The sequence below is a fragment of the Psychrobacter sp. 4Bb genome (genome assembly GCF_002836735.1).
GTDB lineage: Bacteria > Pseudomonadota > Gammaproteobacteria > Pseudomonadales > Moraxellaceae > Psychrobacter.
Map to the genome: position 1 here is coordinate 1 of NZ_PJAS01000054.1, position 57,671 is coordinate 57,671.

Sequence of the window (57,671 nt, forward strand, 5' to 3'; positions counted from 1 at the left end):
GACCTATAAGGATTGCATGAGTTGCTTCTGAAAGTCTTTGATATCATCGAAGCTGTTCATGCTGCTAGCCAGTTTTTTAAGGTCAGTTTGGTTAGTCATTGCTTATTTTCCTATTAATGGATTATAAGCAGTTACACAGCTTTAGGAAATTCCCTTTTCCTCTCTGAAAATATTTACCATAACATTTCTTATGAGAACAATATTTAGTTTTTGGAGATACTTGCGAATTGCAGACTAGTCCATACTCTAACTAAATACTGCGTCTTTCATAGTATGATTTTTACTAAAGGCTTAGAACACGTATACATTTAAAGAAATACTACTGGGTGATTTTCTTGTAGATGCTTTAGAGGAGGATGTATAGATGGTTTAAAGGAGTATACAGCTAATAATCTATTGGATTTTTTAAGCAGACAGGGAGATAAGAATTTGATGAAGGATTACCGATTTAGTAAACGGGCTTGGTCGTTACCCTGAATAAATTTGACTCAGATATACTGAGATGGTTTATAGCAGTATTAATATTTATAATAGATTCTTTTTAAAAGAGTAGACATCATTGGAATATTTATCAATAATTTGGGAATTGATTGATCAACATTTTAGGCCAGTTGCAGCCATATCCGCTTCTTTTTTTGCTATTTTCTTCGCTTGGAGAAAAATAGGATATAAAGTAAATGTCACTTATGACATTACACTTGCTGGTACATCTGAAGCAAGAATAAATAATATGGTCTTTCAAAATAAGAAAGATAAACCTCTAAGTATTTATAAGATATTTGCTATTCTTGATAAGAACTATTGTTTAGAAATATATAAGTGCTCTCCTCCACTGATTCTAAAGCCTTACGAATCTATCAGCGTAGAGACAGAAGAGTACAGTTACCTTAGTGTTGGTGAAGATAGATATTCCCCTGAATTTTGGGATGCAGAAATTCATATTGAATCAGATGATAAGATAATAAAGTGTAGGGCAAAGCCACATAAGACATTAGCTTTTGACTATATGAAAATTTCGAAAAAAATTAACAGGTTCAACGATGTTGTTTACACCGATAACGTTGCGTATATTTTAGTATATGCTGTTAATAATGTAGATAAAACAGCCTTTCTTTATGACTCTGGGGTGATACTACATGAATGGGATTTTCATTTTAATGGAATAAATTTCAGCGGAGAAAAGCTAGAGGCAGATGATGTATTTCAATTCTTGGAAATACACTATTCAAGAATAATAGATTCTTATTTACTTTATAAAATGAATGAGTGTCCATCTGGGTTTGAGTTATTAAAACATCATAAGTTTGAACGTAGCTAACCAGTCAGGTGTTTGCTCTGGTTCAATTCCCTAGTGAGGACTCGAAATCAACGTCATTGACGCTTTCAAAGATACCGTTTTTAAGGGAAAATTAGCAGCAGTTATTATTACGGATAGTTGGCTAGGTGAAGACTTAATCTAATCATTGTTGGACTAGTTCCACTCGCTCCGAAACAGCTGAAAACATGAACGTTAGTTACCAAGCAGAGAGAATGTTATGTCCGAAGGATTGACTGAATCAGAAAAATTTGTGAACTCTATATGTGAGAGAGCTTTTCTCAATCTTTGGACTCATCCAAATCCGATTGGAAAAAAAGGAAAAGAGCTTTGCGATTGCTTAATTGTCTGTGGTAAACACATCGTCATCATTTCTGTAAAAGATATTAAGTACAAAGATACAGGGGATGAAGCAGGTTGGAAAAGGTGGACTAAGGCTGCAATAGATAAATCGGCTTCTCAAATATGGGGCGCTGAAAGATGGTTGAATTCTTCAGTTGAATTCACTAGGCACGATGGCCGACAAGTCGAATTGCCTCCAAAAGAAAATCGAATCGTACATCGAGTATCAGTATCACTTGGCTCACAGCGTAAAATACCAACACAGTCAGGTGATTTAGGAAATGATATCGTGCATGTCTGCGATGAGTTCAGTCTTGGAGCAATTTTTGGTCTACTAGATACGATTACAGATTTTGTTAGTTTTTTAACCGAAGTTGAGGCTCTAATAAATAGAGCTAATATAGTTTTCAATGGTGGAGGAATAGAAGACTTACTGGCGATTTATTTATTAAATAACCATTCATTCCCTTATGAAGAGGCTGATTTACTAATAATTGATGATACAGTTTTTAAAGGATTCATAGACTCTGATGACTATAAATCCATGCAGGAGTCATATAAGGATTCGTATTTTTGGGATAAGCTAATAGAGCACTTTATTGGTGATCTTCTTACAGACGGTATGTTTGAATACGGCGCAAATCAGGCAACTGATAACCAATATGCTCTTATCCAAATGGCTCTCCAGCCCCGTGGTCATCGAGCAAATCTAGTCGATGCATTTTCTGAATTTTTGCAAAAACCCGAGTTAAAAATTGCTGCCAGAGTAGTACTGGCACACCAAAACACAGCATTTGTATTCCATTTAGGGCCAAGTAGTGATCGAGAAGCTCGGGTTCAAGAGCTAGGGTTAAGGTGCTTAGTTGTTAGAGGTCGACTTCCCGATATCAAAATTGTAGTTGGTATTTCCAGAGATAATCTAGGCCCGTCAGTAGTTGGTTATTCTCATGATATTGTTTATGTGAACATTCCAGAATGGGATGATGATTTCGAAGAACAAGTAAATAAAATACAAAAAGAGCTAGGCTATTTTGAAAATGCATCTTGGGCTAAGAGGCCATAAAATGCTTAATAAGACGCTACTTTAGAACAAGGAAGGATTTTTAAATATGTCACAAAACCTTTTTGAAGACTTTATCGATTTTTTATCTAATAAGCACGGCGAAGAACTCTGGGTCACCGTTTATAAGCGCGATCCGATCAACAATACAGCCCATGATGGCACAATGTATTGTGCACTTGTTAAGAAAGAAAAATCAGAACGTACAATGGAAAGGCCTAGCTGGGATTTGATGGTAGGTAGTGGAGGGCCAGGTTTTAGTATGTCATACGAGGATGGTGAAGAAATTACTACTTACTACACTAATCCAGACGATGACTTTTTGAGGCCAGTTCTGGTTCGTGACTTTCACGGTAGGAAAGAAGATTACATTGAAATACTTGAAGAGTTCCGCTTGTTTCATAATTTATACCATGACAATGAAAGTGGTTCATTTATTAGTTTTGACGAAGTGGGTGACGAAGTTGAAGTGATAAAGATCGAACATAATGAAGTAAAAATTCGAAGGCGATACTTGCGTTCTTTTATGGCGGCCCGTCAAATGAACTTACTCTTATACTTTGAGCTTACTCGGCACTACCATGAAAGCGTGGGCTTTTCTAATGACATAAAAGATGCGGCACTTACATATACAATCTATTCGGGTGACTCTTATTCGGATGGATACACATCTTTTTCTAGGATATTAGGAAAAAAACTAATTAGATGTGAAACAGTGGAAAAGTGTGGCGTATGGCCATTTGAGCAAGAGAAAGAATATCAGAGTTTCATTATTGGTGGGGATACTGATGAACCTGAAATATTTTCTTGTAACCCTGATGAATTAGCTAATTATTTCGGTGCCAATCCAGATTCTCCACATTACTTAACGCCTGTATTTTTTCGAAAGGAAGTTATGCAGAAATACTATAGTTCTTCTGACTATAAAATTACAGATGGGTATCTAGATAGAACAGGCGTGTGGAGATTGAGATTTGACAATAACTCACCAAATCATGTATCAGTATTTTTGGGTGATCTAGGTCAGGATTTACCTAGCAAGGAGCAGGTTTATTGGAAAAGCTTTAATTTGATACCCGATGAAAGAAAAATAAGTAGAACAAATTTTGAGCGGAGCTTCCTAGGTAATTTCTACGATGCAGAAAACCCAGAGCACAGATTCAAGCAAAAGTTTAGAGATATTCAAGAATATTGGAATAAAAAATATGGGTGGTATCTTTTCTTACCGCTTTCAATTAAAGATGAGCATTTTTATGAGTCTATACGATCAATGCTAACTAACGAGCAATCAGAATTTGATGCGCAAGTACTTGCTCTTACAAAAGCAACTATAGACTCAATAAATGTTAAATCACTTAGAGATCACCTCGAAGTAATAGATAAGTCGATCAAATCTATATCATTAATGGAAATTCTTCTTGAAAGGTTAGAATCTCAAAATTTATCCGCTCTATCCAGTCTGCTGAGAGGAGTTCAATCGGTTAGATCAACTGGTGTTGCACATAGAAAAGGCACTGAATACGAAAAGACCATTTCCAAGCTGAAAATTAATGATGGGGATTACTCTTCTGAGTTCGATCAGCTTTTATTGGGGATGCTCTTTCTCTTTGATGAGATTATGAAATTAGATTTAGGGCGTAACACCAATTAGCACAGATATTTCAGGCTAAGCTATACCTCAACGGGACCGGTTATTTTGTCTCTTAAACTCGTCAATAAACTACTTAAAATAGACTGATGTAATGGAACCATTTCAACCCCTTATCATTAGTCTATACCCAAAATATAAAACCTCTAAACGATAATCTATCTATCATTAGACTTGTTTCTATTATTAAACGATAGTAATATCTTGCTTTTATCAATGAACATTGATTGTTAAGTCTAAACAGTAGAGGTGACGCTATGACCGTTCGTATTTATGTGAGAGCCAGTACTAAGGATCAAGATGCTACCAGAGCATTGGCTGATTTGATTACTTTCAGTAGAAGCTATGATGATAACTACATTGATTACATTGAGCACTTCAGTGGTACTAAGCTCGATAGACCAGCATTAGCTAAGCTGCTAGACGACGCTGAGCAAGACGATATACTACTAGTTGAAAGCGTGGATAGATTAAGTAGACTATCTCAAGATGATTTTGCGATTCTAAAGCAACGTATCAAAGATAAGGGCTTACGATTGGTGGTGGCTGATCTACCAACCACGCATACAGTTAACGAGGGTATGACAGGTGAGATCCTAAGAGTGATTAACGATATGCTGATCGATTTATTGGCGACCATGGCAAAGCTTGATAACGATAAGCGTAGAGAGCGCATTAAACAAGGGTTAGCCAACAGTGGCTATAAGCCCACTGGTAAGAAAGCCAATACCGAAAAACACAATCGTATTAAAGAATTGGCCAGTCAAAATAATATGACAAAAGAGGAAATCGCTAATGCGGTTGGTGTTGGGGTGGCTACCGTTTATCGTGTCTTAAAGTGTAACTATCCCCTAAACTAACACAGCTCAAACGTAGAATTTCTTATAAAATACACATAAGGAGTTTTAATATGAGCAAACGAATGACTGAGACGCAAATAGTATCCATATTAAAAGAAGCAGAAGCTGGGATACCTGCTAAAGAGCTGTGTCGTAAATACGGAATTGCTAGCTCGACATTTTACAAATGGAAGTCTAAATACGGCGGTATGGAAGCCTCTGATGTCAAGCGACTAAAAGAGCTTGAAGAAGAAAACCGTAGGCTTAAACAGATGTATGCTGATTTAAGCCTTAAAGCGCAAATGCAAGAAGATATCATAAAAAAGCTATAGCGCCTGTACCCGAGCGCAAAGTCTGGGCGCAAGAATTACAGGCGCAGTATGGTGTTAGTATTGCATTGAGCTGTCAGGTTGTCTGCATGAGTCGAACCGCTTACTACTATAAGCCTAAGCTATCTGATGATAGTGAGATTATTGATGTCTTAAACAAGCTTACTGACAAGCACAATCGTTGGAGTTTCCCTAAGTGCTTTAAACGCATACGTAAGCTTGGATATTCTTGGAATCATAAGCGAGTACACCGTGTTTATACCGCGTTAAACTTAAACCTACGCCGTAAGTCTAAAAGACGGCTACCAACACGTAACCCCCAGCCGTTAAGTGTGCCAAACGCATTAGGTCATACTTGGTCTATGGACTTTATGAGCGATAAGCTGCACAACAATATTCGCTTTCGAACCTTTAATGTGATTGATGATTACAACCGTGAAGTATTAGGCATTGATATTGGTACCAGCATTCCATCACTCCGAGTGATTCGCTACCTCGACCAGTTAGCCGAGTGGCATGGTTATCCTAAGCAAATAAGGGTAGATAACGGCAGTGAGTTTACATCTAGCACATTCACTGACTGGGCATCAGCTCATGGCATCTATATTGATTATATCGAGCCTGGCTGTCCTTATCAGAATGCTTATATTGAACGATTTAATCGCAGTTACCGCAATGAGGTTTTAGACTGTTATCTTTTTAACAATTTAAACGAGGTCAATATGCTGACTGAAGACTGGATCAAGGTTTATAACACCGAAAGACCCCATGATTCACTTAATGATATGACACCTGCCGAGTACAGACAGGTGGCTTAATTATTCTACGATGATGTTGTGTTAAGAATGGGGTATTTACAGTCCTATTCTAGTAAGTCAAAAAGAGATAGAAAAGCGACGCCGTATAACTGCATCCACTTTGGCCAGTTTCGCAGTAGATAACATTCCTATCAATCCAGATACTCAGCATATTTTTAAAGACTTTGAGGAAGGTAAGATTGCAACTAGCAGAGAAGTAAAAGCTTTGCTACACGCTCACTATACTAAGATAGCACTAGGAGATAATTAATCAACATCTCTTCTTTTACTAAAGCCTCAGTATAATACTTATCACTCGCTAACAGTTTTTTCATGCAGGTGGGTATGATTTCTAATCCTCCATGCGCTTGTGTCTGAGATAAGTCATATAGCCTTCATCCAATCTTTCTGCCACTTTACTAGCAAAAATGCTTTCATCCTCACCAATTTGTCTTTCAACATAGAAATTTTCACTATTAGAGAAAGCCCGTGAGTTATCATTTAGTCGATTGCAGCTAAAACTATCAAGGCCAAATACTAAATGTATTTGGCTTTTTTAATGATTTTAATAATAGCCTAGAGAGCGATGCGACAATAATTGTCGTGTACTGTTTGGTGATCAATGCAAACTGATGTCTGAATCTCCTAATAATACGGCAATACTGATATGATTATAGATATTAATAGTGAGAAGAACTCTACTGAAGGTAAGTGATATCTGAATACATGGTTACGCTTTACGTTATTAACAGACATATATTTTTATGAAAGTAGACTATCAAATACGATAAATTATATCTTAAGCTCAAGTGAAAAGTATCTTCTCTTAATATTGAAAATTTGTTTATTAGCAACCATATATATCAAAACTAATCATTTAAAATAAGGATATAAAATGCATTACATTTGGGATGTAGATAGAGCGGAAAGTCATATAGATAAGCTATGTGACTCAGTAAAAGATGTTGAAATAGCAAATTATACTCGTAAGATGGATTTGGATAAGATACCTGTCAACAAAGCCTATGAAATGGATGCTGTTCATATCTATGTTGATATTTTAAATCTTGAAGATCTATTGGTCAAAGATGGTGATGAGAATGAAACTTCACATAAAAGGGCTATTAGATTCTTCGATTCACATTTTAGAACCATCAGATACATATTGGATGAGTCCGAGTCTTTATTTGTAGACTTCCATAATCAGCGCTTACATGCAGTCGTCACAAAGCCTTATGATAATGAGAAAGAGCGCTTAGATATAGCCGTTGCCCTTAGTGATTTGATTATTGATGCCGTCGCTCAGCAGAAACAAGATAGTAACGACAATTACATCGATGCAGCGACGATCAGAGTGGGTATCGATTCTGGTATCGCTTTAGCTGTTAATAATGGCCGAGCCAAGAATAAAGAGCCTTTGTTTTTAGGTAACCCCGCCAATCATGCTGCAAAGCATGCTGCAGGTGACAAAAAAGGGATTTACCTCACTGCTAATGCAAGGGATGTTCTTGAACTGTCCAAAGTGGCTGCTGACAAAACAAAGACATCAGCGTTGACTTCTGATGAGATCAAATTATCAGTTGAGCGCACAACGCTACCGAATGGTTTGTCCCTTGAGAGTGTTAACGAGAACGCGCCTGAGCCTAAACTATTAAAAGATTTTCAGTTCTCGCGGGCAGCATCACCTTTAGAGGATTTTGACTTTAATAAGTACTACTATAAGACGGCTAAAAGACAGGAGTTGGTTTCTTTGTATGCCGATATTGATGGATTTACAAACTATGTAAACGTCAATATGGGTTCAGAGCAAGGTAAAAAGAACATTGTCCGCTGTTTGCACGTAATCAGATCAGAGATGGATGATTGCATCAATACTGATTTTAAAGGTAAGCGGGTTCGTTTTATTGGCGACTGCATGCATGCCATTATCTGCGAAGGTAGTAATAAACAGACAGACAGACTAAAGACAGTGGAAGTTGGCACTGAGGCGTCAGGCGGTATTAGAAGCAGCTTTAACCTATCACTAGAAAAGCTTAACGATAGATTTGGTATTCAAACCGACGATTTGGGTTTGGCGATTGGTTATGAGCTGGGTGATGTGTCTAATCTTAGAGTGGGCCAAGAGGGTTTGGATAATAGTACGCGTTTTTCATTAGGGACATCTACGATAGCCTCCGAAAAAGAACAAATGCAGTGCGAACACGAAACAGAGACGCGCATCGGTGAAACAGCGTTTGAAGTATTAGAAGGTTCTAAATATGAAGATTTATTTTCTGATAGATCAGCTACAGACATAACCTTTGAGCGTATTGAAGAGGTTGATAATGAAGCGATAGAAGAAGATACCGCTAAAAACGAAGGGGCAATGTACGACGATATCTCTTCTTCTGTACCGGCTCCATCGGATGAAGAGTTTACACCATCACGACCTGCGTTTAAGCCTCATGCCCAGTTTAAATGAGCTTGAGCAGTATCTTAATGCTGCTGGTATAGCCTCCAAAAAAGACAATGCATCCACTCTGTGTTTTGTATTGAATGTACCGATGACTAGCGGTAAAAGAAAGGCTTTTGAGCTAACAGCCACTCAATCTGATTCTGGATTGTTGATTAAAGAGAGCGGCGGTTGTTTGCCAAATTTCTGTCCTAACAGACATATAAACATGGGTGGTGACTTTTGCTTGGGGTTTGAAATAGAGGGTCTGCCAATACATGATTGGGTCTCTTATATTAAGGACTATTTAAGAGCTCAAGAGTATGTAAATAAGCATAGAAAATGGCCAAAGCAGGTTAAAGAGTGGAGCCATGGAAATGCAGCATACTATCAACAGTTTGTTGAGAATGCGTTGCGTAAGCTAAGAGGCAATAACGTCAACATCGACTTTAAGAAGATTGAGCTTAGAGAGGTCAGTCCTGCTAAATGCTATCCGAATCAACCACATTACCATCTATATTATGATTCGGAACTGGTCGCTACGGGTATTGGTAATAAGATACTCAACAAGCGAGCTGCATGCATTTGTACCACAGACGGTAGTGCAAAGCATAAGCATAAAACGATTGGTGGTTGTAAAAATGAGTGTTCAAAGACGTTATACCAAATACCTTTTAATGAAAAAAGGAGGGTTTTGGAAGACAATAAATTTTGGGAGTACTTCGAGGGTGAGAAATGCTGTATGACCATGAATGACTGTAAATTAAATAACATAAATAATAATACATAGGGAACTATTATGTCACTTTTATCAAAATTTAAAGGTAAAGAACAATCTGTCGTAAACGAGCTATTAAAGCAAAAGCTAGTTAACGGAAATAAGGAATTTGCAGCTGCTCTTGCACAAAAAGGTGAGATTGTAGGTTTTGATGCTGGTGATAGTATTATCACCCAAGGAGAGCATGACCAAGATGTTTACTTCATAATTGCAGGTGAAGCCAACATGATTATTAATGGGTCAGAATTATATTCTCGGGGACCGGGTATCAGTATTGGTGAAATGGCAGCAATAAATCCTTCAAGAGCGAGGTCGGCAACGCTTATTGCCACCCAAGAAACTGTCACTGTGAAGGTCGATGTTGATTCATTTATTGAATTAATAGAAGCTCACCCAGAAGCTTACAAATTCATATCAATCGATTTGGCTGATAGGCTCGAGCAGAGAAACGATTTAATAAAAGCATGCAATCCAACACCCCGGTTGTTTATCGTCAGCACCGTTGAAGCCTTACCTGTAGCTGAAGATATAAAGCTTAATTTAGATCATGCAGATATAGATGTGACGCTTTGGAGCCAACCAGATACTTTTCAAGCTGGTTCTTATACATTAGAATCTCTAGAGAAAGCCATTAAAAGCCATGACTTTGGCTTGGCTATTATGAGTGCTGATGATGTTGTTATATCAAGAAAGGTAGAGTTAGCTGCACCGCGTGACAATGTTATATTCGAATTGGGTCTATTTATGGGTTCTTTAGGCAGAGAACGTACATTAATAGCTTTTCCAAGGGGTCATGAATCTAAACTTGCAAGTGATTTACAGGGTTTGACACCGTTAACCTACAAAGACACACCCGATAAGGTTGATACAAAAAATTTAGCAACACAACTGGTTAAAATTATTAAAGAGAAAGGAGTTAAGTAGGTTTTGTTCAAATTATTTATTTAGGAAACGATCAATAATAAATTCTGTTGGCATCAAACTATAAATATTAACTTTTGAAAGACCAGTATGATACTTTATTACTCGCAGACAGAGACGGTTCACTGTTGTAAAAGTGCTCCATTCTGAATATTTAACGTCATGCTTTTATAAAAAATAAGGATATGCAATGAATCTAGGTTTGATAGATCAACTTACCCACAGTACTGTAAGAATTGAAACAGATTTGCATGATGGTGGCATGTGAACCGCCTTGGGATTGTCGGAGAATCAATATTCTGAGAGAGTACGACAATGAAAAGACAAACCTACATTCCTGAGATTAAAGAACGCGCTGTTCGCATGCTGATAGAAGCAGCAGGCGATTATCCTTCTATCTGGTCAGCTATTCAAGTCATTGCACCCAAGATTGGCTGTACGCCTGAAACCCTGCGATCATGGCATAAAAAGCACATCGATCAAACCATTCCTGCCAATATTCAAGCTCAAAATCAAGAGCAGCCCATTAAAGAGCTTGAACGCGAATGCAGAGAGCTCAGACAAGCCAATGAAATTATCAGGAAGGCAGCTGCTTTTTTCGCCCAGGCGGAGCTCGACCGCCCACCGAAATAATGGTCGACTTTATTGATGTTAACAAGCAAGAATATGGGATCGAGCCAATCTGTAGAGTACTACCGATTGCCCCGTTAACCTATCACCGTACCAAAGACTTAGAAGAGTGCCCTGACAAGCGCTCACTGCGCAGTCAGCATGACGACTTCTACATAAGCGAAATCAAACGCATCTGGCAGGTCAGCAAATGGCGTTACGGCGCCTGTAAGGTCTGGCAGCAGATGAAGGCTGACGGGTTAAGGGTTGCATCTTATATCGTTTAATGAAGCAGTATGGTTTGCAAGGGGTTTGGCGCGGTAAGGGTAAGATCACCACCAACAGCCGTAATGACCAGCAAAGGGCTGATGACTTAGTCAATCTTAACTTTAATGCCTATCGCCCTAAGCAGCTGTGGGTTGCAGATTTTACTTATATCAAGACAACGAGCGGCTGGGTGTATACTGCTTTTATTATCGATGTGTTTGCCCGCGCTATTGTGGACTGGAAAGTCTCTAATCGCATGAACACGGATATGGTAATAGCGGCATTGAATCAAGCAATAGCAGACAGGAACAACCCTAAAGATGTGATTTATCACAGTGATCGCGGGGTTCAGTACTTATCCATTCGCTACACAGATAAGATGACGGACTCTGGCGTGATTGCCTCTGTCGGTACAACAGGCGATTCATACGATAATGCAATGGCTGAAACGGTCAATGGACTTTATAAGTCTGAGGTGATTGAGTATTTAAAAGAGCAATGGCATGGCGTGAATGATGTTGAATTGGCGACCCTTGAATGGGTTGATTGGTTTAATAAAACACGATTGCATAGCACGATTGGTTATGTGTCACCTTTTGAGTTTGAAAAGCGGTATTATGATAATTTAATCCTGTCAGGCATTGCTGCTTGACTCAAGTAAAACACTCTCCGATATACTCGGGGCGGTTCACTCTTTTGTTGGGACAAGGGGTTGATTCAGATGACATTGTAGGCGATAGCGATTTGATCCAAATGGTCATTGATGATTTATCTGAACCAAAAAACAATCAGCTTGAAGCTTTCACATCGATCGCGATAAATGTTTTGCGCCAATGGGTGGCTTAATAACTAATAGTACGATCAACTTCCAAAAGGAATTTGTCTCAAAAATTCATATTTTAAATTTGCTGACCGCACTGGACTATCAGTTTATAACGCAGAAGTTGTTGACGAGCAAGAGGTGGGTGTTAGTTGATCAGGAGATTGTATGATGGAAGATAGGCCTCGAATAGGTAATGAAATACTAGAGAAAAATTTAGAGAGAATAATAGGCTTTGTTGCGAACTGTGATAGTAAAGTATCCTACTTACTCTCTGCTGTAGGAGTTATCCTTACTATCCTATTCACCGTGAAGCCTATGAATCTAACTTTTTTAAAGTCAGCTCTAGGTAGTGATGAGACGAATGTACTCCTTGGATTTAGTATGTTAGCAATTATTTTGTCTTTATTCTATTTTCTACAAGGGGTCTATCAGTTATCACAAGCATTAACAGCACGAACAAAAATACATTCTGGAAATAGCAGCTCTATGATCTTCTTTGGTGCGATATCAGCTCAAGCAGGTAGTCATGATTACTTACAGAGTATTGAGAAGACTGATTATAGCTACAGAGAGGATTTAGCTTGCCAGATATATATTAATTCCAAAATATGCACAGAGAAATTCGAAAAATATAATAAAGGTTTTAAATTTATTCTTCTTAGTCTACCGTTCCTTATAATTTCTTGGTGTTATCTATTTTAAGTTAGGAGTAATTAATGTCTGAATATGATTATAAGCAAGGCAAAAATAGAGTTGAGTCTATCCTTGACAATTACATGAAAATAGAAGAAAGAGATAAGCTACCAAGTGACGCTAACTTCACTTTTGAAAATGGGTACATCTCATGGGTTACCGCAATCTTTGTTGACATAAGAGACTCTACAACACTATTTTCTAAAAACGATGAAGACACTGCTAAGTTAGTTAGAGCTTTTACCTCAGAGATTATCGAAATTCTCAGGAATGATGAAAATATGCGTGAGATAGGTATCCGTGGAGATTGCGTTTATGCTATTTACACGACTCCTTCTAAAGAAGAAATATTCGAATGTGCTAAGAATACTGCTTATGTAAATACATTTATTAATATGTTTAATAAACTACTTGAGGATAAAGGTAAAGATAAAATTAGAGTGGGAGTAGGTATGGCTAGCGAAAAAGAGTTGGTAGTCAAAGCTGGTAGGAAAGGAGTAGGTATTAATAGTAAGGTATGGATAGGAGAAGCTGTAACCATAGCTTCAAAATTATCCTCTTATGGCGATAAGTTTTATCACTCAAGATTGATGTATTCTCCACTATCTTACAGTAATTTTATCGAGCGTTTTGAGGATGCATATCCAGATGTTAATGTAAAAAATTGGTTTTCTTACAAAAGTGAGTTAAATGCTTATGAATCAGGAATTATTATGGGCGAATTTAACAATTGGATTGATAGTGACTTTCCTTAAATGATTGGAGAAAGAGCAAGAGTTGTATCGTTATAAGTAGTGTTGCATTTCTTGACCGCTACATTGAGTTCCATTTGGGTCAGGCGCAATATTGTTGGTTTTTTATTGTCTTCTTCATACTAGTTACGATTAATAAAACCAAAAAAATGCTATTTTTAAAATGGGCAGAGGTAGGTATACGACAGCGCGCCACTCCATGATTATCAATGAAATTAGATTTAAAAAAGGCGTTATCTGATGCTCAAAAAATCTCTAGTTTTATTTTTTATACTACCCTCAATAGCCATGGCTATTGAGGGTAGTAGAAGTTGTTTATGTTAGTGGAACAAATAAGCGAGTGCACCTGAGCAGTTTTGGTAAAAACTCCCGATAAATAAGAACGCTTAGCAATAGAGATTTAAAATATCAGCAGAAGAACCCTATGAAAAAGCCCGGCTTTAGCGACAACCAAATCGTCAACATCTTGAAGTAAGCAGAGCAAGGTGTCCCTATTACTGAGCTATGCCGTGACCACAATATTGGACAAAGCACCTTTTATAACTGGCGTTCTAAATACGGCGGTATGAATGCTTCTTTAATCTCACGTCTTAAAGAGCTTATTTTAGGTATTCACCGTACCGGAATGTACAATACTGCGACAGGTGAGATAGCTATGATAGAGCCCAATGTTAATATCCCTATTTCTATCACTCAAGTATCTAATAATATTGGCGTTGCAATTAACTCAAAAGAAATTCTCGGACTTGAAAAGAAAATTGAAAGAAGGTTAACTGCAAAATTTTAATTCTTTTAGAGCCGCTACATATCGTTTTGTGCTTTATCCATAAAAACTGACACTGAATAAGACGATTTATTTTGGAGATATAAAAACTTACTTATTATTAAACTTGAGCTAACACTTTTTTTATAGCTAAAACGAAACCAGTTTTAAATAGTGTTCGGCCGACTTCATCTTTAATTGCACCATACTTTGATACAGTCCAGCCTAATTTATTGATTTTCTCCTCCTTGATAGAATCCTGTAGGGCTTCAATGTCACTATCTAACAGTATCCCACTTAATGAAGGTAATACTTGCACAGCTTGTGAGTTTCTATCTATAGGAGCAATCTTATTAGGACGCATATCTATATTCACCTCAATGTTTTGTTTGAGGATGCGATTCTCTGACTTCAATTTATTTTTTTCTGCAATAATTTGACCAAAAACAGCTCGCATTGCAGGGTCAGACAGATATTTTAATAACTCCATATCTGATGCAACGTCATATTTCCTAGATTGAGGAGAGGGTGGTTTCTTCATGGTCTTATTAGCTTTAGTCGCCCAAGCGTCAATTAGAAGCCTATAGTGATTACCTGACTTATTACGAATGCTAACAGTGCTGATACCACCACTAGCTTTAGACAGTCTTCCAATATGAGCAATAGAATAATTGTGTTCATTTTTGTTGAATTCAGTTTCTAGTAAAGTATTCAGGTTGTCTAACGACTCTTTTGTACGTTGACTTTTACTTTCCTTTAAATTATCTAAAATTATGTCGATATTGATATCCATAAGATATTTCTCCTCTTAAGTACCTAGGTTAGGGATTTAATATTGATATAATTAATAGGCTGCTTAACGGTTTCCTGTAATACACTGATACTGTCATCTAAGAGTTTACTATCTTGCATAAACTCTTCTAATTCAATATAGTTTGCAACTTTACTAAGGCCATCTAACTTGTCTTTTGAATTAACTTGTAATGCCATTTGTCTAACCATAGCGTTCGCAGCAATAAGTTGCTGATTCTTATTCAAACTTAGAAACGGTGGCATATAACCCTGACGTATCATCATTCGACTGATAATTTGAGTCATATCCTGAATGATTGAAGTCTTCTTAACATCATCAAGTATATCTGGATAAATTTCTGCATCATCGCAAATTAAAGATAGTTGTAGCATTTCAGATTTTGTTTCTATAAATCCAATTCTGATATCGTTCTTGGAACCAACTGCTACTATTTTATTTTTATGATCGTCTTTATCCCGTCCTTGCTCAATCTCAACCAAACGATAAATGAGATTGAGAGTTGCAATTAAGTCCTTAGTATACTCATCTGCTTCTACCAATTGCTTCTCACATCGTCGCTGCAATTCCTGTAATTTGTTATGATGAGTAAAAGGCTTACCTTTAGCTTCTGATTCGTACTTTATTTCTTCAACATTTTCTATCTCTCCCTCTAGTTCTATAGCTAAATTTGCAGCTTCAGAGGCTTTGTAACTCATAAAGTTCAAGTGTGCAGTGAGTGCAGGTAAGTATTGAGCGTCAGTGATAAACCAACGACAGCGAACGCAATTTTCAGGACCATGAGGCACAGCTCCATAAATTTTTCGCGAAACAACACTTGAGTCCTTAATAAGTTCTCCGCCATTCCAGCAGCCTGCTACAGTTCCAACTTCATCAGATTTAACTGTATTGCCACCAACCAGACATAGACCATGATGTCGTTTTTCCCATCCTATAGGATTACGATTAACCAAAGCAGCTTGAATCGACTTGTCATCATGATAAGCCATTTTACATTCGATCTGACTCATTTCAGCATTTTTAAGAAAAGTTTGAACACTTTTTTCTGATGCATCTTCAAGACGATTATCCGCCTCAATCATTTTTTCTTTCATGATGGCTGGGGTGAGTTTGGCGTAGTAAACGGTCATAAGTAGGCGTGAATGGCCTGCCAATAGCTTAGAAACTACTGGTAAAGGTAATTTGGCATCCATGATATAACAAGTGATTAGAGAGACTCTGAGGCTATGCAGAGGAAACTCAGTTTTAGTTCTAGAAGTTTTATAACCTTTACCATAATCATGAACCAATTTAAAATATGTACCATCTTCTAAAGTGTCATTGGATACACGAAGGTTATGCTCAAGTTGGGCTAGCAGCTTATACCAAAGAGTTGCAATTGAAGCATCATTAATCGGTTTGCTCCTATCATCGATATGAGTTGCAGTCGCATCGCGCATTAGAAAACAACTATGCTGCATTGCTTTAAGGTAAGCTTCAGATACTTTACGTTGTGTATGCTTAGGTAATAACTCAGTACAATCTGTAGGCTTTGTAATAGGATTATATTTTTCTTGCCAGTTTCTTAGCTTCTCCAACCAATACAACACATTTTCGTTCTGCCATGGAATTTCATAGCCACGCTCTACTTCATCTTTATTTTGGTCTGCTGTCTTATTAGTGCTAATGTATAGTCCTGTAGATTCTGTTTCCATCGCATTGTTCTTAAATTGACGAAAAACTCCCTTTTTATAATTTTTGTATGCAAATAAGTGCTTAGTATTTTTTATCCATTTACTATTTTCATAACGCATAGTATCTGCTTCACCTGAGTCCAACATTCTAACTTGGTATGTTCGAAGAGGTAAATTTAGTTTGATGAATAAACACATGGCTACAACAGGTGACCAAATTTCATAAATAATAATGTTTTTCTTATTTTCCCTAATGCTTCTACGCCGCCACAAACAATCATTATCGTTTTCATCTATCAACTTCTGTTCAACTCTAAACCAACTGCTACTAGATACTAGGCCTTCAGGTGTTTTCTCTTCATATGCCCACACCCAATCTCTAAAATGACCTCTTGGCTTTGGACATAAAATATTGCGAAGATCACATATATAACGATAGGGTAAGGGGTTATAAACAGTTTCACTGTAATGCTTTTTTCTTTGTTGTTTTTCAAAAGGATTACTATATAGTCTAATAGCAGATCCGTTATCATTCTCTTCGCTGAAATGCTCTACTAGTATCCACTCAATAAAATCAAAAATATGATTAATTAATACTATAGTAGCCGAGTTATCAGAGCGTTTAGTATTTTCTAGTATGGAAAATTTAAAATCATCAGTCGTAATTTGCAAGCCACTTCGTTTCGCTTCGAAAAACATAGTTATATCTGACGCCCAAGCTACATCTTTAATCAGATAAGCATCAAAAAATATGCATAAAGCATCTAATTTTATATGCTGTGATGTATCCTGAGTACTCATCCATTCTTCTGCAAACTGACGCCATAGCTCCCAAGTCTGACCATGCTTCTCTGTCATCCATCTAAGAGTAAGATCTCTAGTTCTACCATCATATTTACTTTCATTAATTGCACTCATTGTTTTTTCCCAACCTTGGATTCTTTCCTATTAATAATCCGTTAGGATCAATGTCATCAAAACCATGTCGCATTAGTGCGTTCCAACTCAAATTACTGTTTTGTTTAGAGTCCTCTTTAGAAAGCATAAGTTTCTCTGTAGCAGCATTTAGATCTGCTGTAATTTCCATAGATGTTGGTGTAGTGTAGACAGCTTGTGATTCTATAGACGCATGGTGCAAGCATTTCTTAATGACTATCTCTTGCACACCTGCGCGACGCAAACGTCTTCCGTAGCTATGACGATGAGAATGTGGTGATAAACCGTCAGGTTTACTGGGATTGAGACCAATCCGCTTAAGACCTTGGCGATAACTGTCATGAAAAGCATTCAAAGTATAAGGGTTACCAAGGTGACTGTGGTGAAAGCTTATGAAAGCGTAAGGATGGTGACGATCAACACTTATTAGAAGTCGAGTATAATCTTGCCAAAGCTTCGCAAATACCTTACCAAAAATTGTAGGGAACCAATGTACTTCAATGTATTCGTCTTTACTATCTGTAACTCTAGCTTTCCATCCAACACGTTTTTTACCTATCAATTCATTACGGGGGCTTAGAGCATATTTTTCTTTTAGATAAGCCGCTCTAGTGGTCTTTCCAGAGCGTCCACGCCACCCATTAGGAGCTTTTCCATCTTCAGGATGATAAATACGAACTTTCACATTATCAGAGTCAAAGGGATCTATAAGAACATCTTCAATCCAAAGGTGTAAAGCTTCGGATTCCCTTAAACCACCACCGTGTAGAAGTAATAGGATTAGCTGATCACGAATAGCAACCCTAAGGTCTTTTGCACCTCCTAAGCCATCAATATAAAAACTTTCAAAATAGTGCTCTGGAAATTCTATCGCTTCTTGTTTTTGCTTACCTAACGAACGTTTACCTTGAACCCTACGAGCATTTCTAGAGGTGGAATTAATCTGTTTATCTTTAATATGACCTAGAAAATCATACTGATTTTTACGAAACCAAGCTGCGTAATTGAGCCTTTGCGTAACACTATCTGCTTCAACCATTGGGTTGATTGAATTTAGATTATATTCTTCTACCATCCAATCAGTTAATTTGCTTAAGGCATTTATGTGTAATCTTGCAACCTGCTTACTACAAGGTAACCAATATAAGCCTGATGGGTCTAAACCTTCTTCATTAATAGTTCCTATATACAAGCGGCTACTAAATATTTCAAATAAGTTTTCAGGCGATTCGAAGCCACTTGTATTAGCAGTCATATATTCAATTAGAAGCTGAGTAGCTTTTATATAATTATTAATTGTGGAATGACTCTTACCATCTCGTTTTAACTTTAATGCATAGTCCATTAATGGTTTTAGGATTTCATTACTGTCACTAATTAGAACAGGAATTTCTGAATAGACTCCCGAATCATCTTGAACTACTTTTGCTCTAACTCTGACAGTCTTCATATACTCAACTCTATATGTGTTAAACCAATCTATATATTATACACTTTTTACTAGAATTAACACATTTAATATTACCTAAAAAGAGACTCTTTAGGAGAGTCTCTTATGTGTTTTATATACTTATCGGTACTAGTAATAACTATGCGGTGAGGAAGATTCCATCAGCCCAATTTAGGTCGAGGGGTAGTTTCTAAGTCACCTATGCGGTGAGGAAGGAATTAGTCGAGTCGGTCTTTGGTATGTCTATTTTCTAAGTCACCTATGCGGTGAGGAAGGCCATGTGACCGATATGCGATTATTCGACATCTTTCTAAGTCACCTATGCGGTGAGGAAGGGTGAGACTAAGCGAGAGCGAGAGCTACGCAATTTCTAAGTCACCTATGCGGTGAGGAAGACGGACACAGCGACAGGCAAGCGGATTGTAGATTTCTAAGTCACCTATGCGGTGAGGAAGTGGCTAATATTTATCACGTTTGGCGCTCTTATTTTCTAAGTCACCTATGCGGTGAGGAAGCTTGCATCACTTGCAACTTCAAACGGCTGTACTTTCTAAGTCACCTATGCGGTGAGGAAGATACCGAGTTTTACCACGAAGTTTACGCATAATTTCTAAGTCACCTATGCGGTGAGGAAGGTTTTAACCTCTCATCGTCGTTACGCACTATTTTTCTAAGTCACCTATGCGGTGAGGAAGCTTAGCAGCCATTTGGAGAAACTATCTTTGTCTTTCTAAGTCACCTATGCGGTGAGGAAGCGCCGTTCGGCTTATTCTCAGCACGTTTCTGTTTTCTAAGTCACCTATGCGGTGAGGAAGCTTTATTTGAGCAATCCAAACTTGTTGGTAAATTTCTAAGTCACCTATGCGGTGAGGAAGATAATGCCTTACCTTTTGGCTCTGCATACGTTTTTCTAAGTCACCTATGCGGTGAGGAAGGTAACGTGCATATACGCTCAGCAAGCAAGTCATTTCTAAGTCACCTATGCGGTGAGGAAGACATTTAATAAACTCCGTAAATTATATTACAATTTCTAAGTCACCTATGCGGTGAGGAAGAGGAATTATACCTGAAAAAACTCAGTTACAATAAGGCGTGGAGAGTGAAACACCCTATCTTACCCTCCGTTTTTCGACCTAGTGTAAATAATTGATTTTATTACAAGTTTTTAAATAGCTCAAAAAAAGGGTTTTTTGTCCCAATTTTTGGGTAATTTGTCATTACCTTATAAGTAGCTTACCAATGGGGCACAGTAACCTTATCTGCCGCATTGTTAATGCCATAGCTGTTAAACGTCCCTTGAGTTTCGTTATCTGCCATTTCTTGAATGATAGATAATGAGTAGGGTTGATTGTTGCTGATGCTCCTTAAGTTGATATACGGATAGGGTTTGTTATCCTGCTTGTGTTTGGCGCAGTGTATCAGTGCCGCCTCCAGCGTAATGCCTTTGTGCTCGGCGAATGCTTCAGCCTGCTTAAGCACGTTTTTATGGCGGTAGCGTCTGATCACAACGTGCCCTTTGTTTTTGTCACCAACCTCATTGATGCGCTTTATATGCACATAGTCCGTCAATCGCTCTAGCCATTTATCGAGATCTAAAGTCTCTAAATCCTCTTTACTGGGAGCAAAGACTCGAAGTTTTAGACCAAGCTTGGAGGATTTACCCTTTTCGTCAAAATAATAATCAGGAAAGCTGACACCGACGGAGTCGATGCCGTGCTCATTTTTCATCTCCGCTAATGCAATATGAAACTGGGTAAATAGTTTGCTCCAAATAAAGTAAGGTGCAATCTCAGGGTCAGGGATGATGGTGATTTCTTGGAAATGGGTCATCTGACTCATAATTTACTCCTTGCCGCTGGCACCGAATACGCCGCCCCGAATAAGTACGCCCATGACATAATGCTGCTGGTTTACGTCTGGTGATTCACCTTTTAATACCCAGTTATCAAACAGGCTGTAGAAGTCCATTTTATCTTTAGGTTGGCGAAACGCTGTACCCAAAGTCGTGACCGCACCATAAGGTTCGATAGCGATAGGGAACTCGGCTTCAGGATACCAGTCATCGATAGTGCGAATAGCATTGCTGACTTTTTGAGAGTGCATGCCTGCTTTACCATTAATCTCATACAAGATTTTACTTTTGCTCTTGCCCGTATCGAGTACCAGTTCTTGCGAGGGATAAACTTCTTGACCGTAACCCATTATGGCAGCGGCTTTGACGTATAAAATGATAAAAGCGTCGCCATTTAAACCCTTTTCAATCAGCTTAGCCAATTCATTGATTTTGCTATCGTTTGTATTGAAGTCTTTTAGTGAAATGGACTTTGCATCAAATTCGAAGTCGTGTTTAGTGCCATCAATATCACATTTAACATTAACCTTAATGCTTTCAGCGCCTACACGATTGCGCCACAACCAGCGGGCATTGGCAATATTACTAGCGTAGCGACGAGCCAACTCATTAACGCCTTGGTTATCCAAATAATCCTGTACCGTTGAGACTAAGGCCTGTTGATAATCTTGGTCGTTACAGACGCTAGGCTTACCGGTGAACGGCAATACCTTACAGCTCCACGTTACAATTAGAGTATCATTGGTTTCATCTAATGAGGCTGAATCTACCGTTTGTAGATTGGCTTTTTGAATCTCGGCATCGAGCTTGGCAGGGTCTTTAGCAATGGCGCTTTTTTGACGGTTGCTAATCGTACCTCTGACAGATTTTTCGTTAATGGTTACAGGACTAATTTTAGCGTTAGCAGTTTGGCTGTCTGTTTGTGCAAAGAAACCATCTGAGATATCAAGGTTACGCTCAAAGGCTAGGACGGATGCAGTTTTTAGGGCTGTTTTTGACATATTATTCTCCATGGTTGTAAGAAATTAAAAATTAATTGAACGGGTTAATGATTGATTAGAACAAAGTAAAATTAAAACTCTCGATTTTGAGTGACTAAATAAAGTGATTCATCAGCATCATAACGGTAACGCCAAAACGCATTAGCAATATCATTATCACCGCCGACACTATTTAGACGCTGCGGATAAACCCACCTACCAAGGCTATATATAGCTTCAACATATTGACTAGGATATTCAGGATTGCGCACGTTTTGCATCATGCCAGCGTCATATAAATCAGAGATACCTTGATAACCTATCGGCATAGGCACTAACCAGCCGTGTCCGCTTTTACGTGAGGTAGTTAGCCACTTTGTATCGCCGTTTTTTTGGGTTTCAGGAATATGATGTAGTGTACAAACATCTATCAAAGCGTCTAGTGGCGTTGCGTCTGGGTTGTCTGCTTGCATCTTGTCGATAATCTCGACAAAGTCGTCCTGTGCGTCCATCAACACAAAAGCCGGTAGTAATTGCGCAGTAATAGAGTTGACATCATCTTTATCAAAGAATTGCACGGGCTCAAACCTTGCCAAGCCCCTTACGCTACCACCAGCCATACGCTGCTGCTGTAGCCACTGCTTGGTTTTTTGCATGGCATAATCTTGCTGCTCATTAGTTAAGGTATCTGTACCTAATATCTCGACTACAAAGGTCATCACCAATCGGCATTTGCCTTCTTCAATTATAGAGGCGGTTTTGCCATCTTTTTTGATGGGATTGCGAGTTTGGTTAAAAGTGTAGTTGTTATAACTGTTAGGACGATACATTTGTGGTTGGCAGTCGTGACAGGCAAGCAGCACACCGCCTAAGCAGATATCAGAGAGCAGCTCATCATCTACCATTTTTCGTGACATCGCATGAAAGCTACCCAAAAACCCAGTGATAGCAGGGAAGCCATAAGTCAGCGGACTTGAGATAGTATTCGCTCCTTCAATGACGACCTTTTTAAACATCAAATAGCCAACCACACCAATATTATTGTCATCATCTATGCGGGTCATAAAAATACTCCTTTGCCTGCGCGCTCGTAGCGTTTTTTCATATCCTCAATCTCACGCTCCCATTCCAAATGCTCAGCATCACCAAAATCGCTAGCAATTTGCTTAAATTCAGCTTGCATTAAGGTATTGAGCCAACGCGCAAAACTGTGAATAATTTGACTATGCCAAGCGTCATCTTCTTCACGTTCTGCTTTGAACTCAGCTTCACCATCAAGGTCGGCGCGTTTGGGATCGAGCCAAAGCTTCTCAATGCGGTCAAGCTCATAGTCTTTTGACCAGCCAGCATGTAGGGTAGTGCGTATATCTTCTGCTGCGGCAAATATCTGATATAACACTTCATCGATAGCTCGTTTGCGCGCGTTTCTGACATCGACAATATTGCGCGTATCTTTAATGGACTTAAAAATATTTTGGATGGCTTCGCGGGCATTATATTCCATGCCAGTGCTAAAGATACTATTGGCAAATTTAGACAACTTAAAAGCGCGGTCTTGTTTAATGATGGGAGGCAGAGAGGGGAGGAGGTAATTACGGCCACCTTGTTTACTCATGAGCAGGCTGACGTTTTGCGGCTTAGTGCCACCAAGCTGAACGGTTGCTAAATTATTCAAGCTCACATAAGGACGCTGTTCGGCAGTTTTCTTAAAGCGATTATCGCGTGCGGCTTTATTGTCATCAGAAAATTTAAGATGATTGATGCGTTGGTAAACTTCATGGGTAAGTACAGAAGGATAAAGCGGGACTATATTAATATAATTAAGCTGCTCAATATCGGTCTCTTCATAAGCGTTAATGACCCATAAGGTCTGTTTGTTACGCTCATGAGTGACTGGCTCAGTAATGTTATTTTGCAAAGCCTCTTTAAAGGTTTGGTGGTAAGTATTTGCAAGAGTTTGGTCACTGTTAAGTGAAGCAACAAAGTCAGTATTATCTGCTAAGATAAGGTCACGAATTTTAGTTGTCTCATTTATTTCAAAATCGAAAAAAGCGGCCAGGGGCAAAGCAGCGGCATTGCCATTGGCATCGATATAGCTACTATCTATTGAGTGCGTACCGACGATGGTTTTGGGTAAATTATTTATGACTTCAAAACTGACGTTATCGCCCTTAGCGTCAGGATGTACACCTTTTGAGATATGCGTACCAAAATTTAATTGCTTTGCCATGCGCGTTGCAGCGTCAGCAATCCAATTATTGACGCTATATTTATCTTTAGCATCTGCTAAGGTTTCTTTTAACTCTGAAGCCTTTTCATGCTCCTTATTTTCAATGGCTTTAGCGAGCTGCTTTTGCTCGGTTTCAGTCTTTTTGTCGTATTGACTAGCAAGAAAGGCTTTGACTGCATTATTGCTAGCCAGCTCTGGGGGTATATCGTTCAAGATTAGCTCCTTTTATCATTTGCAAATTTTAGTCATTTAAATTAGTAATCCGTGATGCTATGTTTAGCTGAAGTATTTGTAATTATTAGAAAAAATAGAAAGTATTTACTTAGAATCATGCTTTTCCATGCCAATAACTCACTCCCGCACAAAACCAAAAAACTCACAAAACGCCCAGCCTCGACTGTTATTAGCCTTGATGCTATCAAGAGATACCGATGAGTAGGTAATGGCTAACGAACGCAAGCTCTTATCAGGCTGAGCCACTTTCAAGTCTTGCAAGACGTCATTCAATGAAGTACTCAACCACGGCTTTATTTGCGCGTGCTCAAAATTAAAGTCTAGCGGCTGAATGGTTTTATTATGAATGGTAGATTTAACTAAACCTTTTTCAAATACATCTTCTGCATAGTAAGCATCAAACCCTGTCGTTGGCACATCAGTTTCTTCATCATCATTAACCATGCGCGGAATTAATAACCAATCGTCTTGCGGAGTGCCCGCTCGAAAAGGACTGATTTGCTGTAGATGAGTATGCGTACGATTGGCTGTGGCTTTGCTATCCCAGTAAGCATTAACGTAGTTGAGCTTAGGGTTGTTAAGTAGATGCCGCATAACTTGGTGTTCGAGGTCGCTCAGCGTTTCTACTGTTTTATCATGAGCAGCTTTAATTCTAGGTCTGGCATCAACTTGTGCTAATTGTTCTGCTATCATTAGCTCATTCAAATCGTAGCTTGGTGGTTTAAACAGCGTGGTCTCAAACCCTGGATGGGTAAAGATAGGGCGCTTGCCATTAGGGTGCTTAAAGTAGCGAATATTGTATTGCAGCAGCAGGATATTTGGCTCATTAGCAACCTTGTCAGGACGATGTCGCCAGACACGCCCAGCCAGCTGGATGATAGAGCGCATAGAGGAAGGTTCTACGATTGCCCAGTCATAATCATGGTCGCGCCCGACTTCTGCGACAGGAGTAGCCAGTACCATAAAGATATGATTTTTATTAGGGTTATTAGCAATGGCTTGCTTAATCTCAGAATGATCAAAAATGCCAACTTTACTATCGCTACGGTCTAAAATTCTATCCAGCTTATTCTCCAAAGCATTGCGCAGTAGTAAAAGCTGCTTAGCGTGATAGCACGCTACATGTATAACCGTGTCATCTGGCACCGTTATGCTGTCTGCTTTAAATAACTGCATAGCGATACTGGTAATGTTGTTAATATTGGCAACGCGAATGAGTCCAATGCTTACCCGCACATCTTTATCAGCTTGAAGCTTATTATCAGACACTTCATGATACTTATAGTGCAAGCCTATGGCAGCATCAACCAAAGTCTGTGCCAAAGTGCTATAAAACTGCGACGCTTTATCCTTTGTATAGTTAGCTGAAAAAGGCAGTATTTCTGCCTTACGTCTGATAGGTTGCTGGGCTAAATAGCTGGCACGTTTTTCACAAAATTGTTTATGACTGTTTTGAAAGCCATTAACGTCGCTGCATTGTTCCGATAGCATCGCTTTGGGCTGTTCATCGAACCATGCGCAAACTACTTTTGGCGTAGGTTTATTCTGACTTTGATTAAATAGTTTTCGCCCCTCCATATAGGCTTCAAACAGTCCTGTCACCAAGTCAGGGGTCAAGGTTGCAGATGAAAGCAGCACTCGCGTACCAAAAAGTCCTGCTAGATGCACTAAACGCGACAGCGCAGGCAAGTCAGCTTGATCAAAGTCATCAGGTTCATCGAGTATTAAGTCACTACTGAGCAGTCGCAGCATGGGGGCAATATATTTACCACCACGTTTGCACTCAGAGGCTTGGATAATATGGTCAACGGTGCAGGTCACGATAGGCGCAAATATTAAATCGCGTGCTTTAGGGCTAGCGATGACCGTATCGAGATTCAGCGCCTCATAGTCTTGATAGTCAATGTCGCTATCGACGATTTCATCTAACAAATCTTCGCTGGACTCACTACCGAAAGTTTCAGACTCATTATCAGGCTCATCGTCCTTTTTATATTCACCGATAATGTCAGTAATATCATTAGTCTTGTTATCGTATGCCAGCTCAAACAATTTTTTATTGGCACTACCACCGACTAATATGGCTAACTGGTCACCTGCCAATTTTAAGTTTTTACGAAAGCTTAAACCGGTCTGCAAGGTTAGAATCCGCAGTCCTAAAGCGATAGTAAAGCGCGCTCCTTTTTTTGGGTCAGCTAGAGCGTACATGATACGTGCATTACCGATGGTTTTACCTGCGCCTGTCGATGCCATATTAACTCCGAAAAACCCATGCTCGCGCGTGGCTTCTTGCAAACCATAAGTCATCTTGAAAGCTTGATTCTGCCATTTAAAACGTTCAATCCCAGTAGGTTTAGCTAATGGATCATGATTACGTAGTGTTGGCATTTCACTGGCAATGATAGGAAGTGCACGACAAAAATGTGCTGTAAAAGCTCCGACACCTAATAGATGCTCCTCAAGAGATTGCTTAACGGTTGGCGTGCTGGCGGTTCGGTCGGTATTAGCGGCTAAATTTTTAAAGCTGCTATCGACTGTGATACAGCGAGAGTCGTCTTCTTTGAGACTAGAGTAATTGTGGTCACCTACCATTAAACACAGACGTGATAAATGTAATAAAAACGGGTCGCTGATGGCTTTCTTATCCTCAGAAGCTTGTTGACTTAATTGCATTAAGGTCGCGTCATTTAAGGCTTTTTTAGACCAACGCTTGATATTCTTTTGCCAAGCTGGACTATTAATGACTAAATGCTCAAATTGCCAAAAGTCCTTTAATTGCGCTTTGGTCATCTCCTCTAAAGACTTAGGGTTTTTTACCCAATAGTCGAAAGGCTCAATTTTTCCATAAAACTGATTTAAGTCTCTTTTAATCTCTAACGTATTTTGAGGTAATTGCAAACGTTGAATATCTTTGTAAGGGTAAAAAACCTTTTTGATAGGTGGCAAGCGGTGATGAGTGACAATCAGCCAAGCAACCCACTGTGCTAGGGGCGGCATAGCTTTTATATTGACGACATCTTTATTAGCATTAGATAGTAGATTGTCTATATTGTTATTTTCTAACCATTCATTTAAATTCATTAAATGGTCAAGCCATGCTTCGTCAGTGCTGCAATCGCCAATCATCAGCTCAAACAGTTTTAATGATATCCATTCATGCCGATAAGAGTCGCCTTGTTTACTACCGACAAGGAGTTTCTTTTGAAAACCAATCGTTGATTTGCCAATGTCGTGCAGTAGCGCAGCAATGGTAGCAATGATTTGGATACTACTGGCATACGTCCAATCATTCTCCCATTCACTGTGTAAGATATTACGCTTAGTACGGTTCACAGGAACCACACCAACCTCATTAAACCGCCGCTTATTACCCACAATCCATACCAACTCCGTCAGCTGACGAGTCTTATTACGATGACAGCTGACCGCCGTAGATTTGGTCGCTGACTTACGCAAGAGCTGCTTAACCGTCTGTAGCCCATCCTCAGTAATAGCCGTCTGCCAAACGTTATCACCAATGCGGTTAGCAAAGGAGTCTAAGATACGCCGTGTACGCTTAAGTGATTTCTTCTCACATTGAGAGACAAAGGTAACAATCATTTTCTACACTTTCCACTTAGTCATCGCCAACTGTTTAACCACCTCAAACTGATAATCCAGCGCTTTGTGCTTGGTAAACATATTAATGCACTCTTGACGAAACTCTTGCTCGCTCATGTTTTCGCTAGCGCAGATAAAGGCGAGGGGTAGCACCAGTGCGTCCTTGATAATATCGGCAATATCGAACACCAAGGCACCGCGCCGTGTCTTACCATGCATCACCGCAAAACCGTGCGGAATGCCAAGCGTCCATGAGGTCGTGGCACCGAGACCGTACGCCAGATAGTTGCCATGATTTAAGAAGCCGTTAGCTTTATCGATACCATCGTGCTCACGGGTAAAGCCATCATAACCCGTATTTTTGGCAGCTAGCTTATACAGTTGCTTGGTCAGGCGGGCTTCCAATTGCAATAAATGCATAACCTCTGTCTGCTTATCGATTTGCTGAATATTATCATTGAGCAGTTTCTGTATCGCATCGATATTGCTGTCAAAACCCCACCGTTTAAGGTCGCTGTCTTTATTCCATACCGCTTGCAGATAAGCAACGCGAGCTATTTGCAACTGCTTGGCTGCAGCAAGGCGTTTATCATCATCCCACCACCAGCTCATCCAACCTTGAATATATCCAGTCGGTCGATACTCGCTTTGCGGAGTCATCCACTCAACATAGACCTCACGCTCTGTGCCCATAAATAACGGCATACCACCACCGCCGCAAAAGCCAACTAACACGCCTGCTTGTGATAGAAGGCGCATCGCCGCTTGAGTAATGGAGGTGCCTGTACCAAGTAGAATGGAGGTAGTGTTAGCGATAGGAATATTATAATAGAGGTTAGCTTTGTCATCTTCAGTAAGATATAACACACGTCCGTTCTTTTGCATGACTCGGCAATGCGACAGGTAGTAGATATTGGCACGTTTGGAGTGCAAAATGGTTTTGAGATCTGAAGAGACAAAGCTATTGTCGGTATAGGCATTATTGGGTTTCGCCATTATAGTTCCGTCTATTAACAGTGATAAAAAATTGAATATGAATTCACTTTAACGAAACTTTGTTGACAAAACAATATTTAAAAGGACATTAGCGACAACAGATGTCGTTAAAGTTTTAAAAAGCAATAAGAAACCAGACAACCTAAGTTGTCTGGCAATAAATTTTTTCTAAAAACCTATCTGTCTACAATAAGCTGTCCACCAGAAAAGCTAATACACCCCTCACAAAACCAAGAATTTAATCTCCTTGCATAAGGTACATCTGCTGGGACATCTAATTGATAGGGACGACCACAGTACTCACAGTGTACGTCATCTAAATAAACCTGACATTTTGCAAGTGTAGCAAATAAAACATCAGTCTCCGTGTTGTGGTCATAACAAAGCAGTTCTAAATGCGCTATATAATCACTGGGCGACGCATAGGACCAATACTCATAGCACAGACGCTTTGCTGTATCCTCCAGAGCTGAATCAAAGACGAAGTTCATACTCATAATACCCTCCTTAGTATCCATAGCCAGTTTGAGGTAGGAGCTCGTAAAGCTTACTCTGTAGCTGACTACACATATCATCAACGACATAGTCAGGATTGGCCTCTAAGCGCATTTGAACCCATATGCGCAGCGCCATATGATTATCAAAGCAACTATCAATACTTAGGAACCTAGCCAAACCAGTACCTGACTGAATGCAGAGCTCACAGATGAGGTAGTTAGCAATATTATCTGCGCCATTACTGACATAGCCACTAGGTTTAAACGTCGCATGCAGTTTATCGTAATCAATCATTTTCATTGTGAGGCCCCTTATCGGTAGATACCTGAGCAATCTGACTGCGATTGACCAATGCTTCAAACGCACTACCATCCTGTCGAGTCATGTTCGGTACATAGCGACTATATGTATTAAACAGCATCTTGGTTGTAGAGTGTCCCATTTGACTGGCAATCCATTCAGGACTTTCGCCAGCAGCCAACCATAGCGTTGCTGCGGTATGACGGGTCTGATAAGCATTGCGCTTCTTCAGACCTAAAATCTTAAGAGTAGGGTGCCAAACACGCTTATTCACATTGTTGTAATCAAGTGGCTCACCCGTATGTGCGCAAAACACATAGTCAGATCGCTTATAAGTGATGGTCTGCTGTTCCTTCAGAGCATCGTAGACCCAAGGTGACATTTGAATTGCACGATAAGACTCTTGAGTTTTAGGAGGAACAATTTTGCCTTTAACATAAGCTTGTTTGATCACAATCTCACGTCGATTAAAGTCAATGTTCTCCCACGTTAACCCATCAATCTCACTCGTACGCATACCTGTAAAAAAACGTACCAGATAATAATTGCGATAGTCTGCTCTCACCCCATTAATAAACGTCCAAACCTCACTTAGTGTGAATGGTTGGATATCCGTTTTAGGTTGCTTGAGCGCATTGATATCGTAGTAAGGATTATCAAATTTATAGCGTTTAGCCGCTTCTTTTAGTATCATACCCAAAGGTACCATTATCGAATTGATGCGTGCCGCTGACAGATGTTTGTTAGCTTTTCCGTACGTTACTTTGGCGAGCGATGAACGGAAGGCTAATACATCTGTCTTTTTTATGAGATGAATGGGCTTAGTCCCAAACTTAACAATCAAGTACATATCAATAATCTCCTTTATTTTGCGCTTGTAAGTATCACGCCATTCAATTTCTTTTTCAGCAAACCATAATTCTGCAAACTGTTCAAAAGAAGGCGTATCGGTACTAATGCATTCCTTGCGGTCGTTTAACGCTACCATCTGTGCCGCTTTATCACTTTTTGGAAAGTACTTAGCGTAGTTGAACAGTCCTAAGATGATTTCTGCTTCCATCTTCTCAATCACTTTTTCAAGCTTCTTGCGATTTGCTGGTGTGTCTGTTAGGTTTGTCGTCTCCCGACAGCGTATACCCATGTAATAAAAATCGACAAATAGCATATTGCTCCCTCTACGGGTTCTAATACTAGCCATCCTATTCCTCCTTATTGTAGTGCCATGGCATTGACGCTACCGGCAATGCCAGTGCGCATATCTTTTTCAATCTCTTCCCAAATGTACAAAATTTTACGACCACCGAATGGGCGTATATAATGAATGCCTTCGATAAGCACGCTATCTTTGAGCTCATTACGGATAGTACGAGGGTTATATTTGATGAGCTCAGAAAGCTCTTGGGTAGTTAGGTAGGTATGTGACATAATAAATTCCCTGTAAGCCAATTAAATAACTAGGTTGTTTTATCGAGATAACAAATAGTTTTATAAAAGTAATTTGTTGTTCGATAGAATTACTTTACTAGCTATTGTTAGTTGATGCAAGTACTTTTTTAGTCTATTAAGGAATTATTAATGATTTTATGTAATTTACCAGTGCTACTAGCTGAACGACGTATGAAGGTGGCAGATCTAATAAGGATGACAGGAATTAGTAAGTCGACAGTGCACAAGATCTATAACGAACAGACTTCAAGAATAGATTTTGACACTATGGATAAAATTTGTGAGGCACTAGATATTGAAGTAGGTGATTTATTTACTTATGTACCTAACGAGTCGCTAGATAAAGAGAAGTAAATCAATTTTGAGATTGCTTTAGATAGTTTAGGGTAGAGGTCAAAAGTGCTACTCTGAAAGAAAGGCGAAATAGATAGCAGGCGCAACTTAGGCACAATTTGGGCACACACGTTTTTTGATGATGTTTGCTGAAAGTGAGAAAAGAGGTAATTTGAATCGACGTATAGTTTCCTTTTCCGCTACAGCCCATATTTCACGGACAAAAAAAAGCCCCAATCTTAAGATTGGGGCTTTTCGAATCTGGTAGGCGTAATCGGATTCGAACCAACGACCTCTACCATGTCAAGGTAGCGCTCTAACCAACTGAGCTATACGCCTATTTAGGTTGAGCATTTTAGCAAGTTTCCCAGACTTTGCAAGTCTTTTTTAGCATAAACCTCTTTTATTATCATAATATCTGCTATTCAGGCTTATATCAGTTAGGGGGATATATTTTTGTAAATATTTACTAAACATTTAATTTAATACGTTTAGTTTTTATTGTTAACAAACAGGGTGACGCTAATGATTAAACCCTTATAACTGGTATGATATCTTTCTAAGCGATGCAATCATCATGATAATAATGACTTCAAGTCAGTCATGTTGAGTAAGCGTTAAACAAATATTAGAAATAGTTGGAGAATAACATGGGTCTCTTGGTAGACGGGCAGTGGCAAGACAAGTGGTATGAGACAAAAGAGAGTGGTGGCCGCTTTCAGCGTGAAGATGCTGGTTTTAGAAACTGGGTAACGGTAGATGGTAGCGCAGGGCCCACAGGTATTGAAGGCTTCAAAGCCGAACCTGACCGCTATCATCTATACGTGTCGCTAGCCTGTCCTTGGGCACACCGTACCCTTATCTACCGCAAGCTTAAAGGCTTAGAAGACATCATTCCGTTGTCTGTAGTACATCCATATATGGGTGAGTATGGTTGGACGTTTGCAGAAGGTGCAGGCGTCGTTGCTGATCCAGTTATCAATGCAGACTATGCCTATGAGCTGTATACCAAGGCCAAGCCAGACTATACAGGTCGTGTCACCGTACCTATCTTGTGGGATAAAAAAACAAACACAATCGTGAGTAATGAATCATCTGAAATTATTCGTATGTTTAACTCTGCCTTTGATGAGGTTGGGGCGCTAGCAGGTAATTTTGTGCCAGCAGAGTTATTGCAAGAAATTGATGATATCAATACCTTCGTCTATTCAACTATCAACAATGGCGTGTATAAGACAGGATTCTCTACCACACAACAGGCTTACGAAGAGGCTGTGATTGAGCTATTTGCAGCATTAGATACACTTGAGACGCGCTTAGCACATCAGCGTTATCTAACAGGTAGCACCATAACTGAAGCAGATTGGCGACTATTTACGACGTTGGTTCGTTTTGATGCTGTTTATGTTGGGCACTTTAAATGCAATCTGCGTCGTATCGTTGACTATCCAAATCTTTGGGGCTATCTGCGTGATTTATATCAGGTACCTGGTATCTCAGAGACAGTAAATATGAATCATATCAAGCAGCATTATTACACCAGTCATGCCAATATTAATCCCACATGTATTGTCCCTGCTGGCCCAGTGATTGATTTTAATGAGCCACATGATCGTGCACGTCTATAGTTTTATTTTAATAGAGTAACCGCATAAAAAAGCCCCAGCTACTAATAGGTAGCTGGGGCTTTTACATTATAAAAGATAGTTTAACTACTATTAGGCATTGTTTAGCTGGCGGGCCGCTTCTAGAGCAAAGTAGGTCAAGATACCATCAGCACCAGCACGGCGGAAGCCAATCAAAGATTCTAAAATCACTGCATCACTTAACCAGCCGTTTTGAATGGCTGCCATATGCATGGCATATTCGCCAGATACTTGATACGCAAAGGTTGGTACGCCAAAAGTATCTTTAACTTCACGAATCAAATCAAGATACGGCTGACCAGGTTTAATCATGACCATATCTGCGCCTTCGTTGATATCCATAGCCACTTCATGTAGCGCCTCAGCACGATTGCCAAAGTCCATCTGATACTGTTTCTTATGGCCACCTTTTAGGTTGCCAGCACTGCCGACGGCATCACGGAATGGGCCGTAGTAAGCAGAAGCATATTTGGCTGAGTAAGCCATGATAGCCGTATTCACAAAACCTTCTGCTTCAAACGCATCACGCATGGCCTTGATACGGCCGTCCATCATGTCACTAGGAGAGATGATATCTGCGCCGGCACGCGCATGTACCAGCGCTTGTTTGACCAGTACTTCGATGGTTGCATCATTGATGACGTAACCGCTGTCATCAAGTAGACCATCTTGACCATGTGAGGTATAAGGGTCTAGCGCTACATCAGTCATGACGACCATTTCTGGCACAGCGTCTTTGACCGCTTTTATCGTACGTGCAGTCAGGGCGTTTTCGTCATAAGCGGCGCTACCATCTGGTGTTTTTAAAGCGTTATCAATCACAGGAAAAAGGTCGATGGTCGTGACACCTTCTGCTAGTAACTCTTTAGCATAGTTGATTAGCAAATCAATCGATAAGCGTTCAACGCCCGGCATACTAGCAATGGTTTCGCGCTGGTTTTCGCCTTCTAATACAAAGACAGGGGCAATAAAGTGCTTAGGATGCAGCTCTACTTCACGAATCATTGAGCGTACATTGTCATTGTAGCGTAGACGACGTAAGCGAGTAGCAGGGTATTGACGGTTAAAGGTATAGCTCATAATAATTCCTTATGATTGTTTTAATAGTTATCATATTACATGGTTAAAATAATATCGCTATAAGCGGTATTTTATAGAATCAGCTTATCAAAATCTGTGCTTTATAAGTGGCTGTATATAAAGCGACCTCATATAAAGAGAGCTTACATAAAGTGAGCCTACTATAACCAAAAGACGTCAATAAAAGCAAAAATCCCCACCACGTTAAGTCGGTAGGGCTGATAGTACGTATCGACTGTCAATGTGATGATAGAGCTGCGTCATCAGATTAAGGTTGGGTCATTTAAGGCTCAACAATCTGGGTCACAGGAACTTGCTCAACACTATTGTTATTGAAGCGAGTCTCTTCAGTGACCACACCGACAGCGGCATCCTTCTTACCATCTTCATTCACATCGACGATAGCAGTCGGTTTGAAAGTAGTCGTTTCTACCGCTTGCGACTGCTTAATGGCGACAGCTTCTTGCGGCGTAGTCACACGCGCTGAACCAGCTGCTTTGATGGCATTTGTCGCTTTGGTTTTTGCACTAGTAGCAGTTCCAGTGACAATCTGCGCCAAGTTGGTGTGCTGCGGTACAGGAATGACAGACGGTACATCAAGGTTCGCACCGCCACCAAGTGCTTGGTACAGCTCAATCTGGCTAACGATTTTCTGTAGCTCTAAATCTAGGATACCTTGTTGAGTAGAGAATAGTGAACGCTGCGCATCAAGTACGTCTAAGTAATTGTCCAGACCTGCTTTGAAGCGCGCATCTGCTATCTGATAGGTCTGCTCAAAATTATCCTGCAGACGATACTGCGCCTCTAACTGCTCACCGAGCGTTGCACGCGTGGCAAGTACATCTGACACTTCGCGGAATGCCGTTTGAATAGAGCTCTCATAACTAGCAAGCGTTTGCTCACGTTCGATTTGAGCCACATCGTAATTGGCGTCTAAACGACCTGCGTCAAAGATAGGGACGCTAATGCTAGGTCCAAACGACCAGCCAACGGCACCATTTTTAAACAAGTCATTCAAGCTGCCGCTACTGACGCCCACACTACTGGTTAAGCTAATAGATGGGAAGTAAGAGGCACGGGCCACTTCGATATTCGCACCAGCCGCTTTTAGATTGTATTCCGCTTGTAGTACGTCAGGACGATAACGTAGTAATTCACTTGGTAGACCGGCATTGAATATCTGCTGGCTGGTGATATTGCTGACAGCAGGTGTTGGGATAAGCTCGTTTGGAATAGCGCCACCAACTAAATACTGCAATGCATTGCGTGATTGAAGAACGCTGGTCTGTGCACGTAATACGGCAAGCTTGGCACTTTCAAGAGAGGCAGCAGCCTGCAATGAAGGCAGTTTTGCGTCAATACCTGCTTCAAAACGTTTATCCGCGATAAATAGCGAACGCTCACGGCTTTCAACTGTAGCTTCAGCCAGTTTTAATTGCGCTAAGCTATAGCTTAGATTGGCGTAGCTTTGGGCAATATTACTAATCAAGCTGATTTGGGTCGCATCTTTAGCTGCTGTCGTCGCCAAAAAGTTCTGCAATGCTTGATCTTTTAAGCTTGAGATTTTACCCCAAAAGTCGAGCTCGTAATTGGCAAGGCCCAAGTTGACACTGTAGCTACTACTAGCGTTTCGATCAGTACGATTCTGTGCTGAGCGAGTATAACCAGCACTGCCGTTGATAGCTGGTAAGTCGTTAATATCGGTAATCTGATACTGTGCACGTGCTTTTTCAATCGCTAGGCGCGCACTTTCAAAGTCTTTGTTTTTTTCAAGACCGAGAGCAATCAGACCTTTTAGACGCTCATCGCTATAAAAATTCTGCCAGCGTTGACTGGCAATGCTTGCTTGGTCAGCACTACTGACAGTCTCTTTATCAAATGCACCGTAAGATTGCTGCATAGGAATATTTGGCTCTGCTAGCACAGGACGCATATCCGCTTTTGGAATGGTGTTACAAGCGGCCATGCTGATTGCCAATGCAGTCAGCCCTAACAGGCGGCCACTGTTTTTGCGCAAACGAGATAGTGCTGGCTGCGCATCGATAGCTGTCATAGCTACCGATGACGAGTTGATGATAGATGTTTTTTGAGCACTCATTGTGTATTGTCTCCAAGACTTGCAGGCTGATAACTCTCAGAAGGTGTTGGGTTATGCGAGTTAGGCGTACCATTGCCATCATCTTTATCATTGGGTGTGTTGTTCTCATATTTATGCGGGAACGCACTACGCACCCAGATATAGAACATTGGGATAAAGAAGATACCTAAGAGGGTTGCTGTGATTACCCCACCAACAACACTAGTACCAATAGCGTTTTGACTGCCTGAACCTGGCCCATTCGCCAAGAATAATGGCACAACACCCAAACCAAAGGCAAGTGAGGTCATGACAATCGGACGCAAACGTTGGCGTGCTGCGGTCATGACGGCCTCTCTGAGACTGTAACCTTCCTCTTGGTGTTCTTTTGCAAACTCGATAATCAAAATGGCGTTTTTGGCGGATAGACCAACGACAGTCAGTAGACCAACTTGCAAGTAGATATCATTGGCAAAACCACGTAGCCAGGTAAATATCACTGCACCCAATACCCCAAGTGGAATCACTAGTAGCACAGAGACAGGAATAGACCAGCTCTCATACAACGCTGCCAAACATAAGAATACAACTAGGATTGAAAGCGCATAAAGCATCGGCGCTTGGGCACCTGATTTTTGCTCTTCCAATGACATGCCTGTCCACTCATAACTGATACCTTCAGGTAACTTGTCTATCATCGCTTCCATCGAGCTCATTGCTTCACCAGTACTTAGTCCTGGTGCGGCGCTACCTTGGATGTTCATGGACGGTAGGCTGTTGTAACGAGTAAGACGCGGTGAGCCTGACTGCCACTCACTACTAGAGAATGCATCGAACGAAATCATATCGTTCATGTCATTTCTTACATACCATTTACCAATATCATCAGGGTTGGTACGGCTGCTGGCTTCACCTTGTACATAGACGCGTTTGATACGGCCACGATCGATAAAGTCGTTAACGTAGCTTGAGCCCCACGCTGTTGAAATGACACTATTGATATTGCTTAGTGACAGGCCATAAGCCGCCGCTTGTTCTTGATTGATGTTTACTTTAAGTTGTGGCGAATCTTCTTGACCGTTAGGACGTACACCAGCTACTTGGTCGTTCTGTGCAGCCATACCTAAGAGCATATTTCGAGCTTCAAGTAGCCCATCATGTCCGAGGTTGCCACTGTCCTGAATCATTAAGTCAAAACCACTGGCATTACCAAGCTCGGTAATTGCTGGTGGTACGATGGCAAATACTTGTGCTTCGTTTAGCTGAGTAAAGAAGTACCCCATCGCTCGACCAGCGACAGCCTGAGCGGTATTTTCATCGCCCGAGCGTTCCTCCCAGTCTGATAAGCGCACAAACGCTAGACCCATATTCTGACCTTGACCTGCAAAACTAAAGCCTGCAATGGTAAAGACCGAAGCGATATTATCAGTTTCTTGGGTATCGTAATAGTTTCTAACTTTATCCAATACGTCTTGCGTCTCATCTAACGTAGAGCCAGCCGGAAGCTGAACCAAGGTAAACATAATGCCTTGATCTTCTTCTGGTAAAAACGAGCCTGGAATACGTAAGAATACGACCGCCATGATACCGATAATGGCTGCGTAGCCAATCATGTATAACCATTTAAAACGAATACTTTTGCCGACAAAGTTTTCGTACGAACGGCTAAGTTTGAAGAAGCCGCGGTTGAACCAACCGAAGAAGCCTTTTTGCTTTTCGGTACTGCCTTTTTCATGACTTTTGCCACGTTTTAGCAAGGTCACACATAGGGCAGGGGTGAATACAAGCGCGACCATGGCAGAGAGCACCATGCTGGTAATCAGCGTAATAGAGAACTGACGATAAATCACACCTGTTGAGCCGCCAAAGAACGCCATCGGTACGAATACTGCAGACAAGATAAGCGCAATACCAATAACGATTTTACTGATTTCACCCATCGACTGGATAGTTGCATCTTTGATAGAGATGTGAGGATCTTCTTCTAGTATTCGCTCGACGTTCTCTACGACGACGATCGCATCATCGACCAACAGACCGATGGACAATACCATGGCAAACATGGTCAAGACGTTGATACTAAAGCCTGCAATATACAACACTGCAAAGGTACCCAAGAGTACGACAGGTACGGCAAGGGTCGGGATAATGGTGGCACGCCAGTTCTGTAAGAAAATGAACATAACGATAAATACCAACACAATCGCTTCAATGAGGGTCATAACGACTTGTTCGATAGACAAGCGTACAAATGGTGTGGTGTCATAGGGAACAACTGAGGCTAGACCAATTGGGAAGTTTTTTTCCAGCTCAGCCATACGTGCGCCGACGGCTTCACGAGTCTCAAGGGCGTTTGCGCCACCAGCGAGTGAAATACCTAAACCGGCTGCTTCTTGACCATTGTAGAGAGAGACAACGCTATAGTTTTCACTGCCAATCTCGACATCTGCCACATCGCCTAAGCGCACTTGTGCGCCTGAGGTATCTGTTTTTAGTAGAATGTTTTTAAATTCTTCAGGCGTTTGAAGATAGCTTTGTACAGTAACAGTGGCGTTGATAACTTGTTTGTCTGTGTCGGCAGGTGCTTGACCCAATTGACCAGCAGATACCTGAGCATTCTGTGCTCGTATCGCATTGACGACATCTGAAGGTATCATGTTGTAGCTACGTAGGCGTGATGGGTCTAACCAAACACGCATCGCATAAGTAGAACCAAAGACCTGAACTTCACCCACACCCTCTACACGACTGATCGAATCGACGACATTAGAGTTAATATAATCGGCAATATCTGCCCGATCCATGGTGCCATCTTCAGAAATAAATGCTTGCACCATCAAAAAGCTGCTAGACGATTTATTGACGTTGACACCTTGACGCTGAACAGACTCAGGCAAGGAGCTCATCGCTGCTTGCAGTTTGTTCTGTACTTGTACTTGAGCTGTGTCAGGATCTGTGCCGTTTTCAAAGGTAAGCGTCACTGAAGCACTACCATTTGACGAGCTCGATGACGACATATACATCAGACCATCGAGGCCTTTCATACGCTGCTCAATGATCTGTACTACTGAGTTTTCTACGGTTTGCGCATTAGCACCAGGATAGCTTGCACTGACCGAAATAGTCGGCGGTGCAATACGTGGATATTGTTCAATCGGTAGATTGATAACGGATATTACCCCGATGAGCATGACCAAAACAGCCAGCACCCATGCAAAAATAGGGCGATTAATAAAAAAACGTGACATAGTATATCCCTAAGTCTTCCTGTCTTGAATGGAATTAGTTGGCAGCGGCTTCTGTTGGTTTTTTGGTAGAAGTCTCATCGCCAGCTGGCTTTTTATCCATCGTTTTTGCGGCTTGCTGCGGCGTTTTGGTATTAGGCGCACTTTGTGCAGCTGGTGCTGGATTTGCACTTTCTAATGGTTTGGCGACCACTTCTTGGTCAGGCTTGACCTTAGCACCACCAATCACAACCACTTTGTCACCTGCTTTCAAGCCTTCAGTGACGACCCATTGTCCATCGTAAGTACCATTAATGGTGACCGGACGTACCTGGATTTTGTTATTTTCGTCAACGATATAGACTTGCGTCTCACTCTTAGGCGTACGAGTGACTGCACTTTGCGGGACAAGGGCTGCGTTGGTAATAACACTCTGCGTCAAACGTGCCGTGACATACATACCTGGTAGCAGGATGTTATTGCTGTTTGGGAAAATAGCACGCAAGGTGACAGCACCTGTTGACTCGTCAACTTTGGCTTCCGACAGTGCAAGCTTACCTCGTACTGGGTAAACAGAACCGTCTTCTAGCACCAATTCAACTGAGTTCATACCTGGCTGAGCAGTACCATCTGCAATCTGCTGACGAAGCTTGAGCAACTCAGAAGAAGACTGGCTGATATCAACGTAGATAGGGTCTAAGCGTGAAATAGTCACCAATGGATCGGCTTGACCAGCACTGACTAGAGTACCAGCAGTAACGCTAGAGCGATCAGTACGACCGGTAAGCGGTGCGCGTACGATTGTACGGTTTAGATCTAAGGTACTGGCTTCTAAACCTGCTTTTGCGGTCTGGATGCCTGCTTTTGCACTCTCAATACCTGCTTGAGTTTGACCGACAGCGGCGGCGGCACTTTGTACAGCTGCTTGTGCCGTACGTACGGCTGTTTGTGCTTGATCGTACTGCTGCTTTGAGATGGCATCAATACTGACCAGACCTTGCAGACGTTGTAAGTCATTTTGTGCTTGTGCTAATGACGCTTGACGACTGACTAGCTCAGCTTTTGCATTGGCATTGTTTGCCACAGCAGTTTGATAGTTAGCCTGTGATTGCTGTACGGCAGCTTGGCCACTCGTTACAGATGAGGCATAGTTATCGGTGTTGATGCGATACAGTGGCTGACCTTTTTTGACGTTGCTTCCTTCACGGAATAGTACTTCGTCAATCACACCGTTGACCTGTGGGCGGACGTCAGCAGTTTGATAAGCTGCAGTACGACCAGAAAAAGTTTGTACTTGAGGGACGGTATCGAGAGTGACTGTCTGAACGTTGACAACCGCAGGCGGCATTTGCTGCTGTGCGGCTTGCTCACCAGCGGCGTCCTCGTTGTTGTCACAGCCAACCAGTACAGCTCCAGATAGTACAGATGCTATTACAAGCGCAAGATAAGAGTGCTTCATCAATGTCCTCGGCAATATATATAAATAGTGACAGTATAAAAATCGATCAATAAGTTTGGCGTACTGAATATAAGGGTCTTGCTAATGCTAAATAACTTGCTAATGCTAAATAAAGAGCATAAATAGCCTAAGCTGGCGCTATTTACTCCAGTTTCAGATGTTTCCGTCAGTGAAATACGACTAATAGAAAATCTGACATCGATATGGATTAAGTATCGAAAGGATTATTTAGCATTAATTGTTTAAGCAAACCACAGAATGGATTAATAAATTTAATGAGTCATTATAAACTATTGGGGTAACCCCACAGTCAAGTAGTTTGCAATACGAGCTGGATCGAAAAGCGGTAATATTACAGTTTACGAATTAATAGATTACCGTCATAGTAAGCGTCGTCTCTATTAACAGCTAATAGAACCATGCACAACCTAGTATCAAAATATATTGTAAACTTTTGTTATAAATCTAAAACCCTATAGTAACTAAGGTTTTTTAACGATAGAAAATCGACTTTGTCAACAAAATGACAATTTTAGCAACCCCTAATTACAGTCATAAAAAATAACTATCAGTATCTCTCTACCTAGCGTTATCAAACTTTAAACGACTGTCAAAAAGCCTTATACGATTATAGTACTGCAAGGATGTATGAAACTTAAAGAAAGGTAACGATTTGGCTGACATGCTAGTTTTTAAGAAGGTACTTCTTAATTTATGGACTTATCATTCAGCAATTGCTAAAGAAATTTGCTAAAAAGCCATGCTAAAAAATTCTGTCAAAAAAAAGAGTCGTCTTAATTAGTTAATAACACAGACGACTCAGCTTTAATTATACTAATCGGGCGCTAGCGAGTTCAGTCAATTGATATAAGCCTGTACGATAACGGTTGTCTGGTAGCGTACTCAGTGCATCTTGTGCCAGTTTAGTTTCTTCCAACGCGCGCTGCTTACAATAAGCCAATGAGCCAGAGCTACGTACCAATTCAATCAGCTGCTCAGCATTTGGTGTCTTACCTGTCTGAACGGCGATCCGTAACTGCTCATAGCCTTCAGTGTCGCTGTCTTTGAGTAGTTCGAGTGCTTTGATAGTCGGTAGGGTAGGCTTGCCTTCAGCAAGGTCATCGCCTAAGTTTTTGCCCATTACGTCGCTATCGCCACTATAATCAAGCACATCATCGATAATTTGGAACGCATTACCAAAATGCTGTCCGAAATCGCCCAATGCCGTCATATATTCTGTCTTGTCTTGCAAGATAGCAGCACCTTGGGTCGCCATCATGAAAAGACGTGAAGTTTTGCCATCGATAATGCGTAAGTAATCTTCCTCTGTCGCGGCAGGGTTATGCTGATGCTGTAGCTGTAACACTTCGCCTTCGGCAATATCACAAGTCCCATCAGAGAACACTTGCAACAACGGCAAGCTCTGAAAACCAACCAACAGATTGAACGCGCGAGCAATCAAATAGTCACCGACCAACACAGCAGTGGCATTATCCCACGTCGCGTTTGCCGTCGGTTTTCCACGGCGTTGCCCTGACTCATCGATGACATCGTCATGGACTAGGGTAGCGGTATGTAGCATTTCCGTGATAGCAGCTAGATGCATGGCTTTTTCTGATGGATTATCATCAAACATACGTGCGCAGAGCAAGGTAATCAACGGACGCATACGTTTGCCGCCAGCATTGATCACGTGTTGCGAGACGCTCATGACGAGTTGTACTTTTGAGTTCAAACTGCCAAACACTTGCTTGTCCATTACCTCAAAGTCATTGGCTACAATACTTTGAATATCAGCATAGCTAGGCGTCGATTGAGAGGCAGGCACGGTATTATTTAAAGAGGTACTAGTCATAATAAATAGTCATATTAATAAGAGTAAAGAGAGTTGGTGTAACCTTGACTTTATCTATCTATAGGTAAGGTATTATTTCGCTTATGATAGCATAGCTATCTGCTTAAATTGTTGGTTAAAGTATATAGCACAAGTAGGTCAAGCGTATGATATATAGGGCTTACTATGCCTATTGAATAGAATAAAAACGATAAAAAATGTCTTATTTTTTACAGATATATCTTCTAGCGCATTTTAAGCTTATTGGTCACATAAATGATTCATAAAAGGCTGTAAGTAACTGATTGCATAAGTTATAATGGCCGCTGTTGGGCTTAATCTATCACTTATCATTACTATTTCTCATGTTTATATTCGCATTGTCGTTTATCGACTTTCTTTGATGAGCAGCCGTTATAGCAAAATGAGAGATGGTCATTAGTGTAACCACCTTGCAAAAACAAGAGGCGCGGCTTGCTTTTATGAGCAAAAAGCCGTAAAATCTTGCCTTTAATTTTTCCCTGTCGTGTTCGTCGTAAAAGCGTTGGTATAACATCAGCCACGGCACACGGGTTAAACGGAGTCATACAATGTACGCAGTAATCAAAACTGGTGGTAAACAACACCGTGTAGTCGTCGATGAGTTGCTTAAAGTTGAACTACTAAAAGCAGAAAAAGGCGAAACAATCAAATTTGAAGACGTGTTGATGGTTGTTGACGGCGATAACGTCAAAATCGGTCAGCCTGTTGTTGACGGCGCTAGCGTAGAAGTTGAAGTTGTTGAGCATGGTCGCGGCGAAAAAATCCGTATCATCAAGCACAACCGTCGTAAGCATTATCACAAAGAACAAGGTCACCGCCAATGGTACACCTTGTTAAAAATCAAAGCGATTAATGCCTAATTATCCATTTAGCAATTATTGCTAAATAGCGCACTAAATGCTTAAGAGTTATCGCATCAGCGATAAGTCAAATTAACAAGGAGATTTTCTCATGGCACATAAAAAAGCTGCCGGTTCGAGCCGTAACGGTCGTGATTCAAACCCAAAAATGCTAGGCGTAAAAATCTTTGGTGGCCAAGCTATCACAGCTGGTAACATCATCGTTCGTCAACGTGGTACAGAATTCCATGCAGGCGAAGGCGTTGGCATGGGTCGTGACCATACTTTATTTGCACTGAATGACGGTGTTGTAAAGTTTGCGACCAAAGGTAAATTTAACCGTCGTTATGTTACGGTTGAAAACGCATAATTATCTATTTAGGTCGTTTTATTCTTTGGATAGAATGATCAGATAATTAAAAAAGCCCTTACTGCCTTATGGTAGTAAGGGCTTTTTACGTTTGTAGGGTGATATAAATTAATAATAATTCTAAGCGATATCTTTAAAGCCACTATTAGCATAATTACTGTAGCTAATAATTATAAATGCAAACTTTTACCGTGTAACTGTATTGGTTACAAGCGTGTATGGCAGCCGTAGTAAAGATTGCAAATCATGACTAGGCGCGTAATAAAAAAACTGGCACACTGTTGCCATTGCTGATGGTTACCAGCTTTAGCTTGGTAAAATCAGTATTTATAGAAAACAAAAATTTCAATAGAATATTTTATTTTTAGCGACAACTTTAAAGCGATTATGCTTTTTTAGAGAGGATTTATGATGAACTTATCTACGAAAAAATCAACCAAACAAAAAATGATGAGTGGGGCTTTAGCAGGTGTATTAATGACATCGCTAGGTGTCGCAGCGCCAATGATGGCGTTGACTCAAACGGCTACAGCAGCTCCTGCTGACAACCTAACAGCTGCTAAACGTTTGAACAAATTGCTGACCAATACCAAGAGTATGACAGCCAATTTTAGTCAAACAACTAAAGGCGCGAGTAGTGGTACGTTTAAAGGCTCTATGAGTGTCCAACGTCCAAATAACTTCCGCTGGGAAACCAAGTCACCATCAGAGCAGCTGATCGTTGCTAATGGTAATTCTATGTGGGTTTATGACAAGGATTTAGAGCAAGCGACCAAGCAAAACGTCGACAGCCAAGTAGGTAATACGCCAGCTTTGCTACTGTCAGGTGATCCGAGCAAAATTGATCAAAACTTCAAAATCACTCAGCCATATGACAACAAAAACTACTATGTACTCTATCCTAAGTCAGACAGTGCAAGTTTCAAAAGTCTTTCAATAAGCTTTAGTGGTGGCAAACCTGTCATGATGGTATTGAATGATACTTTGGGACAGACAACCTCTATTAAGTTTAGCGGTATTAAGATGAACCCAAGTATTGGTAGCAGTCAGTTTAAATTTACACCGCCAAAGGGTGTTGATGTGATTAATCAGTAATTAGCAGACGTATTGCTAGGTTTTGATATCAGTTCAAAATCAGCAACGCAATAAAAAGGACAGACCCTATGTGGTCTGTCCTTTTTTATGTGAGTAACTATAGTTTGTTCAGCAGAAAACTTAAGACATAGATCGTATGGTGTCCATATCTGGCATAGGTGGTAGTTCATCCCGATGGCTTAATCCAAACGCATCTAAAAACTGCGCAGTAGTATGAAGCAATGCAGGGTGGCCTAGAGTATCTTTAAAGCCTTTCTCCACAATCCATCCTTTATCAAACAGCTGGCGCAGTATATTGCTCGATAATGTTACTCCGCGCACATGCTCGATATCACTACGCGTCACAGGTTGCTTGTATGCAATGACACTTAGGGTTTCAAGTAGGGCTTGGCTCAGGCGTTCTTGACGCTGCGGAAAAGTACGCTGAATTAGACTGCTATAGTCATCAGATATCTGTAAGCGATAACCGCTGGCTGTCTCATGTAGCCTAAGCACACCTGTATCTAAGCGTTGTTGGAGTACTTCCAAAGTTTGCTTTAATTCTTTAGTAGATAATGACAAATGTTTTTTTAACGAGTGAGCTGTCAGCGGTGCCTCTGACGCATGCAACAGCACCTCGATACGTTTACTCATCTCTTCCAAAGAATCATGCTGCGCGTCAGCTGGTGGTGATGTAGTCATAGCTGTTGATTCTTGGTTCTCGTCATCTTGCTTTGGGTCTTCAATATCTACCATCTAAAGTACGCTCTTATTTCGATTTTGTGATTTTGATAGAGAATGGGCTAGGAGACAGTCTTAGAGCCTGCTAGGCTAGCCACTGTAATGTGAGTGCGGTAGGCTCACTATTCATATCAGAAGGTTCGTCATTGAGAGCAGAGTTGACGATATCGCTATCTACCTCAGTATGGACAACACCAACCAACTGTCGCTTTATAAGCTCAAGTACGGCGACGAAACTCACGACCACGCCTATTTTACCTTGTGCCTTGTCTAGTAGTTCATAAAAGGAGCGCGCCCCATCTGTACTTAATTGCCTGCTAATACTGGCAATACGATCGGCAAGGGGTACTGCATCAACTTTGATTGTATGCATTTGATAGTCAGGCTGTAGTTGCATTTTAAATAAGCTATCAATCAGCAAGTTAGGTGAGTAGCTTGGCAGTTCCGCATTCATAACATCTTGACCAGGCATACTAACCATTGCCAAAAACACATCGCGCTCTAGACGTACTAGATTGTCTAAGCGCTGACTGACCACTTTGATTTGCGCGTATTCTTCGAGGCGTTCGATCAGTTCTGCTTTTGGGTCACGCTCATCGGTTGGGGTGTCAGGGGCGGGTAATAGTAGTTCGGTTTTGATAGCGATGAGCGTTGATGCCATTAGCAGATAATCACCCGCTAATTCAAAGTGCTCGGTATCCAATTCACCGATATAAGCTAAATATTGCTCAGTGATGGGCAGAATGGGCATCTGGGTCAAATCGACGTTGTTCTTTTTGACCAAATACAATAGAAAATCCAATGGACCAGCGAATTGCTCTAACCAAATAGCAAAGGCTTGCGGTGGTACATATAGATCTTCTGGCAAATGCTGCACAGGCGTTTGATAGATACGTAGCGACATATCATGGTTGACTGATTCATCAGGCTCATTCTGATTGTCCATAGGCTCAGAAGTTGAATCAGCCATAGCAGATAAGGCGGCTTTAGACAAAGCCGCCTGTTTGGTGTTTGGTTCAGTTTGCACGTTTAGCACCCGCTTTGATAATAAATTGCGCCAGTAAAACGACTATTCCAGCAACGATTATTTAAGCTTAGCAAGCGGACGGATACCGATAGCACGGCGAGCTTTGTCTAGTTGCTTACGACTATGGCGACGGGCTTTATCCGCACCCATCTGCAAGATTTCTTCTAGCTCTTTTGGATTGGCCATCAGCTCTTCATAACGTGCACGGAATGGCGCGACTTCATCATTAATCTTATCAAATAGAGCTTGTTTTGCATCACCCCAGCCAATACCAGCGGCATAACGCGCACGCATATCAGCAATCTCTTCAGCGGTCGCAAATGCTTTATAAATCTCAAAGATAGCTGAATCATCAGGATCTTTTGGCTCATCAGGTAGCTGTGAGTTAGTCACAATTTTCATGATGGCTTTATGCATCTGTTTTTCAGGACTAATTTGTGGATTTGGCTCACCGAATAGGGGAATCGTATTGCTATAGCTCTTACTCATCTTGCGGCCATCAAGTCCAGTAAGCAGCGGTATATCGTTATCAACGACTGCTGACGGTAGCGTGAAAAGCGACTTATAACGATGATTAAAAGTACCTGCGATATCACGCGCCATCTCGATATGCTGTACTTGATCACGACCAACAGGCACATGGGTCGCATTAAACATCAAGATATCAGCCGCCATTAGCACGGGATAACCAAACAGACCCATGGTGACACCTTGATCAGGATCGACATCGGCTTTTTCTGTATTGATATCAACGGCTGCTTTATAGGCATGAGCGCGGTTCATCAAACCTTTGGCACATGAGCAGTTCAAAATCCAAGCAAGTTCTGGAATTTCAGGTACGTCTGACTGACGGTAGAATGTCACACGCTCTGGGTCTAGACCACAAGCAATCCACGTAGCGGCAATGGCTCTCGTCGACTCATGAATGATAGCAGGGTCATAACAACCGATAATGCCATGGTAGTCTGCTAAAAAGAAAAACGCTTCATGATCACTATTTTGAATAGACTCAATCGCTGGACGAATCGCGCCAACATAGTTACCTAAATGCGGAATACCAGTCGGTTTGATACCAGTCAGGATGCGCTTGGCTTCGGTTGAAGTATCAGAAGCTTGATTGTCAGGAGTACTGTTATTGCTCATGGAAAATCCGTTATTTTGTTTATCAAATTATTATCAGTGCATGGCTAAAATGCAAAATATTAGTCGCAAAGTATAGCAAACTTCACCAGTATTTTTGGGAATAAAGGCTTACTTATAGATATCGGTACGACCGTTTGGTCCATGTTTAAAACGACGATGGAACCACATCCACTGGGTGGGATCAATACGAATGAGTCCTTCTAAAACTTCATTGACCCGAGTGGCATCAGCGACTTCATCTTTACTTGGATAGTTGTCTAATTCTGGCATAATCGTCAAATGATAATGAGGGCGTTTACCATGCGGCAAATTGTCAGGTGTCTGCCGATAAGTATGCAGTGCCATAACAGCTGGTGGCTGTGCTTTGCTACCCAGTTTTGCCATGCGACGCGATGCAGTAATCGTCGCAGCAGGTACACCGAAGAATGGCGCCATGACACCTTGCTTGAGACCATAGTCTTGGTCAGGAGAATACCAAATGACGTGTCCCGCTTTGATAGAGGTAACTAAACTACGCATATCACGACTAGAGATTTGCTTACCAAAAATATTGGTACGACCATTATAAATAAACCAGTCTAATAATGGGTTGTTTTGCGTACGGTACATACAATCTACAGGGAAAAACTGCGCACATAATAGGCCACCCAAATCTAGCATCGTATAATGTGCACCTAGCAGGATAACTGGTCGCTGCTCATTTTGCGCATTAACAATATGCTGTAACCCCGAAATGGAAACAGTTCTAGTAAATATATTTGGCCTGAACCAAGCGCATAACGTTTCAAACACACCAATGCCTTGATTGACAAATACTTGCTTGGCCATTAGTTCACGTTCAGCTTCGGGCTTTTCTGGAAATGCCAGCTTCAGATTGATTAGCGTATCGCGTCTACGCGAGCCAGCAGCTTTATAAATCAATATACCAAGCTTACGACCTAGCCAAAACTGCCAACGTAACGGCAGATATATCATCGGTAGCATTATTAAGAATAATAACCAAATGCCCCAATTCTTTGGTGATAAAAACTGCCACTGAAATGGCTTGTTATCTGCTTGCGCTGTACGCTTATGATTTTGGGTAATTGTCGGTGTGCCAGCAGGTATCGCAGGCGACTTAGCCGACTGTTTCATGCTAGGCGGCACGCTGCTATTGGTAGATGGTTTGCTAGGGTCGAATTGTTCTGGCGCTTTCATAATATCCTTCTGCAGCACGGTTTGAGGCATCATGGCAAATAATAAAGAGTTACTGATATGATGGGGTAGCGTTTGATGCTTTGCAAGTTAGAATTTCTACAGACGCTCTACTTTGTAGTGTCGAAACAAGGCACTCATGTTAGTTATTGCCGCAAAACAAAGCTGGTTTGATGAAGACAATCAGATAATCAACACGCTATCAGTAGGCATAAAAAAACCTTATAAGCTGTGACCAGCTTATAAGGTTTTGCAAAACCAGACTCTTATTTAACTTTGCTACTGAAGCTCTGAGAAAAAGACAACAGCAGCAAAAATATAAGAGAGAGTTTTGATTAACGTTTTGAGAACTGTGGACGTTTACGTGCTTTACGTAGACCCAGTTTCTTACGTTCAACTTGACGTGAATCACGAGTAACAAAACCAGCTGCTTTTAGGGCAGGCTTCAAAGTTTCGTCAGCTTCGATTAATGCACGTGTGATGCCGTGGCGGATTGCGCCAGCTTGACCACTAATACCACCGCCTGCAACAGTTACATATAAGTCATATGCGTTAGCAGAGTCTAGTAGTTCTAATGGTTGACGTACAACCATGCGTGAAGTTTCACGGCTGAAGTATTCGTCAAGTGGCTTACCGTTAACAACGATACTACCAGTACCTTTTGATAAAAAGACACGAGCAGTAGACGTCTTGCGGCGACCAGTTCCGTAATTGCGTTCCATAAGTATATCCTTAGATGTCTAGTTCTTTAGGTTGCTGTGCAGTATGTGGATGATCAGTACCCGCATAAAGTTTCAGCTTCTTGATCATCGCATAGCCAAGAGGGCCCTTTGGAAGCATACCCTTAACTGCTTTGTGTAGAACATCTTCAGGCTTATGTGCAAGCAACTTATTGAAGTTGGTTTCTTTAATACCACCTGGGTAGCCACTGTGACGATAGTACTTTTTGTCTTGTGCTTTTTTACCCGTTACCGTGATTTTGTCAGCATTGATGACAACAATAAAGTCACCAGTATCAACGTGCGGAGTAAAAGAAGGCTTGTGCTTGCCACGTAAGCGAGTTGCGATTTGAGTGGCTAAGCGACCAAGGGTTTTGCCGTCAGCATCTACGACATACCAGTCATGGGTCACTTCAGCTGGTTTTGCACTAAGTGTTTTCATGATAAAACCTTAAAATTAGAATTCGTTGAGAGTTTAGCTGGGAACGGGGCTCTCAAAAAACAGACTGCACATTATAAGCAGTAGCGCCTACGCTTGCAAGCTGCATTGGGGTTTATTTTCGCCTTATATACATTAAACTGCAGCGTCGGCCAGTTTTTAGCGGTTCTAAACATTTGTAAAATACGTTAACGGCTTTCATTAACCCGACAATTATGACGATGATAGACGATAAAGTCCAGCGACAACTTGTCCGACTTTGGTTTGTTTCAGACATTCAAAAGCGATTGGTTGCTGAGTAACGTTTGATTGAGAGTCTAAATTCTCATTTAGCGACGCTTCCAATTGCTTAAGCTGTGCTGACAAATCTTTATCAGCTTCTAAATAAATTAGTGTTTCAGTATTGATTAAGGTATTGGTAATAAGCGCAGTCAAAATAGGCTGCCATAAATCCTGAGCATAAGGTGGATCGATAAATACGATATCAAAAGGACGCGCAGTCAGCTGCTTTTGACGCAATACTTGCTCAGCAGTGCCAGTGATGATTTGGTAAGCAGTAGACTCAAGACGTAATTGCTCAGCACTCTGACGTAGCATGTTGCTTTGTGCTGGATTGATTTCGATAAATGTCGTGTGGGCTGCACCGCGAGATAGCGCTTCAAACCCTAGTACGCCACTGCCAGCACAGCTATCGAGTACATAGGCATCATGAATGTCAGCGAGTAGCCAGTTAAATAAAGTCTCCCGCAAGCGATCTGGGGTAGGTCGCAGGCCATCTGCATCGATGAAACTTACAATACGGCGCTTAAACTGACCACCGATAATGCGTACATCACCCGCTGCCGCACTTTTCGCTTTACGGTTATTCTTTGGTGCGCGTCCATTTGAGGCTTTTTTCATTATTGTGTCTCGCTTACCAATTCTTTGCTAGGTTTTGCTTTTTATACTATTAATCACTTAAACGTCTAGTTACTCAGATGTCGCTGCTGCCGCTTCGGCTTCCGCGGCTTCTTTTTCTTCCAATGCCTTTGCTTCTTTATCACGAATAGCATCACGCATGGCTTTTTCAAAAGCCTTTTGGCGTTTAATGACTTTTAGCTCATCAGCAGAAGGAGGTAACACAGGATCTGTCTTGCGTTGTAATACCCAGTAATCAAATAGAGCACGGCCAATAGGTGCTGCAACAGCACTACCACCGCCGCCATTTTCGACCAATACGGCAAGGGCAATCTGCGGGTCTTCTACTGGGGCAAAACCATTAAACCAAGCATGATCCCAATGGCGCTTATCAATCGCTGACTTGTCATAGCGCTTGCCTTGAGCGATAGATTTCACCTGTGCAGTACCTGTTTTACCAGCGATACGATAGCGCGGGGTATAGATACCGCGTCCTGTACCGTTTTCTACCACGCTTTCCATCGCATCATGCATACGCAACCAGTCGGACGGCTTACCGTTATAGTCGATTTTGCCATCTGGCTTAGTGATGATTTTGACTTCCGCAGCACCATCACTGCTTTTTAATAAATGCGGGGTAATATGATGTCCTTTACTAGCTGTCATGGCCGTAGCGTTAGCAATCTGTAGCGGCGTTGCCAAGAAATACCCTTGCCCAATACTGACCGAGATCGTTTCGCCCGGTAGCCAGTCTTTATCGTAAGTGTCTTTTTTCCATTTTGGCGACGGCATGATGCCTGATTTTTCATTAGGTAAATCAATACCAGTATCTTCACCAAAACCAAAGCGTACCATCCAATCGTGCAGACGCTGAATGCCCATCTCATAAGCCAGCTTATAATAATAAGTATCGACTGACATGGCGATAGATTTTTTTAGATCTACCGTGCCATGACCGCCACGTTTCCAGTCACGGAATCGATGTGTGTCGCCAGGTAAGCTAAAATAACCAGGATCATAGATGGTGCTGTTCCAATCGCGTAAACCATAATGAATACCGCCCAAACCTTCAAATGGCTTGATAGTAGAGCCAGGTGGGTAGGTACCTTGTAGCGCACGGTTATACAGTGGTTGATCCAAATCTTCACGCAGATCGTCGTAGTCTTTGAAAGAAATACCCGATATAAAAGGGTTAGGGTCGTAGCTTGGATTGCTAACAAATGCCAAGACGTCACCGTTTTTTGGGTCTATCGCAACGATTGCACCACGGCGTCCATCAAGTTGCTGCTGGGCGATGGTTTGCAAACCATAATCCAAGCTCAACGTAATATCGTTACCCGCTATCGGCGGCTTGGTATCCAGCTGGCGTAAGATATTACCATGTGCGTCTGTTTCTACCGATTGATAACCCGGTTGCCCAAGCAAAATATCTTCATAGTAATCTTCGATACCAATCTTACCAATTAGGTCAGTACCAGCGTAACGGTCTTTATCGATACGCTTTGACTCTTTGTCATTGATACGTCCGACATAGCCGATGACATGGGCAAACAGCTCATCATAAGGATAAGAGCGCGTAAGCTTGCTCTGGATAGAGACCCCACGGAAGAATGGCTTTCGCTCACTAAACTGAGCCAATTGTGCTTCTGTTAAATCAATCTTAATCGTTACAGGGTCATTTTTATTTTTACTTAGACGCGCCAAGATATCAGTAATATCTGTATCGGTTAAATCAAAAATCGGCGCAAGCAGATGCAACGTACGCTCAGGATTTTCCACCTCATCAGGGCTGAGCATCGCTGTAAATACAGGCTGATTGTCTGCCAGTATTACCCCGTTACGATCATAGATATACCCACGACTAGGTGGCGCAGATATCAGTTTGATACGGTTGTTATCGGCTTGCGTTGTGTATTGATCATGAGCGTAAACTTGCAAATACCCATAACGTGTTATCAAACCGCCCAAACCAATCAATATTATAATCCCAAAGATGATAATACGATTGGTAAAGGTGCTGTTGACCTGTTCGGTATTGGGAGTTATCGGTTTATTCATAGAAGATCAGAGCCCAAACGGTCAGTGAGTCAATAAAAGAAAAATAAGAGGGCAGGTTGGTTAACCAAAGTGCGGTGAGTCTAAAAGATAATGCAAATGGTTTCAATCACATAGAAGGGTATGGTGTGAAATCGTCATGCAGTCATTTATACGCAGGTAGTCTTTGTTATTGCACTACAAATTATAACAGAACAAATGAGCAGGCGCAGTACTCAGTCATATATTTTGTCTTGATTATCTACTGACCAATAACTGGCTTATATTTAGGTTTTTGTTGGGTAGCAGACGATATGAACCATGTCATCTTTAGTCACAACTTGCCGCTGGTCTATATGTGCTAATAAATGGCAAGTATGCTAAAATCAGGCGATTTATTTTATAGTAGTTATTATGGGCGGAGCGTCTTTTGAAACGTTCTTATTTTGCTAAAGTCTCGTTATCAGTAGCGACAATATTAGCAACGACAATCAACCTGTCAGGGACTAGATAAGTCATGGACGTAAATTCATTATGGCAGACGATAGCTGAACACCCAGAGTTTTTTGCCATGCTGACCATCCCACCAGTGACGGCATTCGTCACTTGGGTACATGTGTGGATGGCGCTCAAGATGCTGTTTTATCCGGTTAAGTTCTGGGGTATTCGTATTCCTAACTTCCCATTTTTTGGGTTACCAGGTATTGGTTGGCAAGGTATCGTTCCGCGCAAAGCGGGCAAGATATCAGGGGTTATCGTTGACCAGACGCTCTCAAAACTCGGTTCACTTGATGAGTTTTTTAAGGCGATGGAGCCTGAGCAAATGGCGATATTTGTCACTGATACGGTGGACAAAAACCTTGAGCCATTGATTGATGAGATTATGCTGGATCACTCGCCAGCATTGTGGGGCAATCTGCCTTACGCCCTAAAGCGCCGTGTCTATGCGCAAGCTCATAAAGAGCTGCCCAGTATTATGCAGTCGCTTGTGACAGATTTGACTTATCATGTCGAAGACTTGGTCGATATGCGCAAAATGATTGTCAACACCATGGAAAATGATCGTCGTTTGATGGTCAATATGTTTCTAAAAGTGGGGCAAAAAGAGATAGATTTTATCTGGCACATTAGTGCTTTGATTGGTTTGGTATTTGGTATTATCCAGATGTTTATATTTTTGGTGGTGCCGCAGCATTGGACCGTACCGTTCTTTGCCGCCATTTGGGGTTTTCTCACCAATTGGATTGCCATTTGGATGGTGTTTAATCCAGTAGAGCCGCACTTCATCCCTTATTTGAAGCTGTTTACGGTGCAGAGTCGCTTTCCATTTATCAAACCTGTCATACCGCATATCGCAAAGTATCGCTTACAAGGCGGCTTCATGAAGCGCCAAGAGGAAGTTTCTGAGGTTTTTGCTGAAATTGTGGTAAAAGATTTGGTCACTCTAGAAAACATCATGAATGAAATGATGTATGGCGATCGCTCAGCGCAAACCCGTGATTTGATGAAATCGCATCTATATACGGTGCTAGAGTCACCAGTGATTAGTACGACATTACGTGTGGGATTGGGTCGCCGTGATTATGGACAACTCAAAAATACCATTATCGACAAGTCTATTGTCGCAACAATGGTACCACTGCGAGATCCTGAGCTAAATGAAAGCCGAGCCAGTAAGATATTTGGTCTGTTTCGCGATAGAATACGTGCGCTCACGCCAAATGAGTTTCAGAACCTGTTGCGTCCCGCTTTCCGAGAGGATGAGATGACGTTAATTGTTTTGGGCGGTTTGACTGGTTTTCTAGCAGGTTGGTTGCATTTAGTGTTAGTATTTTTCCCCTCGATGCAGTAATGCATCAATAAGTATTTTTAATTAGTCATGAACGGCTGTATTGAATAAGCTTTGAATAACTAGAAAATGTAAAGTTAACAATAGATAAGCATTTTGTATCAATCATTCATATTGATACGTCACAATGATAGTAGCGGGTTTTATGTGCTTCTACAGCAATTGAAACCTCAGTTTTTAACCGTAAACTATGACCGCATAAAGGACTATTAGCGTTTGCCAGTGGCTAGCAATGCCATCGGTGAACCCTTAATTGTATCCAAGGTAAACAAGGTTAGACCGTATGTTAATCACAGAATTGGGTTATTTTGCCTTGCTGGCCGCTTTTATACTAGCGATTTTGCAGGTGGTACTACCAACCATTGGCGTCATGCGTGACCACGTCGCTTGGCAGCGTTTGGCGCCAAGTCTGGCATGGGCGCAATTTGCGGCAATGATTACCTCATTTGCTGCGCTAATGGCAGGCTTTTATTATAACGACTTTAGTCTCGTCTACGTCACTCAGCACTCCAATACATTGCTGCCTTGGTACTACAAGCTGTCGGCGACATGGGGCGGGCATGAAGGCTCGTTGCTATTGTGGATGACCATCATGGCCACTTGGTGCGCGCTGGTCTCTTACTTCAGTCGTGGGTTGCCGTTGTCTATGCGTGCGCGAGTGCTGGTGATATTAGCAGGCGTGCAGATGATGATGCTAGCGATGCTTATCTTTACCTCATCGCCGTTTGACCGCACATTGCCCAATCTACCTGTTGATGGCGCGGATCTAAATCCTGTATTGCAAGATTTTGGTTTGATTATTCACCCGCCGATGCTTTATATGGGCTATGTGGGTATGGTTGTGCCATTTGCGTTTTGTATGGCAGCACTGTGGGAAGGGCGTTTGGATGCGGTATGGACACGTTGGTCGCGTCCATGGGCATTGGCTGCTTGGGGGTTCTTAACAGTCGGTATCGCGCTTGGCTCATGGTGGGCTTATTATGAGCTTGGCTGGGGCGGTTGGTGGTTCTGGGATCCAGTAGAGAACGCATCATTAATGCCGTGGTTGGCAGGAACGGCGCTACTGCATTCGCTTGCTGTCACCGAAAAACGCGGTGTATTTAAAGCATGGACGATTATGCTCGCAATCTTTGCTTTTGCGCTTAGCTTGCTTGGTACGTTCTTAGTACGTTCAGGTGTCATCACGTCAGTGCATTCATTTGCCGCTGATCCAACGCGTGGTCTAGTGATTCTAGTCATCCTCGGTATTATCGTCGGCGGTGGTCTGTTGATGTTTGCGGTACGTGGCTGGCGTTTGACGGTCGAGAGTCAGTATCGACTTATCTCACGTGAATCATTTTTGGTGATTAACAACGTTATTATTCTCATTTCAACCTTAGTGGTACTACTTGGTACGCTATACCCTATTATTGCTGATGCCTTTAACTTAGGTCAGGTATCTGTTGGCCCTCCATACTTCAACGCCCTGTTTGTGCCGTTGACATGGCTACTACTGGTGGCGATGGGTATGGGCTCTAATATCCGCTGGAAACAAGACAGCCGCCCATTATTGGGTGCTGGTATGGTTATCGCGGTGAGCAGTTTGGTATTGGCCGCCATTATTACCTATTTCACCAGTCCATCAGCGATGCTAAATATCGGTGTCACATTGGCGGTTAGCTTTTGGGTGTTGTTATGGATGGTTGTCGATTTCAAAGACAAGACCAAAAATGCACCAAGTCGCTTAAACGGCTTACGTCAGTTGCGTCTAAGTTATTGGGGTCAACAGACCGCTCATATTGGCGTTATCATTGCAGTTATCGGCGTGGCATTTACCAGTACGTTGAGTATTGAGCGCGATGTGGCACTAGGGCCTAACGATAATGTCAATGTGCAAGGCTATGACTTTACGGTGAAAGGCTTTAGTGAAGTAAAAGGCAGTAACTTTGACGCTACGCAAGCAGAAGTAACAGTCAGTAAAGACGGTCAAGAAGTGACCACGTTATATCCTGAAAAGCGTAACTATATCATCAGTATGATGCCAATGACGGAGGCTGCGATTGATGCCAATTTGATGCGCGATGTCTACGTAGCACTTGGTGAGCCAATTGCTGAAGACAGCAATGAATGGGCTTTCCGTATTTATGTCAAACCGCTTATCCGCTGGATATGGTTGGGTGCACTTATCATGGCGTTTGGCGCATTGCTCAGCATGCTAGACAATCGTTACCGTATCAAAAAAACCAAAACACCTGCGCAAATCGCGGCCAAAAAATCAGGCTTTGCGACGGTTGCAGA

Annotated in this window: 43 protein-coding genes, 1 tRNA gene, 3 pseudogenes, 1 CRISPR repeat array and 1 other annotated feature (1 of these 49 running past the window's edge); of the genes and pseudogenes, 19 read left to right on the plus strand and 28 right to left on the minus strand. The window is 41.3% G+C overall.

Annotation, left to right across the window (positions count from 1 at the left end):
* Window positions 1–9 precede the first annotated feature (9 nt).
* A pseudogene (locus CXF60_RS14715) lies at window positions 10–99 on the minus strand (transposase); the annotation flags it as partial.
* A 460-nt stretch (window positions 100–559) separates the two neighbouring features.
* On the opposite strand from CXF60_RS14715, the gene CXF60_RS04535 reads away from it, so the two are divergent.
* The 12 genes and pseudogenes from CXF60_RS04535 to CXF60_RS04595 all read left to right on the plus strand — a co-directional run.
* Complete coding sequence (locus tag CXF60_RS04535) at window positions 560–1,318, plus strand: hypothetical protein (RefSeq protein WP_102090981.1); 759 nt, start codon at window positions 560–562, stop codon at window positions 1,316–1,318.
* 217 nt (window positions 1,319–1,535) lie between these two features.
* Window positions 1,536–2,720: a hypothetical protein gene (locus tag CXF60_RS04545; RefSeq protein ID WP_102090982.1), complete on the plus strand. Its 1,185-nt coding sequence runs from the start codon at window positions 1,536–1,538 to the stop codon at window positions 2,718–2,720.
* Window positions 2,721–2,766: 46 nt separating this feature from the next.
* Window positions 2,767–4,368, plus strand: coding sequence for a hypothetical protein (locus CXF60_RS04550; protein WP_102090983.1), 1,602 nt, complete (start codon window positions 2,767–2,769; stop codon window positions 4,366–4,368).
* Between the two features lie 254 nt (window positions 4,369–4,622).
* Window positions 4,623–5,225, plus strand: a complete 603-nt coding sequence (locus CXF60_RS04555; RefSeq protein WP_102090984.1) for a recombinase family protein — start codon at window positions 4,623–4,625, stop codon at window positions 5,223–5,225.
* A gap of 50 nt (window positions 5,226–5,275) precedes the next feature.
* A protein-coding gene (locus tag CXF60_RS04560; RefSeq protein ID WP_416376866.1) for an IS3 family transposase occupies window positions 5,276–6,351 on the plus strand; the annotation gives its coding sequence in 2 pieces (ribosomal slippage) (window positions 5,276–5,525 and window positions 5,525–6,351; 1,077 coding nt in all).
* Between the two features lie 874 nt (window positions 6,352–7,225).
* Complete coding sequence (locus CXF60_RS04565; protein ID WP_102090985.1) at window positions 7,226–8,791, plus strand: transcriptional regulator; 1,566 nt, start codon at window positions 7,226–7,228, stop codon at window positions 8,789–8,791.
* Complete coding sequence (locus CXF60_RS04570) at window positions 8,775–9,551, plus strand: E2 domain-containing protein (protein WP_102090986.1); 777 nt, start codon at window positions 8,775–8,777, stop codon at window positions 9,549–9,551. Before CXF60_RS04565 ends, CXF60_RS04570 begins: the two co-directional genes overlap by 17 nt.
* 9 nt (window positions 9,552–9,560) lie before the next feature.
* Window positions 9,561–10,463: a TIR domain-containing protein gene (locus CXF60_RS04575; protein ID WP_102090987.1), complete on the plus strand. Its 903-nt coding sequence runs from the start codon at window positions 9,561–9,563 to the stop codon at window positions 10,461–10,463.
* Between the two features lie 312 nt (window positions 10,464–10,775).
* A pseudogene (locus CXF60_RS04580) lies at window positions 10,776–11,988 on the plus strand (IS3 family transposase).
* Window positions 11,051–11,167, plus strand: a sequence feature (AL1L pseudoknot). Its footprint overlaps the pseudogene before it by 117 nt.
* Before the next feature lie 336 nt (window positions 11,989–12,324).
* The gene (locus tag CXF60_RS04585; RefSeq protein WP_102090988.1) at window positions 12,325–12,861 is read left to right on the plus strand and encodes a Pycsar system effector family protein; all 537 of its coding nucleotides are present in this window, start codon (window positions 12,325–12,327) and stop codon (window positions 12,859–12,861) included.
* A gap of 14 nt (window positions 12,862–12,875) precedes the next feature.
* The gene (locus CXF60_RS04590; protein ID WP_102090989.1) at window positions 12,876–13,607 is read left to right on the plus strand and encodes an adenylate/guanylate cyclase domain-containing protein; all 732 of its coding nucleotides are present in this window, start codon (window positions 12,876–12,878) and stop codon (window positions 13,605–13,607) included.
* Between the two features lie 421 nt (window positions 13,608–14,028).
* A pseudogene (locus CXF60_RS04595) lies at window positions 14,029–14,205 on the plus strand (transposase); the annotation flags it as partial.
* Window positions 14,206–14,488: 283 nt separating this feature from the next.
* Here the strand turns inward: CXF60_RS04595 and gmtX are convergent.
* From gmtX to CXF60_RS04660, 13 genes are all read right to left on the minus strand, one after another.
* The gene (gmtX, locus tag CXF60_RS04600) at window positions 14,489–15,160 is read right to left on the minus strand and encodes a gamma-mobile-trio protein GmtX (RefSeq protein WP_102090990.1); all 672 of its coding nucleotides are present in this window, start codon (window positions 15,158–15,160) and stop codon (window positions 14,489–14,491) included.
* A gap of 23 nt (window positions 15,161–15,183) precedes the next feature.
* Window positions 15,184–17,769, minus strand: coding sequence for a gamma-mobile-trio integrase GmtZ (locus CXF60_RS04605; protein ID WP_102090991.1), 2,586 nt, complete (start codon window positions 17,767–17,769; stop codon window positions 15,184–15,186).
* Window positions 17,756–19,237 (minus strand): gamma-mobile-trio recombinase GmtY, encoded by a 1,482-nt coding sequence (gmtY, locus tag CXF60_RS04610; RefSeq protein ID WP_102090992.1) that lies wholly within the window; start codon window positions 19,235–19,237, stop codon window positions 17,756–17,758. Before gmtY ends, CXF60_RS04605 begins: the two co-directional genes overlap by 14 nt.
* A gap of 187 nt (window positions 19,238–19,424) precedes the next feature.
* A CRISPR array of direct repeats spans window positions 19,425–20,292; the repeat unit is 28 nt; unit sequence TTTCTAAGTCACCTATGCGGTGAGGAAG.
* A 178-nt stretch (window positions 20,293–20,470) separates the two neighbouring features.
* Window positions 20,471–21,076 carry a type I-F CRISPR-associated endoribonuclease Cas6/Csy4 gene (gene cas6f, locus CXF60_RS04615; RefSeq protein WP_228707045.1) on the minus strand — a complete coding sequence of 202 codons (606 nt, stop codon included), beginning with the start codon at window positions 21,074–21,076 and terminating at the stop codon, window positions 20,471–20,473.
* 3 nt (window positions 21,077–21,079) lie between these two features.
* Window positions 21,080–22,090 carry a type I-F CRISPR-associated protein Csy3 gene (gene csy3, locus CXF60_RS04620; protein WP_102090993.1) on the minus strand — a complete coding sequence of 337 codons (1,011 nt, stop codon included), beginning with the start codon at window positions 22,088–22,090 and terminating at the stop codon, window positions 21,080–21,082.
* 71 nt (window positions 22,091–22,161) lie between these two features.
* Window positions 22,162–23,133 carry a type I-F CRISPR-associated protein Csy2 gene (csy2, locus tag CXF60_RS04625; RefSeq protein ID WP_102090994.1) on the minus strand — a complete coding sequence of 324 codons (972 nt, stop codon included), beginning with the start codon at window positions 23,131–23,133 and terminating at the stop codon, window positions 22,162–22,164.
* Window positions 23,130–24,512, minus strand: coding sequence for a type I-F CRISPR-associated protein Csy1 (csy1, locus tag CXF60_RS04630; protein ID WP_228707046.1), 1,383 nt, complete (start codon window positions 24,510–24,512; stop codon window positions 23,130–23,132). Before csy1 ends, csy2 begins: the two co-directional genes overlap by 4 nt.
* Before the next feature lie 138 nt (window positions 24,513–24,650).
* Window positions 24,651–28,133: a type I-F CRISPR-associated helicase Cas3f gene (gene cas3f, locus CXF60_RS04635; protein ID WP_102090995.1), complete on the minus strand. Its 3,483-nt coding sequence runs from the start codon at window positions 28,131–28,133 to the stop codon at window positions 24,651–24,653.
* A gap of 3 nt (window positions 28,134–28,136) precedes the next feature.
* Window positions 28,137–29,129: a type I-F CRISPR-associated endonuclease Cas1f gene (gene cas1f / locus CXF60_RS04640; protein ID WP_095570167.1), complete on the minus strand. Its 993-nt coding sequence runs from the start codon at window positions 29,127–29,129 to the stop codon at window positions 28,137–28,139.
* A 176-nt stretch (window positions 29,130–29,305) separates the two neighbouring features.
* Complete coding sequence (locus tag CXF60_RS04645) at window positions 29,306–29,626, minus strand: hypothetical protein (RefSeq protein ID WP_095570168.1); 321 nt, start codon at window positions 29,624–29,626, stop codon at window positions 29,306–29,308.
* Window positions 29,627–29,636: 10 nt separating this feature from the next.
* Entirely contained in the window at window positions 29,637–29,927 is a 291-nt protein-coding gene (locus tag CXF60_RS04650; protein WP_095570169.1) for a hypothetical protein, read from the minus strand.
* Window positions 29,914–31,125 carry an Arm DNA-binding domain-containing protein gene (locus CXF60_RS04655; RefSeq protein ID WP_102090996.1) on the minus strand — a complete coding sequence of 404 codons (1,212 nt, stop codon included), beginning with the start codon at window positions 31,123–31,125 and terminating at the stop codon, window positions 29,914–29,916. Before CXF60_RS04655 ends, CXF60_RS04650 begins: the two co-directional genes overlap by 14 nt.
* Before the next feature lie 11 nt (window positions 31,126–31,136).
* On the minus strand, window positions 31,137–31,352 hold the full coding sequence (locus CXF60_RS04660) for a hypothetical protein (protein ID WP_075107543.1): 216 nt from the start codon (window positions 31,350–31,352) through the stop codon (window positions 31,137–31,139).
* A 150-nt stretch (window positions 31,353–31,502) separates the two neighbouring features.
* Here CXF60_RS04660 and CXF60_RS04665 point away from each other — a divergent pair, with 150 nt between their 5' ends.
* Window positions 31,503–31,727 (plus strand): helix-turn-helix domain-containing protein, encoded by a 225-nt coding sequence (locus CXF60_RS04665; protein ID WP_095570171.1) that lies wholly within the window; start codon window positions 31,503–31,505, stop codon window positions 31,725–31,727.
* Between the two features lie 241 nt (window positions 31,728–31,968).
* Here the strand turns inward: CXF60_RS04665 and CXF60_RS04670 are convergent.
* A tRNA-Val gene (locus tag CXF60_RS04670) sits at window positions 31,969–32,045 on the minus strand.
* A gap of 311 nt (window positions 32,046–32,356) precedes the next feature.
* On the opposite strand from CXF60_RS04670, the gene CXF60_RS04675 reads away from it, so the two are divergent.
* On the plus strand, window positions 32,357–33,334 hold the full coding sequence (locus tag CXF60_RS04675) for a glutathione S-transferase family protein (protein WP_102090997.1): 978 nt from the start codon (window positions 32,357–32,359) through the stop codon (window positions 33,332–33,334).
* A 90-nt stretch (window positions 33,335–33,424) separates the two neighbouring features.
* Here the strand turns inward: CXF60_RS04675 and hemB are convergent, their stop codons facing one another.
* The 5 genes from hemB to CXF60_RS04700 form a co-directional block, all read right to left on the minus strand.
* Window positions 33,425–34,432, minus strand: a complete 1,008-nt coding sequence (gene hemB / locus CXF60_RS04680) for a porphobilinogen synthase (RefSeq protein ID WP_101206356.1) — start codon at window positions 34,430–34,432, stop codon at window positions 33,425–33,427.
* A gap of 283 nt (window positions 34,433–34,715) precedes the next feature.
* Window positions 34,716–36,530 (minus strand): efflux transporter outer membrane subunit, encoded by a 1,815-nt coding sequence (locus CXF60_RS04685; RefSeq protein ID WP_102090998.1) that lies wholly within the window; start codon window positions 36,528–36,530, stop codon window positions 34,716–34,718.
* Window positions 36,527–39,757: an efflux RND transporter permease subunit gene (locus tag CXF60_RS04690; RefSeq protein WP_102090999.1), complete on the minus strand. Its 3,231-nt coding sequence runs from the start codon at window positions 39,755–39,757 to the stop codon at window positions 36,527–36,529. Before CXF60_RS04690 ends, CXF60_RS04685 begins: the two co-directional genes overlap by 4 nt.
* Window positions 39,758–39,791: 34 nt before the next feature.
* Window positions 39,792–41,192 (minus strand): efflux RND transporter periplasmic adaptor subunit, encoded by a 1,401-nt coding sequence (locus CXF60_RS04695; protein WP_102091000.1) that lies wholly within the window; start codon window positions 41,190–41,192, stop codon window positions 39,792–39,794.
* Window positions 41,193–42,021: 829 nt separating this feature from the next.
* Window positions 42,022–43,047, minus strand: a complete 1,026-nt coding sequence (locus CXF60_RS04700) for a polyprenyl synthetase family protein (protein WP_102091001.1) — start codon at window positions 43,045–43,047, stop codon at window positions 42,022–42,024.
* A 569-nt stretch (window positions 43,048–43,616) separates the two neighbouring features.
* Between CXF60_RS04700 and rplU the strand changes: the two genes are divergently transcribed.
* From rplU to lolA, 3 genes are all read left to right on the plus strand, one after another.
* On the plus strand, window positions 43,617–43,928 hold the full coding sequence (gene rplU / locus CXF60_RS04705; RefSeq protein WP_057761012.1) for a 50S ribosomal protein L21: 312 nt from the start codon (window positions 43,617–43,619) through the stop codon (window positions 43,926–43,928).
* Between the two features lie 91 nt (window positions 43,929–44,019).
* Complete coding sequence (gene rpmA, locus CXF60_RS04710; protein WP_021813611.1) at window positions 44,020–44,277, plus strand: 50S ribosomal protein L27; 258 nt, start codon at window positions 44,020–44,022, stop codon at window positions 44,275–44,277.
* 408 nt (window positions 44,278–44,685) lie between these two features.
* Window positions 44,686–45,372: an outer membrane lipoprotein periplasmic chaperone LolA gene (lolA, locus tag CXF60_RS04715; RefSeq protein WP_413786677.1), complete on the plus strand. Its 687-nt coding sequence runs from the start codon at window positions 44,686–44,688 to the stop codon at window positions 45,370–45,372.
* A 120-nt stretch (window positions 45,373–45,492) separates the two neighbouring features.
* Here lolA and scpB read toward each other — a convergent pair whose 3' ends face one another.
* The 8 genes from scpB to mrdA form a co-directional block, all read right to left on the minus strand.
* Window positions 45,493–46,053: an SMC-Scp complex subunit ScpB gene (gene scpB / locus CXF60_RS04720; protein ID WP_102091016.1), complete on the minus strand. Its 561-nt coding sequence runs from the start codon at window positions 46,051–46,053 to the stop codon at window positions 45,493–45,495.
* Window positions 46,054–46,177: 124 nt separating this feature from the next.
* Complete coding sequence (locus CXF60_RS04725) at window positions 46,178–47,038, minus strand: segregation and condensation protein A (RefSeq protein ID WP_102091017.1); 861 nt, start codon at window positions 47,036–47,038, stop codon at window positions 46,178–46,180.
* Between the two features lie 138 nt (window positions 47,039–47,176).
* Complete coding sequence (locus CXF60_RS04730) at window positions 47,177–48,262, minus strand: tryptophan--tRNA ligase (RefSeq protein ID WP_102091003.1); 1,086 nt, start codon at window positions 48,260–48,262, stop codon at window positions 47,177–47,179.
* Between the two features lie 108 nt (window positions 48,263–48,370).
* Window positions 48,371–49,459 carry an LpxL/LpxP family acyltransferase gene (locus tag CXF60_RS04735; RefSeq protein WP_102091004.1) on the minus strand — a complete coding sequence of 363 codons (1,089 nt, stop codon included), beginning with the start codon at window positions 49,457–49,459 and terminating at the stop codon, window positions 48,371–48,373.
* A gap of 332 nt (window positions 49,460–49,791) precedes the next feature.
* The gene (rpsI, locus tag CXF60_RS04740; RefSeq protein WP_021813618.1) at window positions 49,792–50,178 is read right to left on the minus strand and encodes a 30S ribosomal protein S9; all 387 of its coding nucleotides are present in this window, start codon (window positions 50,176–50,178) and stop codon (window positions 49,792–49,794) included.
* 10 nt (window positions 50,179–50,188) lie between these two features.
* On the minus strand, window positions 50,189–50,617 hold the full coding sequence (gene rplM, locus CXF60_RS04745; protein ID WP_057761004.1) for a 50S ribosomal protein L13: 429 nt from the start codon (window positions 50,615–50,617) through the stop codon (window positions 50,189–50,191).
* Window positions 50,618–50,827: 210 nt separating this feature from the next.
* Window positions 50,828–51,514, minus strand: a complete 687-nt coding sequence (gene rsmD, locus CXF60_RS04750; RefSeq protein ID WP_102091005.1) for a 16S rRNA (guanine(966)-N(2))-methyltransferase RsmD — start codon at window positions 51,512–51,514, stop codon at window positions 50,828–50,830.
* A 69-nt stretch (window positions 51,515–51,583) separates the two neighbouring features.
* Window positions 51,584–53,569, minus strand: a complete 1,986-nt coding sequence (gene mrdA / locus CXF60_RS04755) for a penicillin-binding protein 2 (protein WP_102091006.1) — start codon at window positions 53,567–53,569, stop codon at window positions 51,584–51,586.
* Window positions 53,570–54,062: 493 nt separating this feature from the next.
* Between mrdA and CXF60_RS04760 the strand changes: the two genes are divergently transcribed.
* A complete protein-coding gene (locus CXF60_RS04760; protein ID WP_101206367.1) occupies window positions 54,063–55,397 on the plus strand; it encodes a DUF445 domain-containing protein in 1,335 nt (444 codons plus the stop codon).
* A gap of 280 nt (window positions 55,398–55,677) precedes the next feature.
* Window positions 55,678–57,671, plus strand: the 5' portion of a protein-coding gene (locus CXF60_RS04765; protein ID WP_102091007.1) for a heme lyase CcmF/NrfE family subunit. The gene runs 37 nt beyond the window's last position; only the first 1,994 of its 2,031 coding nucleotides appear in the window; it begins with the start codon at window positions 55,678–55,680; its stop codon lies off the right edge, out of view.

Excerpts from the sequence above, each read along its gene's own strand:
- CXF60_RS04545 (WP_102090982.1), top strand. The coding sequence starts at position 1,536 with ATGTCCGAAGGATTGACTGAATCAGAAAAATTTGTGAACTCTATATGT.
- CXF60_RS04550 (WP_102090983.1), top strand. The coding sequence starts at position 2,767 with ATGTCACAAAACCTTTTTGAAGACTTTATCGATTTTTTATCTAATAAG.
- CXF60_RS04555 (WP_102090984.1), top strand. The coding sequence starts at position 4,623 with ATGACCGTTCGTATTTATGTGAGAGCCAGTACTAAGGATCAAGATGCT.
- CXF60_RS04565 (WP_102090985.1), top strand. The coding sequence starts at position 7,226 with ATGCATTACATTTGGGATGTAGATAGAGCGGAAAGTCATATAGATAAG.
- CXF60_RS04570 (WP_102090986.1), top strand. The coding sequence starts at position 8,775 with ATGCCCAGTTTAAATGAGCTTGAGCAGTATCTTAATGCTGCTGGTATA.
- CXF60_RS04575 (WP_102090987.1), top strand. The coding sequence starts at position 9,561 with ATGTCACTTTTATCAAAATTTAAAGGTAAAGAACAATCTGTCGTAAAC.
- CXF60_RS04585 (WP_102090988.1), top strand. The coding sequence starts at position 12,325 with ATGATGGAAGATAGGCCTCGAATAGGTAATGAAATACTAGAGAAAAAT.
- CXF60_RS04590 (WP_102090989.1), top strand. The coding sequence starts at position 12,876 with ATGTCTGAATATGATTATAAGCAAGGCAAAAATAGAGTTGAGTCTATC.
- gmtX (WP_102090990.1), bottom strand. The coding sequence starts at position 15,160 with ATGGATATCAATATCGACATAATTTTAGATAATTTAAAGGAAAGTAAA.
- CXF60_RS04605 (WP_102090991.1), bottom strand. The coding sequence starts at position 17,769 with ATGAGTGCAATTAATGAAAGTAAATATGATGGTAGAACTAGAGATCTT.
- gmtY (WP_102090992.1), bottom strand. The coding sequence starts at position 19,237 with ATGAAGACTGTCAGAGTTAGAGCAAAAGTAGTTCAAGATGATTCGGGA.
- cas6f (WP_228707045.1), bottom strand. The coding sequence starts at position 21,076 with ATGAGTCAGATGACCCATTTCCAAGAAATCACCATCATCCCTGACCCT.
- csy3 (WP_102090993.1), bottom strand. The coding sequence starts at position 22,090 with ATGTCAAAAACAGCCCTAAAAACTGCATCCGTCCTAGCCTTTGAGCGT.
- csy2 (WP_102090994.1), bottom strand. The coding sequence starts at position 23,133 with ATGACCCGCATAGATGATGACAATAATATTGGTGTGGTTGGCTATTTG.
- cas3f (WP_102090995.1), bottom strand. The coding sequence starts at position 28,133 with ATGATTGTTACCTTTGTCTCTCAATGTGAGAAGAAATCACTTAAGCGT.
- cas1f (WP_095570167.1), bottom strand. The coding sequence starts at position 29,129 with ATGGCGAAACCCAATAATGCCTATACCGACAATAGCTTTGTCTCTTCA.
- CXF60_RS04645 (WP_095570168.1), bottom strand. The coding sequence starts at position 29,626 with ATGAGTATGAACTTCGTCTTTGATTCAGCTCTGGAGGATACAGCAAAG.
- CXF60_RS04650 (WP_095570169.1), bottom strand. The coding sequence starts at position 29,927 with ATGAAAATGATTGATTACGATAAACTGCATGCGACGTTTAAACCTAGT.
- CXF60_RS04655 (WP_102090996.1), bottom strand. The coding sequence starts at position 31,125 with ATGGCTAGTATTAGAACCCGTAGAGGGAGCAATATGCTATTTGTCGAT.
- CXF60_RS04660 (WP_075107543.1), bottom strand. The coding sequence starts at position 31,352 with ATGTCACATACCTACCTAACTACCCAAGAGCTTTCTGAGCTCATCAAA.
- CXF60_RS04665 (WP_095570171.1), top strand. The coding sequence starts at position 31,503 with ATGATTTTATGTAATTTACCAGTGCTACTAGCTGAACGACGTATGAAG.
- CXF60_RS04675 (WP_102090997.1), top strand. The coding sequence starts at position 32,357 with ATGGGTCTCTTGGTAGACGGGCAGTGGCAAGACAAGTGGTATGAGACA.
- hemB (WP_101206356.1), bottom strand. The coding sequence starts at position 34,432 with ATGAGCTATACCTTTAACCGTCAATACCCTGCTACTCGCTTACGTCGT.
- CXF60_RS04685 (WP_102090998.1), bottom strand. The coding sequence starts at position 36,530 with ATGAGTGCTCAAAAAACATCTATCATCAACTCGTCATCGGTAGCTATG.
- CXF60_RS04690 (WP_102090999.1), bottom strand. The coding sequence starts at position 39,757 with ATGTCACGTTTTTTTATTAATCGCCCTATTTTTGCATGGGTGCTGGCT.
- CXF60_RS04695 (WP_102091000.1), bottom strand. The coding sequence starts at position 41,192 with ATGAAGCACTCTTATCTTGCGCTTGTAATAGCATCTGTACTATCTGGA.
- CXF60_RS04700 (WP_102091001.1), bottom strand. The coding sequence starts at position 43,047 with ATGACTAGTACCTCTTTAAATAATACCGTGCCTGCCTCTCAATCGACG.
- rplU (WP_057761012.1), top strand. The coding sequence starts at position 43,617 with ATGTACGCAGTAATCAAAACTGGTGGTAAACAACACCGTGTAGTCGTC.
- rpmA (WP_021813611.1), top strand. The coding sequence starts at position 44,020 with ATGGCACATAAAAAAGCTGCCGGTTCGAGCCGTAACGGTCGTGATTCA.
- lolA (WP_413786677.1), top strand. The coding sequence starts at position 44,686 with ATGATGAACTTATCTACGAAAAAATCAACCAAACAAAAAATGATGAGT.
- scpB (WP_102091016.1), bottom strand. The coding sequence starts at position 46,053 with ATGACTACATCACCACCAGCTGACGCGCAGCATGATTCTTTGGAAGAG.
- CXF60_RS04725 (WP_102091017.1), bottom strand. The coding sequence starts at position 47,038 with ATGGACAATCAGAATGAGCCTGATGAATCAGTCAACCATGATATGTCG.
- CXF60_RS04730 (WP_102091003.1), bottom strand. The coding sequence starts at position 48,262 with ATGAGCAATAACAGTACTCCTGACAATCAAGCTTCTGATACTTCAACC.
- CXF60_RS04735 (WP_102091004.1), bottom strand. The coding sequence starts at position 49,459 with ATGAAAGCGCCAGAACAATTCGACCCTAGCAAACCATCTACCAATAGC.
- rpsI (WP_021813618.1), bottom strand. The coding sequence starts at position 50,178 with ATGGAACGCAATTACGGAACTGGTCGCCGCAAGACGTCTACTGCTCGT.
- rplM (WP_057761004.1), bottom strand. The coding sequence starts at position 50,617 with ATGAAAACACTTAGTGCAAAACCAGCTGAAGTGACCCATGACTGGTAT.
- rsmD (WP_102091005.1), bottom strand. The coding sequence starts at position 51,514 with ATGAAAAAAGCCTCAAATGGACGCGCACCAAAGAATAACCGTAAAGCG.
- mrdA (WP_102091006.1), bottom strand. The coding sequence starts at position 53,569 with ATGAATAAACCGATAACTCCCAATACCGAACAGGTCAACAGCACCTTT.
- CXF60_RS04760 (WP_101206367.1), top strand. The coding sequence starts at position 54,063 with ATGGACGTAAATTCATTATGGCAGACGATAGCTGAACACCCAGAGTTT.